The sequence below is a fragment of the Salinibacterium sp. G-O1 genome (assembly GCF_030063305.1).
In the GTDB taxonomy this organism is placed as follows: domain Bacteria; phylum Actinomycetota; class Actinomycetes; order Actinomycetales; family Microbacteriaceae; genus Rhodoglobus.
The window spans coordinates 684,836-742,224 of the sequence record NZ_JASISV010000002.1; the positions used below are offsets into that span (position 1 = coordinate 684,836).

At 65.1% G+C, this 57,389-nt stretch carries 49 protein-coding genes and 2 tRNA genes (2 of these 51 running past the window's edge); 23 read left to right on the plus strand and 28 right to left on the minus strand.

The features are described 5' to 3' along the window. The 3 genes in view from QMG83_RS09710 to ileS are tightly spaced (each overlapping or abutting the next) and all read right to left on the minus strand, a layout consistent with a single transcriptional unit that may run on beyond the window. Positions 1-14, minus strand: partial view of a DUF4233 domain-containing protein gene (locus QMG83_RS09710; RefSeq protein WP_283505162.1) — the beginning only. It extends 376 nt beyond the left edge of the window; the window shows 14 of its 390 coding nt (coding positions 1-14); its start codon is at positions 12-14; the stop codon falls past the left edge of the window. Further along, a complete protein-coding gene (locus QMG83_RS09715) occupies positions 11-1,534 on the minus strand; it encodes a bifunctional folylpolyglutamate synthase/dihydrofolate synthase (protein ID WP_283505163.1) in 1,524 nt (507 codons plus the stop codon). Before QMG83_RS09715 ends, QMG83_RS09710 begins: the two co-directional genes overlap by 4 nt. Continuing rightward, the gene (gene ileS / locus QMG83_RS09720; protein ID WP_283505164.1) at positions 1,527-4,823 is read right to left on the minus strand and encodes an isoleucine--tRNA ligase; all 3,297 of its coding nucleotides are present in this window, start codon (positions 4,821-4,823) and stop codon (positions 1,527-1,529) included. The genes QMG83_RS09715 and ileS overlap by 8 nt, the downstream gene beginning before the upstream one ends. Before the next feature lie 269 nt (positions 4,824-5,092). Here ileS and QMG83_RS09725 point away from each other — a divergent pair, with 269 nt between their 5' ends. The 3 genes from QMG83_RS09725 (at position 5,093) to QMG83_RS09735 (ending at position 8,915) form a co-directional block, all read left to right on the plus strand. Continuing rightward, positions 5,093-6,436, plus strand: coding sequence for an MFS transporter (locus QMG83_RS09725; protein ID WP_283505165.1), 1,344 nt, complete (start codon positions 5,093-5,095; stop codon positions 6,434-6,436). A 134-nt stretch (positions 6,437-6,570) separates the two neighbouring features. Beyond that, positions 6,571-7,569 (plus strand): mechanosensitive ion channel family protein, encoded by a 999-nt coding sequence (locus tag QMG83_RS09730; protein ID WP_283505166.1) that lies wholly within the window; start codon positions 6,571-6,573, stop codon positions 7,567-7,569. A gap of 125 nt (positions 7,570-7,694) precedes the next feature. After that, entirely contained in the window at positions 7,695-8,915 is a 1,221-nt protein-coding gene (locus QMG83_RS09735; RefSeq protein ID WP_283505167.1) for a hypothetical protein, read from the plus strand. Here the strand turns inward: QMG83_RS09735 and QMG83_RS09740 are convergent, their stop codons facing one another. Then, positions 8,916-9,188 carry a hypothetical protein gene (locus tag QMG83_RS09740; RefSeq protein ID WP_283505168.1) on the minus strand — a complete coding sequence of 91 codons (273 nt, stop codon included), beginning with the start codon at positions 9,186-9,188 and terminating at the stop codon, positions 8,916-8,918. 138 nt (positions 9,189-9,326) lie between these two features. Between QMG83_RS09740 and valS the strand changes: the two genes are divergently transcribed. The 3 genes from valS to QMG83_RS09755 are packed head-to-tail and all read left to right on the plus strand — an operon-like array spanning position 9,327 to position 12,603. Then, on the plus strand, positions 9,327-11,924 hold the full coding sequence (valS, locus tag QMG83_RS09745; RefSeq protein WP_283505169.1) for a valine--tRNA ligase: 2,598 nt from the start codon (positions 9,327-9,329) through the stop codon (positions 11,922-11,924). Positions 11,925-11,941: 17 nt separating this feature from the next. Continuing rightward, positions 11,942-12,382, plus strand: a complete 441-nt coding sequence (locus QMG83_RS09750) for a GNAT family N-acetyltransferase (RefSeq protein WP_283505170.1) — start codon at positions 11,942-11,944, stop codon at positions 12,380-12,382. Beyond that, positions 12,382-12,603 (plus strand): hypothetical protein, encoded by a 222-nt coding sequence (locus tag QMG83_RS09755; RefSeq protein WP_283505171.1) that lies wholly within the window; start codon positions 12,382-12,384, stop codon positions 12,601-12,603. Before QMG83_RS09750 ends, QMG83_RS09755 begins: the two co-directional genes overlap by 1 nt. Before the next feature lie 2 nt (positions 12,604-12,605). On the opposite strand, the gene QMG83_RS09760 is transcribed toward QMG83_RS09755, so the two are convergent. Beyond that, on the minus strand, positions 12,606-13,400 hold the full coding sequence (locus QMG83_RS09760) for a methyltransferase domain-containing protein (protein WP_283505172.1): 795 nt from the start codon (positions 13,398-13,400) through the stop codon (positions 12,606-12,608). 49 nt (positions 13,401-13,449) lie between these two features. Between QMG83_RS09760 and QMG83_RS09765 the strand changes: the two genes are divergently transcribed. After that, complete coding sequence (locus QMG83_RS09765) at positions 13,450-15,474, plus strand: M3 family metallopeptidase (protein ID WP_283505173.1); 2,025 nt, start codon at positions 13,450-13,452, stop codon at positions 15,472-15,474. Here QMG83_RS09765 and QMG83_RS09770 read toward each other — a convergent pair. The 3 genes from QMG83_RS09770 to clpX are packed head-to-tail and all read right to left on the minus strand — an operon-like array spanning position 15,471 to position 19,057. Then, complete coding sequence (locus tag QMG83_RS09770; RefSeq protein WP_283505174.1) at positions 15,471-16,472, minus strand: LLM class flavin-dependent oxidoreductase; 1,002 nt, start codon at positions 16,470-16,472, stop codon at positions 15,471-15,473. The genes QMG83_RS09765 and QMG83_RS09770 overlap by 4 nt on opposite strands. Before the next feature lie 39 nt (positions 16,473-16,511). Further along, a complete protein-coding gene (locus QMG83_RS09775) occupies positions 16,512-17,771 on the minus strand; it encodes a benzoate/H(+) symporter BenE family transporter (protein ID WP_283505175.1) in 1,260 nt (419 codons plus the stop codon). An 11-nt stretch (positions 17,772-17,782) separates the two neighbouring features. Then, positions 17,783-19,057: an ATP-dependent Clp protease ATP-binding subunit ClpX gene (gene clpX / locus QMG83_RS09780; RefSeq protein ID WP_283505176.1), complete on the minus strand. Its 1,275-nt coding sequence runs from the start codon at positions 19,055-19,057 to the stop codon at positions 17,783-17,785. 162 nt (positions 19,058-19,219) lie between these two features. Between clpX and QMG83_RS09785 the strand changes: the two genes are divergently transcribed. The 3 genes from QMG83_RS09785 to QMG83_RS09795 all read left to right on the plus strand — a co-directional run bounded on the left by QMG83_RS09785 (position 19,220) and on the right by QMG83_RS09795 (position 21,173). Continuing rightward, entirely contained in the window at positions 19,220-19,801 is a 582-nt protein-coding gene (locus QMG83_RS09785; protein WP_283505177.1) for a hypothetical protein, read from the plus strand. A 74-nt stretch (positions 19,802-19,875) separates the two neighbouring features. Next, positions 19,876-20,583, plus strand: coding sequence for a YcnI family copper-binding membrane protein (locus QMG83_RS09790; RefSeq protein ID WP_283505178.1), 708 nt, complete (start codon positions 19,876-19,878; stop codon positions 20,581-20,583). After that, complete coding sequence (locus QMG83_RS09795) at positions 20,583-21,173, plus strand: copper resistance CopC family protein (RefSeq protein ID WP_283505179.1); 591 nt, start codon at positions 20,583-20,585, stop codon at positions 21,171-21,173. Before QMG83_RS09790 ends, QMG83_RS09795 begins: the two co-directional genes overlap by 1 nt. 62 nt (positions 21,174-21,235) lie before the next feature. On the opposite strand, the gene QMG83_RS09800 is transcribed toward QMG83_RS09795, so the two are convergent. Then, a complete protein-coding gene (locus QMG83_RS09800) occupies positions 21,236-21,904 on the minus strand; it encodes an ATP-dependent Clp protease proteolytic subunit (RefSeq protein WP_283505180.1) in 669 nt (222 codons plus the stop codon). A 2-nt stretch (positions 21,905-21,906) separates the two neighbouring features. Continuing rightward, positions 21,907-22,527, minus strand: coding sequence for an ATP-dependent Clp protease proteolytic subunit (locus QMG83_RS09805; protein WP_283505181.1), 621 nt, complete (start codon positions 22,525-22,527; stop codon positions 21,907-21,909). 245 nt (positions 22,528-22,772) lie between these two features. Between QMG83_RS09805 and QMG83_RS09810 the strand changes: the two genes are divergently transcribed. Next, positions 22,773-23,258, plus strand: coding sequence for a tetratricopeptide repeat protein (locus QMG83_RS09810; protein ID WP_283505182.1), 486 nt, complete (start codon positions 22,773-22,775; stop codon positions 23,256-23,258). A 43-nt stretch (positions 23,259-23,301) separates the two neighbouring features. Here QMG83_RS09810 and tig read toward each other — a convergent pair whose 3' ends face one another. Further along, complete coding sequence (tig, locus tag QMG83_RS09815) at positions 23,302-24,666, minus strand: trigger factor (RefSeq protein WP_283505183.1); 1,365 nt, start codon at positions 24,664-24,666, stop codon at positions 23,302-23,304. Positions 24,667-24,702: 36 nt separating this feature from the next. Next, positions 24,703-24,776 (minus strand) — tRNA-Pro (locus tag QMG83_RS09820). Positions 24,777-24,939: 163 nt separating this feature from the next. Between QMG83_RS09820 and QMG83_RS09825 the strand changes: the two genes are divergently transcribed. Continuing rightward, positions 24,940-25,010: transfer RNA gene (locus QMG83_RS09825), tRNA-Gly, on the plus strand. Between the two features lie 103 nt (positions 25,011-25,113). Here the strand turns inward: QMG83_RS09825 and QMG83_RS09830 are convergent. The 5 genes from QMG83_RS09830 to QMG83_RS09850 form a co-directional block, all read right to left on the minus strand. After that, positions 25,114-28,482 carry an endo-1,4-beta-xylanase gene (locus tag QMG83_RS09830; RefSeq protein WP_283505184.1) on the minus strand — a complete coding sequence of 1,123 codons (3,369 nt, stop codon included), beginning with the start codon at positions 28,480-28,482 and terminating at the stop codon, positions 25,114-25,116. Between the two features lie 43 nt (positions 28,483-28,525). Continuing rightward, positions 28,526-30,859 carry a beta-xylosidase/alpha-l-arabinosidase gene (locus QMG83_RS09835; RefSeq protein WP_283505185.1) on the minus strand — a complete coding sequence of 778 codons (2,334 nt, stop codon included), beginning with the start codon at positions 30,857-30,859 and terminating at the stop codon, positions 28,526-28,528. Between the two features lie 64 nt (positions 30,860-30,923). Beyond that, the gene (locus QMG83_RS09840) at positions 30,924-31,829 is read right to left on the minus strand and encodes a carbohydrate ABC transporter permease (RefSeq protein WP_283505186.1); all 906 of its coding nucleotides are present in this window, start codon (positions 31,827-31,829) and stop codon (positions 30,924-30,926) included. A 10-nt stretch (positions 31,830-31,839) separates the two neighbouring features. After that, positions 31,840-32,808, minus strand: a complete 969-nt coding sequence (locus QMG83_RS09845) for a carbohydrate ABC transporter permease (RefSeq protein ID WP_283505187.1) — start codon at positions 32,806-32,808, stop codon at positions 31,840-31,842. An 82-nt stretch (positions 32,809-32,890) separates the two neighbouring features. Then, a complete protein-coding gene (locus QMG83_RS09850; RefSeq protein WP_283505188.1) occupies positions 32,891-34,162 on the minus strand; it encodes an ABC transporter substrate-binding protein in 1,272 nt (423 codons plus the stop codon). A gap of 220 nt (positions 34,163-34,382) precedes the next feature. Between QMG83_RS09850 and QMG83_RS09855 the strand changes: the two genes are divergently transcribed. The 4 genes from QMG83_RS09855 (at position 34,383) to QMG83_RS09870 (ending at position 37,498) form a co-directional block, all read left to right on the plus strand. Beyond that, positions 34,383-35,390, plus strand: a complete 1,008-nt coding sequence (locus QMG83_RS09855) for a LacI family DNA-binding transcriptional regulator (RefSeq protein ID WP_349357778.1) — start codon at positions 34,383-34,385, stop codon at positions 35,388-35,390. 103 nt (positions 35,391-35,493) lie between these two features. Further along, on the plus strand, positions 35,494-35,811 hold the full coding sequence (locus QMG83_RS09860; protein WP_283505189.1) for a PLD nuclease N-terminal domain-containing protein: 318 nt from the start codon (positions 35,494-35,496) through the stop codon (positions 35,809-35,811). Continuing rightward, positions 35,808-36,737 carry an ABC transporter ATP-binding protein gene (locus tag QMG83_RS09865; RefSeq protein WP_283505190.1) on the plus strand — a complete coding sequence of 310 codons (930 nt, stop codon included), beginning with the start codon at positions 35,808-35,810 and terminating at the stop codon, positions 36,735-36,737. The genes QMG83_RS09860 and QMG83_RS09865 overlap by 4 nt, the downstream gene beginning before the upstream one ends. Beyond that, a complete protein-coding gene (locus tag QMG83_RS09870) occupies positions 36,734-37,498 on the plus strand; it encodes an ABC transporter permease (RefSeq protein ID WP_283505191.1) in 765 nt (254 codons plus the stop codon). Before QMG83_RS09865 ends, QMG83_RS09870 begins: the two co-directional genes overlap by 4 nt. Positions 37,499-37,510: 12 nt before the next feature. Here QMG83_RS09870 and QMG83_RS09875 read toward each other — a convergent pair whose 3' ends face one another. Then, positions 37,511-38,404: an alpha/beta hydrolase fold domain-containing protein gene (locus QMG83_RS09875; RefSeq protein WP_283505192.1), complete on the minus strand. Its 894-nt coding sequence runs from the start codon at positions 38,402-38,404 to the stop codon at positions 37,511-37,513. Positions 38,405-38,409: 5 nt separating this feature from the next. Continuing rightward, positions 38,410-38,583 (minus strand): hypothetical protein, encoded by a 174-nt coding sequence (locus QMG83_RS09880; protein WP_283505193.1) that lies wholly within the window; start codon positions 38,581-38,583, stop codon positions 38,410-38,412. Positions 38,584-38,693: 110 nt separating this feature from the next. On the opposite strand from QMG83_RS09880, the gene QMG83_RS09885 reads away from it, so the two are divergent. Beyond that, positions 38,694-42,389, plus strand: a complete 3,696-nt coding sequence (locus QMG83_RS09885) for an SCO7613 C-terminal domain-containing membrane protein (protein WP_283505194.1) — start codon at positions 38,694-38,696, stop codon at positions 42,387-42,389. 18 nt (positions 42,390-42,407) lie between these two features. On the opposite strand, the gene QMG83_RS09890 is transcribed toward QMG83_RS09885, so the two are convergent. Together QMG83_RS09890 and QMG83_RS09895 are read right to left on the minus strand one after the other, a co-directional pair. After that, positions 42,408-43,055 carry a response regulator transcription factor gene (locus QMG83_RS09890; RefSeq protein ID WP_283505195.1) on the minus strand — a complete coding sequence of 216 codons (648 nt, stop codon included), beginning with the start codon at positions 43,053-43,055 and terminating at the stop codon, positions 42,408-42,410. Positions 43,056-43,074: 19 nt separating this feature from the next. Continuing rightward, on the minus strand, positions 43,075-44,460 hold the full coding sequence (locus QMG83_RS09895) for a sensor histidine kinase (RefSeq protein ID WP_283505196.1): 1,386 nt from the start codon (positions 44,458-44,460) through the stop codon (positions 43,075-43,077). Between the two features lie 175 nt (positions 44,461-44,635). Between QMG83_RS09895 and QMG83_RS09900 the strand changes: the two genes are divergently transcribed. Continuing rightward, positions 44,636-45,124 carry a Dps family protein gene (locus tag QMG83_RS09900; RefSeq protein WP_283505197.1) on the plus strand — a complete coding sequence of 163 codons (489 nt, stop codon included), beginning with the start codon at positions 44,636-44,638 and terminating at the stop codon, positions 45,122-45,124. Between the two features lie 3 nt (positions 45,125-45,127). On the opposite strand, the gene QMG83_RS09905 is transcribed toward QMG83_RS09900, so the two are convergent. The 5 genes from QMG83_RS09905 to QMG83_RS09925 are packed head-to-tail and all read right to left on the minus strand — an operon-like array spanning position 45,128 to position 49,706. After that, entirely contained in the window at positions 45,128-46,582 is a 1,455-nt protein-coding gene (locus QMG83_RS09905; RefSeq protein WP_283505198.1) for an amidohydrolase, read from the minus strand. After that, complete coding sequence (locus QMG83_RS09910) at positions 46,569-47,234, minus strand: FMN-binding negative transcriptional regulator (protein WP_283505199.1); 666 nt, start codon at positions 47,232-47,234, stop codon at positions 46,569-46,571. The genes QMG83_RS09905 and QMG83_RS09910 overlap by 14 nt, the downstream gene beginning before the upstream one ends. Next, positions 47,231-48,202, minus strand: a complete 972-nt coding sequence (locus QMG83_RS09915; protein ID WP_283505200.1) for an Fpg/Nei family DNA glycosylase — start codon at positions 48,200-48,202, stop codon at positions 47,231-47,233. The genes QMG83_RS09910 and QMG83_RS09915 overlap by 4 nt, the downstream gene beginning before the upstream one ends. Then, positions 48,202-48,690: a ribose-5-phosphate isomerase gene (locus tag QMG83_RS09920; RefSeq protein ID WP_283505201.1), complete on the minus strand. Its 489-nt coding sequence runs from the start codon at positions 48,688-48,690 to the stop codon at positions 48,202-48,204. The genes QMG83_RS09915 and QMG83_RS09920 overlap by 1 nt, the downstream gene beginning before the upstream one ends. Before the next feature lie 38 nt (positions 48,691-48,728). Continuing rightward, a complete protein-coding gene (locus tag QMG83_RS09925) occupies positions 48,729-49,706 on the minus strand; it encodes a DUF2332 domain-containing protein (protein ID WP_283505202.1) in 978 nt (325 codons plus the stop codon). 85 nt (positions 49,707-49,791) lie between these two features. Between QMG83_RS09925 and QMG83_RS09930 the strand changes: the two genes are divergently transcribed. Further along, entirely contained in the window at positions 49,792-50,469 is a 678-nt protein-coding gene (locus QMG83_RS09930) for a hypothetical protein (RefSeq protein WP_283505203.1), read from the plus strand. Here QMG83_RS09930 and QMG83_RS09935 read toward each other — a convergent pair. Both QMG83_RS09935 and QMG83_RS09940 read right to left on the minus strand, forming a co-directional pair. Continuing rightward, positions 50,422-51,021 (minus strand): hypothetical protein, encoded by a 600-nt coding sequence (locus QMG83_RS09935; RefSeq protein ID WP_283505204.1) that lies wholly within the window; start codon positions 51,019-51,021, stop codon positions 50,422-50,424. The genes QMG83_RS09930 and QMG83_RS09935 overlap by 48 nt on opposite strands. A gap of 47 nt (positions 51,022-51,068) precedes the next feature. Next, a complete protein-coding gene (locus tag QMG83_RS09940) occupies positions 51,069-51,689 on the minus strand; it encodes a mycothiol-dependent nitroreductase Rv2466c family protein (RefSeq protein ID WP_502949023.1) in 621 nt (206 codons plus the stop codon). Between the two features lie 83 nt (positions 51,690-51,772). Between QMG83_RS09940 and pepN the strand changes: the two genes are divergently transcribed. From pepN to QMG83_RS09960, 4 genes are all read left to right on the plus strand, one after another. Beyond that, complete coding sequence (gene pepN, locus QMG83_RS09945) at positions 51,773-54,313, plus strand: aminopeptidase N (protein ID WP_283505205.1); 2,541 nt, start codon at positions 51,773-51,775, stop codon at positions 54,311-54,313. Positions 54,314-54,440: 127 nt separating this feature from the next. Then, the gene (locus QMG83_RS09950; protein WP_283505206.1) at positions 54,441-55,508 is read left to right on the plus strand and encodes a mechanosensitive ion channel family protein; all 1,068 of its coding nucleotides are present in this window, start codon (positions 54,441-54,443) and stop codon (positions 55,506-55,508) included. A gap of 35 nt (positions 55,509-55,543) precedes the next feature. Beyond that, a complete protein-coding gene (locus tag QMG83_RS09955) occupies positions 55,544-55,948 on the plus strand; it encodes a globin (protein WP_283505556.1) in 405 nt (134 codons plus the stop codon). A gap of 53 nt (positions 55,949-56,001) precedes the next feature. Continuing rightward, a protein-coding gene (locus QMG83_RS09960; protein ID WP_283505207.1) for a glycoside hydrolase family 38 N-terminal domain-containing protein crosses the window boundary here: on the plus strand, positions 56,002-57,389 show its 5' portion. 1,732 nt of this gene lie beyond the right edge of the window; only the first 1,388 of its 3,120 coding nucleotides appear in the window; it begins with the start codon at positions 56,002-56,004; its stop codon lies off the right edge, out of view.

Genomic DNA, 57,389 nt, shown 5'->3' on the forward strand with positions numbered 1-57,389 from the left:
TTGGTGTCGGTCACTGCTTCCACTTCTCGGCGGCCGCGAGTTCGATCGCGTCGCCCACGAGCGTGATCGAGCCGGTGACCAGGACGGCGCGGCGCGGTGCTTCCGCGGCCCAGTCACGGGCATCCTCAATCGCCTGCTCGAAAGTGTCGAAGGTGAACGTCGCGTCGTCGCTGCATCCGTCACGCACGAGCTCGGCGAGCTCCTCGTGGTCGATGGCGCGATCGGAGTGCGACTGGGTCACATGGATGCGAGTGGCCACGGGCGCGAGCGCTGCGATGATTCCGCGCGCATCCTTGTCTTCAAGCACGCTGAGCACGACGACAACCTCATCGAACGTGAAGTAGGTGGAGATCGCCGCGGCCAGGGCGGTGGCTCCGTGGGGGTTGTGCGCGGCATCCACGATCACCGTCGGCTCTGTGCCGATAATCTGCAGTCGGCCTGGGGATGTCGCGGTCGCGAGCCCCTCGGCCAGCACATCGCCGACCAGCGCCTGGCTTCCCGCGCCGAGAAACGACTCGACGGCGGCGATCGCGAGGGCCGCATTGTGACCCTGGTGATCGCCGAACATCGGCAGGAAGAGATCGGTGTACGTGCCGGCCAGCCCCTTCACCGAAATGACCTGTCCGCCCACGGCGACGTTCGACCCCAGCAGCTCGAAACCCGAGCCCTCCACGGCGAAGGTGGCCTCGGTGAGCTCGACGGCACGCTCAAGCTCTGCAAGCGCATCGTCGGTCTGGCTCGCCGAGACGACGTTAGCCAGTGGCTTGATGATTCCGGATTTGGTTCGCGCGATCTCCGCGATCGTCGACCCGAGGCGCTGGGTGTGGTCGAGCGCGATCGGCGTGAAGACGGCAACCTGCCCATCGGCGACGTTCGTGGAATCCCATTCGCCACCCATCCCGACCTCGATGACCGCAACATCCACCGGAGCATCGGCGAAACTCGCATAGGCCAGCACCGTGAGCGCCTCGAAGAAGGTGAGCGGCTCCTCGGAGGAGGCGATCAGCTCGGCGTCGACCATGTCGATAAACGGGCGGATGTCAGCCCAGTTGGCGGCAAGGGCGCGGTTCGAGATGGGCTGTCCATCGATCACGATGCGCTCGTTGACGCGGCGAAGATGTGGGCTCGTCAGCAGCCCGGTGCGAAGCCCGTACGCGCGGAGGATGCTCTCGGTGATGCGACTCGTTGAGGTCTTTCCGTTCGTGCCCGTGATGTGCACGATCGGGAAGGTTGCCTGCGGGTCGCCCAGCAGCTCGACGGCACGACGCGTGGCTTCGAGCCGCGGCTGGGGAGCTGCCTCGCCGATGCGGGCCAGCAATTCGTCGTAGACGCGATCCGCGTCATCCTGATACTCGGTGTCTTCGAGCTCGAAGTCGGAATCGTCGTCGAGATTCGTGCCCTCATCGCCCTGGGCGAACGGGCTCAGGTCGGCGAGCGGGTTGGCGTTGTCATCGCCGAGGTCGCTTTCGTCGAACTCGTCGCCGGTATCGAAGCCTTCGTTGTCGCCGCGACCGGATTCACCGTTGTCAGACATTTACTGCTCCCGATTTCCAGACGTCGATGACCAGCACGCCGTCATTCGCGTATTGGCCAGCCTTAAGCGTTGCACGTTGTGAGCCGACCATCGAGTCGAGCGCAGACATCTCGGGTTCGGGTGACACAGCGAAGTCGATCCCGGTCGCCAGCGTCTCGCCCCCGATGGTGTCGGAGAACGACTCGAGTGCTGCGATATCGGTTTCTGATGACCCCATGATCGACAGCGTGATGCGGTCGCTGACATCGAGTCCGGCGGCCTTCCTGGTGTCCTGGATGGCACGGATGAGGTCGCGCGCCAACCCCTCAGCCTCAAGCTCAGGAGTCGACTGGGTGTCGAGGATGATGAACCCGCCGTCGGCGAGGAACGCGATCGCACTCGACTCATCCAGTGCCTCCGGCTGCAGCTCGAACTCGCCAGCGAGCAGTTCGACTCCCCCGGCGATCACGCCATCGGCGCCGGACGCGGCCCAGTCTCCGGCCTTCGCCGCCTGGATCACCTGCTGCACCTGCTTGCCCAATCGCGGGCCGAGTGCGCGAGCGTTGACCGTGAGCTTGCGGCTGATGCCGAAGTTCTCGAGGGAACCGTCGGCGAGGGGCTCGAAGTCGACGGCCTTGAGGTTCAACTCTTCGCCCAGGATGCCCTGCACACCGTCGAACCATTCGCTGCGGGTGGTGACGATCGTCAGCTTGGCCAACGGCAGTCGAACGCGCAAGGAGCGGTTCTTGCGCAGCGCGAGCCCCGCCGAGGCGATCTCACGCACGTAATCCATTTCGGCGACAAGCTCATGGTCGGCCGGGAACGCCGAGGCGTCTGGCCAGTCCGTCAGGTGCACACTGCGGCCACCCGTGAGCCCCCGCCACGCTTCCTCCGCAATCAGCGGGATGAGCGGAGCAGCAACGCGCATGACGGTCTCGAGCACGGTGAACAGAGTGTCGAACGCGTCGTGGTCGCCCTGCCAGAACCGGTCGCGGCTGCGCCTGACATACCAGTTGGTCAGAACGTCGGCGAAGTCTCGAAGCCTGGCCGCGGCGATGGGGCTGTCGAGCGCCTCGAGGTCGGCCGTGACATCCCGAACCAGCTCGCCGGTCTTGGCGAGGATGTAGCGGTCGAGGAGGTTCTCGGAGGCTGTGCTCCAGGTGGCCTCGTAGTCGCTCGCGTTCGCGTACAGGGCGAAGAAGTAGTACGTGCTCCACAGCGGAAGCATGAGCTCGCGCACGCCAGCGCGGATGCCCTCCTCGGTGACGACGAGGTTGCCGCCGCGGATCACCGACGACGACATCAGGAACCAGCGCATCGCGTCGGCGCCGTCGCGGTTGAACACCTCGTTCACGTCGGGGTAATTGCGCAGGCTCTTCGACATCTTCTGCCCGTCGCTGCCGAGCACAATGCCATGGCTGATGACGTTCTTGAACGCCGGCCGGTCGAACAGCGCGGTCGACAGCACGTGCAGCATGTAGAACCAGCCGCGTGTCTGGCCGATGTACTCGACGATGAAGTCTGCGGGGTTGTGCGCCTCGAAGAACTCCTGGTTCTCGAACGGATAGTGCACCTGCGCGAACGGCATGGATCCCGAGTCGAACCAGACGTCGAGCACGTCCTCGATGCGGCGCATGGTCGAGCGGCCGGTCGGGTCGTCGGGGTTCGGACGGGTCAGCTCGTCGATGTAGGGACGGTGCAGGTCTGGCACGCCGTCCGCGTTCAACGGCAGACGCCCGAAGTCTGCTTCGAGCTCGGCGAGTGAGCCGTAGACATCGACGCGCGGGTAGTCGGGGTCGTCGCTCTTCCAGACCGGGATGGGGCTGCCCCAGTATCGGTTGCGGCTGATCGACCAGTCGCGCGCGTTCGCGACCCACTTGCCGAACTGGCCGTCTTTGACGTTCTCGGGAACCCAGTTGATCTCCTGGTTGAGCTCGCCCATGCGGTCGCGGAATTCCGGGACCTTCACGAACCAGCTCGACACGGCCTTGTAGATCAGCGGGTTGCGGCAACGCCAGCAGTGCGGGTAGCTGTGCTCGTAGCTCGCCACACGCATGAGTCGTGCGTCGTCACGCAGCTTGCGGATGAGCGGCTTGTTGGCCTCGAACACCTGCAGGCCCGCGACATCCTCGATGACGCTCAGAAACTTGCCGCCGTCATCGACAGACAGGATGACCGGGATGCCCGCCGCAGCACACACCAGCTGGTCGTCTTCACCGAAGGCGGGGGCCTGGTGCACGATGCCGGTGCCCTCACCGGTGGCCACGTACTCGGCGACAAGGATCTGCCAGGCGTTCTCGGTGCCCCATTCGGCGGCATCCGCGAAGTAATCCCACAATCGGGCGTAGCGCACGCCCTCGAGCTCGCGACCCTTCAGCGTCCGGGTGATCGCGGATGCCGCGGCATCCGCCGACTCGTAGCCGAGCTCTTTCGCGTATGCGCTGATCGTGTCCGTTGCCAGCAGGTAGTCGGCGACACCCTCTGCCGCCCCGTCACCGCCACCCAGCGGACCGCTCGGCACGACGGAGTAGTCGATGTCGGGTCCCACGGCGAGCGCGAGGTTCGTCGGGAGGGTCCACGGTGTCGTCGTCCAGGCGAGAGCGCGCACGGCGGTCAGGCCGAGGCTTTCGGCCTTGGCGCCATCCAGCGCGAACGTCACGGTGACCGACTGGTCCTGGCGCATCTTGTAGACGTCATCGTCCATGCGCAGCTCGTGGTTGGAGAGCGGAGTCTCGTCGTGCCAGCAATACGGCAGCACGCGGAACCCCTCGTAGGCGAGCTCCTTGGTGTGCAGCTGCTTGAACGCCCAGATGACGGACTCCATGAACGTGACATCCAGCGTCTTGTAGTCGTTCTCGAAGTCGACCCAGCGCGCCTGGCGGGTGACGTAGTCCTCCCACTCCTTCGTGTAGGCGAGCACGGATTCGCGGGCCTTCGCGTTGAAGACCGCGATGCCCATCTCTTCGATCTGCGCCTTCTCGGTGATGCCCAGCTGACGCATCGCCTCGAGCTCTGCCGGCAGGCCGTGGGTGTCCCACCCGAAGCGGCGGTGCACCTGCTTGCCGCGCATGGTCTGGAACCTGGGGAACAGGTCTTTCGCGTATCCGGTCAGGAGGTGACCGTAGTGCGGAAGCCCGTTGGCAAAGGGAGGGCCGTCGTAGAAGACCCACTCCGGTGCGCCGTCGCGCTGGTCGATGGACGCCTGGAAGGTGCCATCCGTCTTCCAGAAACTGAGAACGCGCTCCTCGATCTCGGGGAAGCGCGGTGACGGCGCGACAGGCTCGTCGGGGGTGTGGCGGGGGTACGACATGTGTGCGGCTCCTGGTGTTGTCTCAACACGAGGACGACATTGCTGCCGCGGTACCACCCCGCTTGCCCTCACGCTGTTACGCGCGTTGGCCTCTCTCACTGCTGTGACGGGCTTACCCGCTCGGCTCTACTGGGGCTTGCACCCGTTCTTCCGAGAACTCCCCGGTGATGGCCGGATCAACGTCATTCTGCGTCAAGTGTAGCGGCAGCGAGCGCCCGGAATATGAGGGATGCGGGAATGCGCCACCCAACTCGTAAGCTTTACTCTTTGTGACTACCACCAGTGGCAAAGCGCCAACCACTACAGAAGCAACACCCGCCCCGCTCTTCGACCGTCCCACGGCTCGCAAGGCAGTCTGGGCCGCACTTGTCGGCTCATCCCTCGAAGCATTCGACTTCTACGTCTTCGCGTATTTCAGCGCGATCTTCGCCCCCGCACTGTTCTTTCCCGATCTGGATCCGGCCGCGGGGCTGCTCGGCTCATTCGCCGTCATCGCCGTCGCGTTCATTGTCCGCCCCATCGGAGCCGCGATCTTCGGCAACCTGGGCGACCGCATCGGCCGCAAGCGCACCCTGCTGATCACGATCACGATCATGGGCGTGGCCACCGGCCTGATCGGGCTGCTGCCCGACTTCGCCACGATCGGCATCGCCGCGCCGCTGCTGCTTCTGCTCCTGCGAATCGCGCAAGGGCTGTCGCTCGGCGGCGAGTGGGGTGGCGGCATCCTGATCGCTGTCGAACACGCGGAGCCGAAGCGTCGCGGACTCTACGCCGCACTGCCCCAGCTCGGCTCCCCCGTCGGCACGATCCTCACCGGAGCCCTGCTGCTCATCCTGCCGACGATCATCGGCGGCGACGCCATGCTCGAGTGGGGCTGGCGTATTCCGTTCCTGCTCGCCTTCCCGCTGCTGGCCGTGTCTCTCTACCTGCGCCTCGCGATCAACGAGACCCCGGTCTTCACCCAGCTCGTGGTCGAGAAGAAGCGCGAGCGCATCCCTGTGCTGGCCGCGTTCCGCAAGTACCCGGTCGCAATCCTGGTCGCGGTCGGAGCAGCAATGCTCGGGATCGGGTCGTACTCGCTCATGAACACGTACACGATCGGTTACGGCATCAGCGTGCTCGGGTTCTCGTACCCCGACCTTGCGCTCGCCACCCTGATCGGCAGCCTGCTGCAGCTCGTGACCATCCCACTGTTCGGGGTGCTCGCGAACCACATCGGTCCCGCCCGTGTGGTCGTAATCGGCGCCATCGGAACCCTGCTCATCGCGTTCCCGATGTACTTCCTGCTGCAGTTCGCCACCTTCCAGATCCTGGTCGGCACGATGATCATCGGCGGAATCCTGCCGACCCTCGCGTGGGCAGGACTCGGCGGCCTGATGGCGAACATCTTCGGCGGCCCCGTCCGGTACAGCGCCATGTCGATCGCCTACGCGGTCGCGGCCGCGCTCTCCGGCATCATCCCGTTCGCCACCCAGGGCTTGTCGATTGCGACGGATGGCGCGTGGTGGCACCCCGGCGTCGTGCTGGCGATCATCTCCGCCATCACCCTGGTCTGCGCATCCATCGCCTCGCGCTGGACCCGTGCCGTCGACGCGGATCCCATCCTGAGGTAACGCCTCGCCGCGAACCGCGGCAAATGTTGCGTCGGACACGGTTCCGTGAACATTTGCCGCGGCTCGCGGGTGCACGTGGGCGCAGCTGAGCGCGCCTCTCCCGCATCCCGCACCTGCCGTGCTTTGCTCGGCACATGAACGGCAACCTGGCTCGAGCCGCGGTCGACGCCTTCGGAGCGCCGATCACGCTGGCTGAAGTCCTGACCGCGGCTGGCATCATCGTGGCGGCCGTCCTGATCGCGTTCGTACTACGCGTCGTCATTCTGCGCCGTTCCCGCAGCTCGCAGAGCCCTCATCTTTCGACCTGGTACACCCTCTCGCGACTGGTCACCTACACAGTTCTGGGGATCGGTTTCTTCGCAGCGATCGCGGCGCTCGGGGTGCCGCTGAGCGAATTCGCGCTGCTCGGCGGTGCGCTCGGGGTCGGTCTCGGCTTCGGTTTGCAGTCGCTGTTCAGCAACTTCATCTCGGGAATCGTGCTGCTGATCGACAAGTCTCTGAAGGTCGGGGATTTTGTGGAGCTCGAATCCGGTGTGACCGGCGAGGTGCGCGACATCAAAATCCGGGCTACGACGATCGTCACCAACGACAACATCGACATCCTGGTGCCGAACTCGGAATTCGTCTCAGGCCGAGTGGTGAACTGGACTTACCGCGACGTACGACGACGCCTGCGTGTGCCATTCGGCGTCGCCTACGGCACCGACAAGAACACGGTGAAGGAGGCGGCGCTTGAAGCGGCCGCGGCGGTGCCGTTCACCCTGCATCTCGACGGTCCGCAACGTCCACAGGTCTGGCTCGTCGAATTCGGCTCGAGCTCGCTGAACTTCGAACTCGTCATCTGGCTCAACCCTGAGGCGACGAAAAAGCCTGCGGCTGTGACCGCGGCCTATAACTGGGCCCTGCATTCCGCTTTGGAAGCGCACGGCATCGAGATCCCCTTCCCGCAGAGCGACCTGCACGTCAAGACCCTCCTTGGGCTGAGTGGCGAGGATGCCCGGCGAGCTCTCGGGCTTGCCGAAACCGCCGAGCCTGCCGATGCGGTCTCGCGAGCCGCGCAGCCGGTCGATGCGGCAAGCGACAACGACGCCGTCGACGATGTCGGCGCGGATCTCGACGCTGACGCTGGGTAGCCAGCCGTCGCCTGTCCCGAACCGCTCCACCCGCCGCGGGATCGAGCAGTTTGTGCCACATGGGCCGGTGAGAACGGGCACCACTGCCCATGTTGCGGCGGCGGCGGAGCATCCATACTCGAAACATGAGCGACAACCATGCTTCGGATCCCGCTGTGCCGGAACCTGCGGTGGCGGCCGAGTCATTGCCACCTCGGGGCGGTCGCTTCCGGCTGCCCTCTCGTCGAGCCACGATCGCAATTGCGGCCGGCGCTGTCGCGCTGATTCTGGCCATCGCCATCCCGGTCGGCATCGCCGTGCAGCAATCCAACGCTGCCAACGCTCGCTACGACGACGCTCTGGCCGATCGAACGGATGCCGCCACCAGCCTGCAGTCCCTGGTGGATGACGCCGACGAGCTGATGGGGTTCGCCGCCGACTACGTCGTGATCGCGGACGACACCCTGGCTGCGGCCGCGGACGGCTACGTCGGTGCCGAGCAGAAGGCGGCTCTTGCCGCATCCCGGGACGCCCTCGCGGCAGCAGCAGATGCGGTGACGGGCTTCGACACCACCGTTCCGACGCTCGGCGAAAGGCCGACGGGGGTCTCCGAACTGGATGCCGCCACCGCCGAGCTCACCGCCGAGACTCCGGCGCTGACATCCAGAGCAGACGACCTCACGACCGCTGTCGCCGAACTCGCCACCGAGATGCACGGCACCATGACCGCGGGTGACGCACTCATCGCCACGATCAGGCCGAGCGCGGACGCGCTGCTGGCCGCCAACTATTCCGCCGAGAACCTCGTGCACATCTCATACGTATCCGTGGTGGACTCCGTCGAGGCATCGCTCTACTGGAGCGGCGAGCTGGCACCCGAGATCGCGAACTATGTCACCGCCGCCCAGCAGTTGCAGGCATCCCACGCATCGGAGGAGGCGCAGAAGGCCGGCCCGCTGTACGGGCAGCGGGTGGCGGTCGAGGCGTTCGCGCGTTCCATCGCCGGGGGCGTTCTGCTCGACTTCGATTGGGCTCCCATCGTGAACGGCTATGGGGACGGAAACGGGTACGGCGGCTACTCGACGTGGAACACCGCGGCCCCGGGGTACTCGACGGTGAGCCTGTCGAACAGTGTCGCTGAACTGTGGGGCGTGAACTCGGCCGTTGCCTCGCTCGTCGCTCACGAGATCGGCCATTCGATCACCTCCAAGTGCTACGACCTGTTCAGCACCGCGTTTGACTCACAGGATGAGGTGTGGGCCACGGCCTGGGCGATCGGCATGGGGTATTCGGAGGACGGCAGCGGCGAATCCATCTACGGTCGCCCCACCGACGCGCAGATCGCGCTCACGATGCAGTGCCGTTGATCAGTTCACGAATCGGCCGCCGCCGAACGGAAGGCGCGGCGCGACGTAGGTGAGCGCATCCCCGCCGAGCGCCGAGTGCGCACGGCCGAAGGTGTGACCCTTGGCGAAGAGGAACACGTCCACGCCGGACTCGCCGTCCGCCTCGACCAGCCAGGTGCCGACGCCCCACTGGGTGGGTTGCGACACACCGTCGATCACGATGGTCGGACGCACCCCGAAGTGCAGCCTCAGGGTAGGTCGGCGCAGGTCGATGGTCACGCGCCGTCGGTTCATCGCCCCAGACTAGACGGCTGGCCGGTGCCTCGCGCCCGGATAGAATCGACTCGACTGTCACACTCAGGCACCCCATCGTCAGATCTCTCAAAGACCGGCGATACAGACTCGGTGCCGCATACATCGAATTGGAGCACCATGTCTTCTGACCACGCCGCCTCGAACGCCGACTCCCGCATCCCGGAGAAGCCAGCACTCGAAGGCCTCGAAGGCAAATGGGCCCCCCAGTGGGAAGCCAGGGGCACCTACCAGTTCGATCGTGACGCCGCCCTCGCCGCTGGGCCGGCCGAGCTTTTCTCCGTCGACACTCCCCCGCCGACCGCGTCGGGCAGCCTGCACATCGGGCACGTATTCAGCTACACCCACATGGATCTGGTCACCCGGTTCCAGCGCATGCGCGGTAAGCACATCTTCTATCCGATGGGATGGGACGACAACGGACTACCCACCGAGCGCCGCGTGCAGAACTACTACGGCGTGCGCTGCGACCCGACGCTGGCCTACGACGCCGGATTCGTTCCCCCGCTGCAGGGTGGAGACAACGCGTCATCCAAGGCCGCGGACCAGCAGCCGATCTCGCGCCGCAACTTCATCGAACTGTGCGAGACCCTCACCGCTGAGGACGAGAAGCAGTTCGAGGATCTGTGGCGCCAGCTGGGTCTGAGCGTCGACTGGAAGCTGTCATACCGGACCATCGGTCACGAGGCGCAGCTGGCCGCACAGCGTGCGTTCGTGCGCAACCTTGCCCGCGGTGAGGCGTACCAGGCCGAGGCCCCGACACTCTGGGACATCACGTTCCGCACGGCCGTCGCGCAGGCCGAGCTCGAAGACAAAGAGCAGCCCGCCGCCTACCACCGCCTCGCGTTCCACCGCGACGGTGGCGACGACATCCACATCGAGACGACCCGCCCCGAGCTGCTCGCCGCGTGTGTGGCACTGGTGGCGCATCCCGATGACGAGCGCTACCAGTCGCTGTTCGGCACCACCGTCACCACCCCGATCTTTGGCGTCGAGGTGCCCATCGTGGCGCATCACCTCGCCCAGAAAGACAAGGGATCAGGCATCGCCATGATCTGCACCTTCGGCGATGTGACCGACGTGGTCTGGTGGCGCGAACTCGACCTGCCCAACCGCACCATCATCGGCGCAGACGGCCGCATTGTGGCTGACGCTCCCGAGGCGATCGAGACGGATGCCGCCAAGGCCGCGTATGCCGAGCTCGCCGGCAAGACCGTCTTCAGCGCCAAGGCGAAGATCGTCGAACTGCTCAAGGCCAGCGGTGAGATGATCGGCGACACCAAGCCGATCACGCACTCCGTGAAGTTCTTCGAGAAGGGCGACAAGCCGCTCGAGATCATCTCGACCCGTCAGTGGTACATCAAGAACGGAGCGCGCGACGCCGCACTGCGTGCACGCCTGATCGAGGCGGGCAAGCAGATCGACTTCACCCCAGACCACATGCGCGTCCGCTACGAGAACTGGGTCGGGGGCCTCACCGGTGACTGGCTCATCTCGCGCCAGCGCTTCTTCGGTGTGCCGATCCCCGTCTGGTACCACCTGGACGCCGAGGGCACGAAGGGCGATCCGATCGTCCCAGCAGAAGAAACGCTGCCGATCGACCCGTCCAGCGACGTTCCCCCCGGATTCGCCGAGGCCGACCGTGGAGTCACCTTCGTCGGTGAGCTCGACATCATGGACACCTGGGCCACCTCGTCGCTGACCCCGCAGATCGCCGGCGGCTGGGCGACAGATCCTGAGCTCTTCGATCTCGTGTTCCCGTACTCGCTTCGCAGCCAGGGCCAGGACATCATCCGCACCTGGCTGTTCTCGACGGTGTTGCGCGCCGAGCTCGAAGAGGGCAAGGTGCCGTGGAAGAACGCCGGAATCTCCGGCTTCATCGTCGACCCCGACCGCAAAAAGATGTCGAAGTCGAAGGGCAACGTGGTCACCCCGAAGGGCATGCTCGACGACCACGGCTCCGACGCCGTGCGCTACTGGGCGGCATCGAGCCGCCTCGGCACGGACGCAGCATTCGACCCGCAGAACCCGAAGCAGATCAAGATCGGTCGCCGACTGGCCATCAAGGTTCTGAACGCGGCGAAGTTCGTCTACTCGTTCCCACTGCCGGCCGACCCCTCCTCCAGCGCCGTCACGGAACCCCTCGACATCGACGTGCTCGCCGAACTGAACTCGGTCATCGAGATCGCCACCGCCGCGCTCGAAGACTTCGATCACGCCAAGGCCCTCGAGGTCACCGAAAAGTTCCTGTGGACCTTCACCGACGACTATATGGAGCTCGTCAAGGAGCGCGCATACGGCGCATCCACCCCCGAGGATCAGGCGAGCGCCGCGATCGCCCTGCGCACGGTCATCGAGGTGCTCGTGCGCCTTCTCGCACCATACCTTCCGTTCGCCACCGAAGAGGTGTGGAGCTGGACGCACGACGAGTCGGTGCACACGGCGGCCTGGCCGACGACCGCCGACACCGGCGTCACGGCAGCCCCGAGCGGCCTGCTCGGCGCGGTGAGTGCGGCGCTGATCGGAATCCGCCGCGCCAAGACCGACGCGAAGGTCTCGCAGAAGGCGGACGTGGTCTCGGCCACGATCGCGGGTCCGGCCATCCTGAAGCTCGGTCTGGGCGATCTTTCGGCCGTGGGTCGCATCGCCAGCGTAGAGTTCGAGGAATCAGAGTCGATCGAGGTTCGGGATATCGTGCTTGCCGAGGTCGCTGAGTAGCCGAGAGAGGGCGTTCGATGACCGAGGTTCGCGACATCCATGAAGAGGACCGTGACGCCTGGCGCCGACTTTTCGTCGACTACGGGGTGTTCTACGAGACTCACTTCACCGAGGCAACACTCGATGGCGTGTGGTCGTGGTTGATGGATGCCGACGCCGATGTTTGCGCGGTGGTCGCTGTCGAGAATGGTGACGTGGTCGGCTTCGCGCTGTATCGGCAAGTTCCGGATACCTTCACCGCCGGCCCCGCGTGGCACCTCGACGACCTCTACGTGCAGCCGGAGTCACGAGGCTCTGGTGCGGCGACGGCGCTCATCGACGCGGTCGCCGAGCGAGCGGCATCCGACGGCGGTGGAACGCTCCGGTGGATCACCGCAGCAGACAACGCGACCGCGCAAAGCGTCTACGACAAGACCGCCACCCGAATGAGCTGGGTCACCTACGAGAAGCAGACCTGATGCAGCTCGGCACCCGGTGGAATGTCGGAGACGAACCGCCGACCAGACTCTCCGAGAGCGTCATCGCCGCGATCCGTGAGGTCGAGCGGGAGATCGGGGATCGCCCCGGCTGGTACTGGACCCTCACGTACTTGGAGAGCCGACCCGTCGTACAGCTCGATGACGGCACGACGATCCGCGTGGGCCACGACGGCGCTGTGGCCGTCGAGCAGGTCGACTGACCTCAGGCCGTGGCGATGATCTCGCCGTGGGGCATGCCGAGCCAGCCCGTTTCGGAGTTGGCCCATTCACGCCAGGCGCGACTGATGGCCCGAAGATCCTCCAGCGTGGCGATGCCCTTGCTGGTCGCGTCATCAGCGAACGCGGACTGGAGCACCCGCGCCTCCCACATGCTCCCCCACCATTCGCGGTCGGTCGCGTCTGAGAAGTTCCAGATGGATGCCGTCGTCGCGACATCGGTGAAGCCGGCCTCCATCGCCCAGGCCTTCAGCCGCCGGCCCGCATCCGGCTCGCCTCCATTGCTGCGGTGCACGAGCTCGTAGATCCGCAGCCATTCGGTCAGCCCCCGGGACTCCGGATACACGATCACGCCGGCGTAGTCGACGTCGCGGGCGGCGACGAGACCGCCGGGCTTCACCACGCGACGCAACTCCCTGAGCACGGCGACAGGGTTGGCCACATGCTGGAGGGTCTGGTGCGCGTGAGCGATGTCGAACGTGTCATCCTCGAAGGGCAGCGCATACGCGTCAGCCACGAGAAACTCCAGGTTCGGCCGTGCGAACCCGGCCGCCTTCGCAATCACCTCGGCCGAGGCATCCACCCCCACCACCCGGCCCGGCGCCAGGGCGTCAGCGAACTCAACGGTGATGGTGCCGGGGCCGCAGCCGACATCGAGCAGCGACATCCCGGACTCAAGTCGAGGCGCGAGATAGGCCGCCGAGTTGGCGACGGTGCGCCACGTGTGGCTCTTGAGCACGCTTTCGTGGTGGCCGTGGGTGTACTTCTCCTGAGACGTCACTCGTCGAGGGTAACCTCCCGCGCCCTGCCTCCCCACCTAGGCTTGCGGCATGACGAATCCTTTCTTCGAGCCGAGCACCCTGCCCTTCGGAATGCCGCCGTTTGCACTCATTGAGGATGCCCATTTTCTTCCAGCATTCGAGAAGGGCATGGCCGACCAGCTCGAGGAGATCCGCTCGATAGCGGGAAATGGCGACGCTCCGACGTTCGACAACACGATGATCCCCCTGGAGAAGAGCGGTCAGCTTCTCGAACGCGTGGCGACGGTGTTCTTCAACAAGACCTCGGCCGACGGCAACCCCTTCACGAGCGAACTGGAGGAGGAACTCGCGCCGCAGCTGTCGGCGCATGCCGATGCGATCCGGCTCGACGCCCGGCTCTACGAACGCATCAGGACACTGTTCGATCAGCTCGACACCCTCGGGCTCGACGCAGACTCCCCCTACCTGGTCGAGCGCTATTTCGCCGAGTACACCATCGCGGGTGCAGGCCTCGATGATGTCGAGAAGCAGACGCTGCGCGAGCTCAACCAGCAGCTGTCGACCCTGAACGCCCGCTTCGAGAAGAATCTGCTGGCAGACACCAACGACCTCGCCGTGGTGATCGACGACGTCGCCGACCTCGACGGTCTTGAGGCCGGCGAGATCTCGGCCGCAGCGGAGGCTGCGAAGGAGCGCGGTCTCGACGGCAAGTACCTCATCACGCTGATCCTCCCTACCGGCCAGCCCGTGCTGTCTGCGCTGACGAACCGGGAGGTTCGCGCGAGGGTGATGGCCGCCTCCATGCAGCGCGGCAATCGCGGCGGCACCTGGGACAACTCCCGGCTCGTGCTCGACATCACCCGGCTCCGCGCCGAGCGAGCGGCGCTGCTCGGCTTCGAATCGCACGCGGCGTGGGTGATCGCCGACGAAACTGCGAAGACTCCGGCGGCCGTCGCCGCGATGCTCAGCAGGCTGGCGACACCGGCCGCCCGCAATGCGCTGGCCGAGCAGGCCGAACTCGAGGCCATCGCCGGTCATCCCGTCGAGGCTCACGACTGGGCGTTCTACAGCGAGAAGGTTCGCAAGGCCACCTACGACGTCGACACCGCACAGATGCGGCCGTACTTCGAGGCGGAGCGCGTGCTGCAGGACGGCGTGTTCTTCGCCGCTACGAAGCTCTACGGCGTCACCTTCAGCGAGCGACACGACATTCCCGCCTACCATCCCGACGTTCGCGTGTTCGAGGTGTCCAACGACGACGGAACCCCCGTCGGGCTGTACACGCTTGACCTCTACACGCGCGACTCGAAGCGCGGCGGGGCGTGGATGAACTCGCTCATCTCGCAGTCTGAGTTGCTCGGGCATCCGGTCATCGTCACCAACAACCTCAACGTGCCAAAGCCCGCCGCCGGGGAGACCACCCTGCTCACCTACGACGAGGTGAACACGTTCTTCCACGAGTTCGGGCACGCGCTTCACGGCCTGTTCGCGCGCGTCACCTACCCGCGATTCTCGGGCACGAACACGTTCAGGGACTTCGTCGAATTCCCGAGCCAAGTCAACGAGATGTGGATGCTCTGGCCGGAGGTTCTCGCAAACTACGCGGTGCACCACCAGACCGGGGAGCCCATGCCGCAGGAGTTCGTCGACAAGATCCAGGCGTCGTCGGCCTTCAACGAAGGATTCGCCACCTCCGAATACCTCGCGGCGGCGATTCTCGACCAGGCCTGGCACGGCATCACTCCGGATGCCTCGATCACCGACGTCGCCGCGTTCGAGGCTGCGGCGCTGGCCGCGGCCGGGCTCGACAACCCTGCAGTACCCACTCGGTACTCGAGCACCTACTTCCAGCACGTGTTCGCGAACTCGGACTACGACGCCGGCTATTACTCCTACATCTGGAGCGAGGTGCTCGACGCCGACACCGTCGACTGGTTCAAGGAGAACGGCGGGCTCACGCGCGCCAACGGCGACCGCTTCCGGCAGAAACTGCTCGGGGTCGGTGGGTCGAAGGATCCACTCGAAGCATTCCGTGACTTCCGCGGTCGCGACGCCGAGATCCAGCCGCTGCTGGATCGCCGCGGGCTGAACTAGCGACCGAGGTCGCGCAGGGTCCGGGTTTTCACCGCGAGGTCGGGGCCCTGCGGAACGACGATCACTTCGTCAGCCCCCGTGGCCGAGACCAGCGCGTCGATCTGAGCCGTGACGTGAGCCAGGTCGCCAATCGCCTGGTGGGAGTTGCGCTCGGCTACCCATTCGCGCTCGGCGTCGCTCCATGGATAAGCCTCGGCGTCGGCCAGGCTCGGAATACGGCCGGGCCGCACACCCTGGCGCATCCGCACGAACATGAGGGCGTTGGGCAGGGCCAGCCGCTCGGCCTCGGCCGTGGTATCAGCCACCAAGGTCGACACCGCCACCATCGAGTGTGGCTCGCGCAGGATCACCGACGGCGTGAACGACGACCGATACATGTCGAAGGCGCGCACTGTGTTCGGACCACCCGCGAAGTGATGAGCGAAAGCGAACGGCAGTCCCATGAGTCCGGCCAGCCGAGCACTGAAATCGCTGGAGCCGAGCAGCCACATCTCGGGAGCGTCGCCAAGCCCGGGGGTTGCCACGACGCGGGATCCGATCCCGTTGTCGAGGGGCGGGATGGTGCCGAACCACGCCAGCAGCTCGAGAACCTGGTTCGGGAAGTCGTCGACGCTCTCGGCGCCAGCGCCCCGGCGCAACAGGGAGGACGTGAGCTGGTCGGTGCCGGGAGCACGCCCGAGACCGAGGTCGATCCTGTCGCCATGCAGAGCCGCGAGGGTTCCGAACTGCTCGGCGATGACGAGAGACGAGTGGTTCGGGAGCATCACCCCACCGGAGCCAACCCGAATCGTGGACGTGGCGGCCGCGACTGCACCGATCAACACGGCGGGCGCCGAGGAGGCGACAGCGGGCATTCCGTGGTGCTCGGCGACCCAGAATCGGCGGTAGCCCAACGACTCCGCCACCTTCGCGGTGTCGATGGTCTGCCTCAGCGCCTCCGCATTGCTCATGCCTTCAAAAACGGAGGCGAGGTCGAGAACGGAGAGTGGCACTGTCATAACAGCGTCAACCGACGGAGCACGCCCGGCATTCCGCGATCACACTGTTGATCGACGGCGCCATCCCAACCACGCCATGACAAGGCCGCCGACCAGCAAACCCCACAGCGCAGAACCGATCCCGAAGATCACCACACCGGATGCCACGACCAGGAAGGTCAGGATGGCCGCAAGCCGGTGCTCGGGCTCGTCAAGCGCATTCACGATGCTGGTGATGAGCGCGCCCATGACGGCCAGCCCCGCCACCGCCGTGATCAGGATCGAGGGAGCCGCCGTCACGAGCGCGCCAGCCAGCCCGGCCCCCAGGCCGAGCGGGATGTAGAGGATGCCGTTGGTGAGGGTAGCGATCCACCGCTTGCTCCGGTCGGGATGCGATTCGGGTCCGGCCATGATCGCCGCGGTGATCGCGCCGAGATTCATGGCATGGCCGCCGAACATGTTGGCCGCACCCGAGCCGATTCCGGATGCCACGAGCGCGAATCTGGGCGGCGCAACATAGCCGCTCGTCGACATCACAACGAAGCCCGGAACGTTCTGCCCGGCCATCGTGACGACGAACAGCGGGAGGCCGACGCTGAGGATGGTGAACAGGTCGAAGGTCGGAGCGACGAAGATGAGCTGCGGCACGGCGGATGCCGCCACCCAGTCTGTGCCGGCGGCAATCACGATCGCCACGACCGCCACGACCATCGCCGCGGGAACCGCCCACCGCGGTGCGAGCCGGTACAGCACAATCCAAACCAGAACGATGGGAGCAGCGAGGAACGGCAGGGTCGCCACGGCCTCGATGGGCGCGAGGCAGATCGGCAGCAGCACCCCCGCAAGCATCGCGTTCGCGAGGGGTTTCGGGATGCTCGTGATGGCCCTGCCGAGCGCGGGCCAGAGCCCGCTCAACACGAGCAGCGCCGAGCTCACGAGGAAGGCGCCAACCGCATCCGAAAACCTGATGCCCTCTGTCGCGGTCGCAAGCAGCACTGCCGCGCCCGGGGTGGACCAGGCGAACGCGAGAGGGATGCGCAGCCACAGCGCGGCCACAATGTTGACGATCGCGATCGACAGGCAGATGGCCAGCAAACCGGATGACGCCTCGCCGGGCGACGCTCCCACAGCTGCCAGCCCGGCGATCACGAGGGCGAACGAGCTTGCGAAACCAGAGATGGCGGCAACGAACCCTGCCGAGATGGGCTGAAAAATGGCGGATACCTCCTGAGCGAAACTCCAGCCTAGGGGGCGAAAACCTCCGTCATCGTCGGCCACGCGAAGGCGCGGCAGAAGACCGGGCCGCGACGAGCGCGGCAACAGGAAGTTCTTTAGGCCGACTTCTCGGCGCGCACTGCCCGGCGCGGAACGATCGTCGGGGCCGCGTTTTCAAGCACAGCGGCCTTCGTCACGATGACGCGCGCAACGTCGTCATCTGACGGCACGTCGAACATGATCGGGCCGAGCACTTCTTCCATGATGGCGCGAAGGCCACGGGCACCGGTCTGGCGCAGCACGGCCAGGTCGGCGATGGCTTCGAGTGCGTCCGGCTCGAAGTCGAGCTCAACGCCGTCAATCTCGAACATGCGCTGGTACTGACGGATGAGCGCGTTCTTCGGACGAGTCAGGATGTCCATCAGGGCGACCTGGTCGAGCTGAGTGACGGTGGTCACGACAGGAAGTCGACCGATGAACTCCGGGATCAACCCGAACTTGTGCAGGTCTTCCGGAAGCACCTCGCCGAAGAGGTTCACGTCGTCACCCTTGCTGTGCAGAGGAGCACCGAATCCGATGCCCTTCTTACCTGCGCGCTGCGAGATGATCTCCTCGAGTCCGGCGAAGGCGCCGGCCACGATAAAGAGAACGTTCGTCGTGTCGACCTGGATGAACTCCTGATGAGGATGCTTGCGGCCACCCTGCGGCGGAACGGAGGCGACAGTGCCCTCGAGAATCTTCAGCAGCGCCTGCTGCACTCCCTCGCCGGAAACATCTCGCGTAATGGAGGGGTTCTCGGCCTTGCGGGCGATCTTGTCGATCTCATCGATGTAGATGATGCCGGTCTCGGCACGCTTCACGTCGTAGTCCGCTGCCTGGATGAGCTTGAGCAGGATGTTCTCAACATCCTCACCCACGTAACCGGCCTCGGTCAGCGCCGTGGCGTCGGCGACAGCGAACGGGACGTTCAGTCGCTTCGCCAGCGTCTGGGCGAGGTAGGTCTTGCCACAGCCCGTCGGGCCGATGAGCAGGATGTTCGACTTCGCGATCTCGACATCGTCGATGATGTCGGCAGACGCAATGGTGTTGCGGGCGCGAATGCGCTTGTAGTGGTTGTAGACGGCCACAGAGAGAGCGCGCTTCGCCGCCTCCTGCCCGATCACGTACTCTTCGAGGAACGCGTAGATTTCGCGCGGCTTGGGAAGATCGAATTCGCTCGATACTTCTTCGCCGGCTTCGGCAAGTCGTTCTTCGATGATCTCGTTGCAGAGTTCGACACACTCGTCACAGATGTAGACGCCGGGACCGGCGATGAGCTGCTGAACCTGCTTCTGGCTCTTGCCACAGAAGGAGCATTTGAGAAGATCGGCGCTTTCCCCTATACGGGCCATGCGAAAGTTCCTTCCCAAATACGGCGCTCGAGAACGAGCGTTTTATCGAGCCTATCCCGAACCGGCGACACTCTCCGGCATCCGCCGCCCAACGTTACGGCGTGCCGTCGTCGGGTGTCGGTGTGGCACGATTGTCTACGACAGGTAGAAATCGGAGCAGCAATGGGTTCGAGATGGGCGCGTGTCGCCCGCGGCGTCACCGCTGCCGGCTTTGCAACCTTCGTTGCCGCGCTCTCGCACACCCTTGCCGGCGACGCGGCCCCGAGCCTGTTCGCCATTCTCGCCACGCTCGTCATCTCTGCCGCGATCTGCACCCTGCTCGCGGGCCGCACTGTGTCGGCGTGGCGGCTCGCCGCATCCGTCGCCCTGAGCCAGGCGCTGTTTCACGGGGTGTTCAGCACCCTCGGGATGCCCGCGGCCGCCGTGCACGCACACTCGGGGGCTGTCTCCCTCGCGGCAACAACTGCGTCGACCCCACTCCACGACGGAGCGACGATGTGGATGGCGCACGGGATCGCCGCTCCCATCACCGTCATCGCGTTCCTGCACGCTGAGCGAGCGTTCTGGGGCATCTCCGACACCGCCCGGCTCTTTTTCTCGAGGCTGCTGGCCACCCTTGTTCCGCTCTCCCCCGCGCCGCAACCCGCGCGGATCCCGGTGGTCGCTCGCTTCGTGCCGCGCGACCTCACCGTTCTGTTGTCGGCGATGAGACACCGTGGACCGCCGGAGCTGACGGCCGCGTAGGCCGGTCACTCCGCAGCATCCACCTCTCTGTCGCAGGCTCACAGGCCGCGACTCATCGTCACGAAAGAACATCAATGAAGCGCACAACCATGTCAACTATCGCGATCACTGCCGGGCTGGCCCTCGCAGTGGCAGCACCTCTGGCCGCCAGCGCCCACGTGTCAGTGGACCCGACCCAGTCCGAAGCTGGATCGTATTCGGTCATTACCTTCAGGGTGCCCAATGAGTCAGAGACTGCGGGCACGACCCGGGTCGAGGTGTCGTTGCCGACCGACACCCCTTTCACCAGCGTGCGCTACGTCCCGGTCGCAGGGTGGACGGCAGAGCTCGTGCGCTCGACGCTGCCCGAGCCCGTCACCGTGGGCGAGAGCGAAATCACGGAGGCCGTGACATCCGTCATCTGGACGGCCGACCCCGGAGCCGAAATTGTGGCAGGCGAGCTGCAGCTGTTCCCGCTGTCAGTCGGGCCGGTTCCCGACACCGGGTCCATCGTGCTGCCCACAGAGCAGACCTACAACGACGGGAGTGTCGTCAGCTGGAGTGAGACAGGCGAGGATGCCGAGCATCCGGCGCCTGTGCTGTACATCAACGACACGGCGGTCGATCACCACGACGCGGCAACCGCCGACGACAGCCATGAGGATGACGAGCTGGCCATCAGCGCGGCCGGTGACACCGACTCGCCCGACGTGCTGGCACGGGTACTCGGCATCGGCGGTCTCGTGCTCGGCGCTATCGCGCTGGTGCTTGCAGTCATCGCGCGTCGTCCGGCGGGACAGTAGTGCTCGCGTCACGCGCCAGGGCCGCGGGAGCTCTCGCCGCCGCTGTGGCCCTGCTGCTGGCCGTCGCCACCCCGGCCCAGGCGCACAACTATCTCGTCGCTTCGACACCCGAGGCTGGCAGCACCATCACGGAGGCTCCGGAAACCTTCTCGGTGACCACCAACGAAGCGCTGCTCGACCTTTCGGGGGGTGGCTCGGGTTTCGCGATCGAGGTCACGGACGCCGCGGGGCTCTACTACGGGGACGGCTGTGTCTCCATTGTCGACTCGACGGTCTCGACGGGAGCCTCGCTGGGAGACGCCGGCGACTATCGGATGCTGTGGCAGCTGGTTTCGGCTGACGGCCACACGGTGTCGGGCGAGATCGACTTCACGTGGGCGCCGTCAGCGAACGCAGCGACCTCGGCGGGCTCGTCGACGCCCCCGAACTGTGGAGGCGAGGCTGCGGCCGCTCAGGAGTCGACCACGGCGCCGGTCAACCGCAGCGACGCGAACCTCAGCGACGTGCTGTGGATCGGTAGCGCCATTGCCGCGGTGCTCGTCGCCGGTCTCGTGACCCTGTTCGTCGCCACGAGGCGCCGAAAGGCCTAGAGCCACAATGCAGGAAGGGCCGCCCCGCAGTGCGGGACGGCCCTTCTTCTGTGTCGAGCTTCTTAGCTTTGGGTCAGCGCCGGCAGGTTCTTGCGGCTGGTGAGCACCTGGTCGATCAGACCGTACTCCATGGCCTCGGCCGCGCTGAGGATCTTGTCGCGGTCGATGTCCTTGTTGATCTGCTCTGGCGTGCGGTTCGAGTGGAACGCGAGCGTTTCCTCGAGCCATCCGCGCATGCGCAGGATCTCGCGCGCCTGGATCTCGATGTCGGAGGCCTGGCTCGAGCCCTCCGAGCCACCGCTGGGCTGGTGGATCAGGATGCGCGCGTTCGGCAGCGCGAGTCGCTTGCCCTTCGTTCCACCGGCCGTGATCACAGCGGCAGCCGACGCGGCCTGCCCGAGAACGACGGTCTGGATGTGCGGACGGATGTACTGCATCGTGTCGTAAATCGCCGTCATCGCGGTGAACGAGCCACCGGGTGAGTTGATGTACATCACGATGTCGCGGTCGGGGTCCTGGCTCTCGAGAACCAGAAGCTGGGCCATGACGTCATCTGCTGACGCATCGTCGATCTGCACACCGAGGAAGATGATGCGGTCTTCGAAGAGTTTCGCGTATGGGTCCTGGCGCTTGTAGCCGTATGCCGTGCGTTCCTCGAACGTCGGCAGGATGTAGCGGTCGTTTGGCGTGGGCCTGGCCATGCCTGACCCTGGGAGGTTGAAGTTGTCCATGATCAGTCCTTTTCGCCTGTTGCTGACTCGTTAGAGACGGCCTCGTCTGTGCCGCCGCCGCCGACCACGTCGGAAGCGAACTCGCGGAGATGGTCCACAAATCCGTATTCGAGTGCCTGCTGCGCCGTGAACCAGTTGTCGCGGTCGTTGTCGATGAGCACCTGCTCGATCGACTTGCCGGTCTGCTCGGCGGTGAGCTCGGCCATCCTCTTCTTCATGTCGAGGATGACGCCAGCCTGCGTCTGGATGTCGGCAGAGGTTCCGCCGAAGCCACCGGACGGCTGGTGCAGAAGCACTCGCGCGTTCGGGGTGATGTAACGCTTGCCCTTGGTGCCCGACGAGAGCAGGAACTGCCCCATCGACGCTGCGAGGCCAATGCCCACCGTCACGATGTCGTTCGGAACGAACTTCATCGTGTCGTAGATCGCCATGCCAGCGGTGATCGAGCCACCGGGTGAGTTGATGTACAGGAAGATGTCACGCTTCGGGTCCTCAGCTGCGAGCAGCAGGATCTTCGCGCAGATCTCGTTGGCGTTCTCATCGCGCACCTCTGACCCAAGCCAGATGATGCGGTCCTTGAGGAGTTGGTCGAAGATGCTTGAGACCAATGCCGGTTGGGCCATTGTGTGCGCTCCGTCTGTTTCTAATCGGTATTGCGTTATCGCTTGCTGTCGAATCTACTGGAGCGCGTTGGCCCAAATGCCGGTGTTCGCCGTGGGCAGATCGCGGTGCGTCGCGCGCCTTACTCCCCCGCCCCTTCGGAAATTCAGGAACTTGCGCGTTCCGGCGGTCGTGCGGCCCCTCTTCGGCGAGTTCCGGCCCGGATCTCCTGAATTTCCGAAGGGTGGGGCGCGAATACCATGGGGGCATGAGTTCAGACTGGCAGGCCAGGGTCAGCGATCTGTGGGCAGCCGCGGACGGCATGGCCGAGCTGGACGTCGTAGCCGCCATGGACGCGCTGGTTGCCGAGCGGGCTCCGGATGACGCATCCGCTGTGTTCGAGGCGGCGTCGGCCCGAGACTATGCGGGCCTCGAAGCCGAAGCTGAGCCGCTGTACCGCCGCGCCATCGAGCTCGGGCTGGACGCGGCAACACTGCCGCGAGCGGTCATCCAGCTCGCCAGCACCCTGCGCAATCTTGGTCGGCCTGACGAGTCGATCAGGATGCTCGAGCGGCAGTTGCACGAACATCCGGCGGATGAGTGGACCGGGCCCAGTGCCGCGTTCCTCGCGCTGGCGCTGGCCAGCCGGGGGGACGAACGGGACGCGGCCTCCGTTGCGCTTGCCGCCCTCGCCGACTACCTGCCGGTGTATTCCGCGTCGGTGCGCGGCTACGCGATCGATCTGGCGCGTTAACGAAAACGGCCGCCCCGAGGGACGGCCGTTCGTTCAACAATTCTTAGTTGTGGTCGTGACCAGCGTGGTCGTCGCTCGAACCCTGGAGGTCGGCCGCGGTGATCTCTTCCGAGTCATCGTTCTCGTCGCCGAGCGCTGATGCGGTGAAGGCCGACACGTCGACCTCCTTGCCCTTGGAGTCGACAACCTTCGCCTTGCCGAGAACGACGGCGAGGGCCTTGACGCGAGCGACCTCGGCGATCATTCCGGGGATCTGGCCGTTCTTGTCGAGAACCTGGATGAACTCGCCCGGCTCCATGCCGTACTGCTGAGCACCCTGGATGAGGTAGTTGGTGAGCTCGTTCTGGCTGACCTTGACGCCCTCGGCCTCGACGATCGAGTCGAGCAGGATCTGCGTGCGGAACGTCTTCTCGCTCGACTCGGTGACCTCGGCGCGGTGAGCGTCGTCTTCGAGACGGTTCTCGTTCTCGAGGTGGCGGTTCACCTCGTCTTCGACGAGCTTCGGCGGAACCGGGATCTCGACAGACTTGAGCAGTTCGTCGACGATCTGGTCGCGAGCCTGTGCGCCCTGGCCGAAGACCTTCGACTTGGCGACCTGCTCCTTGATGTCTGCCTTGAGTTCCTTGATGGTGTCGAACTGGCTGGCGATCTGGGCGAAGTCGTCGTCGGCCTCGGGAAGCTCGCGCTCCTTGACGGCGAGCAGCGAGACGGTGATGAGTGCGGTCTCGCCCTCGTGGTCGCCACCGAGGAGTGTCGACTCGAAGGTGGTAGTCTCGTCGGCGCTGAGGCTGTCGAGTGCCTCATCGATGCCCTCGATGAGCTCGCCCGATCCGACCTCGTACGAGATGCTCGTCGCGGAGTCGACCTCGGTGTCGCCGATCTTGGCAACCAGGTCGAGCTGGGCGAAGTCGCCCTTCTTCGCCGGGCGATCGACGGTGACGAGGGTTCCGAAGCGGCTGCGCAGGGCATCCAGCTCGTCCTTGACGTCGTCGGCTGAAACCTTGGCCTCGTCGACGGTCAGGGTGAGGCCGTCGAGCTTCGGAAGGTCGAAGTCGGGACGCACGTCAACCTCGACAACAACTTCGAGATCGCCGCTGAAGTCTTTGACTTCTGGCCACGTCTTGATGTCGGCCTCGGGGCGACCGAGAACGCGAATCTTCTCGTCGGTGACCGCCTGGCGGAAGAACTTGTCGAGTCCGTCGTTGACGGCGTGGTTGAGGATCTCTTCACGGCCGACGCGCTGGTCGAGCAACTGCTGCGGGATCTTTCCCTTGCGGAATCCTGGGATGTTGACCTGAGACCCGATGTGCTCATACGCGTGCTGGATGCTCGGCTTGAGCTCTTCGGGGGTAACTGAGATGTTCAGCTTGACGCGGGTGGCGGTGAGCTTCTCAACCGTGGTCTTCACGTTGTGGTCTCCTGTAGTTCGTTGGGGGAAGTGCTGTCGGGGCGACAGGATTCGAACCTGCGGCCTCTCGGTCCCAAACCGAGCGCTCTACCAAGCTGAGCTACGCCCCGGACTTCGGACATTTTCGAAACTGGCGAAAATGGCCTCGGCAAGTCTAGCGTGCTGCGTGGGGGCACATCTGCCCAGTCTTCTGAGAGAGCCGGATGCACAGCGCGGCTCTCAACGTCAGGTACACTGTTCTACGGCTCTTCGGTCGCCTCGCGACCGGAACCCGGGGATGTAGCTTAATGGTAAAGCCTCAGTCTTCCAAACTGATGACCGGAGTTCGATTCTCCGTATCCCCTCGAATGTCAAAAGGCCGGTTGCCCCCTGGGGCGACCTAAACGACGGATGCCCCGGCCGCGCACAAGCACAGCCGGGGCATCCGCGTATCTGCTGCTAACCCACTTAGTCGGCCTTACCCGACTTGGACCCCTGCACGGTCACCGGGTCGGACGTGGCGACGCCGTTCGAGTGCCCGTCGGCCTTCGCGGTGACGGTCACGGTGAGAACCGTCCCCGCATCCGCCGCAGTCGCACGGTACGTGTCACCGGTGGCTCCGGCGATGGGCTGACCGTCGCGGTTCCACTGGTAGGCGAGCTCTACCTTCTTCACGCTCCACTTGCCGTCCTGCACCCCGACCGTCTTGCCGGCCTTGGCCGAACCGGTGATCTTCGGTGCGCGGACCACATCGATGGCCGGAAGCGACTTCACGAGTTCGCCGACACCCCACCGGGCGGTCGACTGGAAGCCGGCTCCGGTCGGGTCCGCCCAGGTGCGCACTGATGTGCGCTGACCGTTCGAGGCATCATTCACCTGGATGTCGAGCCCCTGGAATGAGCCAAGTCCGCCGGCTTCGAGCAGGTCGATCTCCGCTTCGATGCGGTACCCGCCATCGATGACGGATGTCGCGCTCCGCACCCGGTTGAGCTGGAACGCCTCATCCCCCGTGCCGAACGACACGGCGTTGGTGGCGCTGATGCGAATCTGGGTGTCGTCGTACCGGTAGTAACCGCTCTTCACATTGCCGGCGTCGACGAAGATCTCAACCGAGTCCTGGGTCCACGGGTCGGACCCCGTCACGTCAATGGTGGGATCGGCGACGTCAGCGAGCACGTAGAGCTTCGATCCCGACCACAGGGTGCGAACGGTCGCCGTTGCGCCGCCCGTTCCGCTCACCTGCTTGTCGGTCGTGATCACGCGCGCTGCAGACCATGCCGGGTCGACTGTTCCGTCGATCGTCACGGCACTCGGTGCCGCCTCCACCTGAACGAACGACAGCGGCTCGACCAGGGCGAGAGTGCCCAACTCGCCCGGGGTGTTCCACCCCGAGGTCGTTGCGCCGTCGGTCACGCGAATGTCGAACTTGACCTGGTCGCCGAGTGTTGCGGTGACGGGAAGGTGCACGACCATGTCGTAGCCCCCGGCACGCTCGGTGACGATCGCCCCGGCCGCACCGGTGCGCGGCACGGCCACGGTGGTGTCAGCCACGCTGAATTCGACGCCGTCGGTGGACTGCACTGTCGCATCGTCCACCCGCACATACGCGGTGAGGTGGTCGGCCGACCAGCGCAGCTGGAAGGCAGCGGTGTCGTCGATGCGGTTGAGCGGTAGGCGGCTCCACTCCGGCGAGGTGGTGGCCGATGCGGCCAGCGGGATGTCGCCGCCGGACACGATGGCCGTGCGAAGCCGAGCAGACAGTTCGGCGTCGACCGCACCGTAGTACGCGGGCTTCGCGGTGAGCGAGTCGTTGAACAGCAGCGGATCGCCGGACCCTGCACGCCAGCTGCGGCCGTCGGTGAGACCCCACACGGTGACCGAGAAGAGGTCATCGGTGTGCGCACGGAATACGCGGAACGCGTCCCGGTAGTAGTACCCCTGCTCCACCAGGAGTGCCTCGGTGACCGGTGTTCCGGTCGTCACGTCGAGTTCGGTGACCGCCTGGGTGACGGGCAGATCCTTGAACGCGACGATCGCGTTTTCAAGCGCCGATACCGGCATCGAGAGGCTCACGTGAAACTGGTGACCGACACCATCGAGGGGAACCCCGCGTGCGAGCATGCGGGCCACGAGGTCGTGGTAGCGCTGTTGCTTGCCGGTCTGCTCGGTGTTGTAGTCGTTGATGAACAGCGTCACTGGGCGGTCTGCGCCAGCTGCCGCGTACTCATCGTTGAACGCCTGGTCCGCGTAGATGAACGCGAGGTCGATGAATTCCTCGCCGAGCACGCGATACCACTCGCTGCGACGGAGCCCGTCAGCGTTCTCGAACCCGTCGGAAACAACCTCGTTCACCACGTCGAATGCGTACAGCGGGTTCTCCCCGCCGCCGAAGGCGCCGTAGCTGTCGCTGAGGTGCTTCGCGACTGCGAAGATGTGGGTGCGCATCCGGTCCCGCAGAATCTGCTTGTCCGCGTCGCTCGTGGTGAGCGGGGTGCCCGCCGATGTCTTGAAGAAGAATGCCGGGGTCTGGCCGTGCCATACCAGCGTGTGACCGTAGACTGCGAGGTCGTTGTCAATCGCGTACTGCATGAGGCTGTCTGCTTCAGCGTTCGGCGTGAACTCACCTGCGGCGTTGTACCAGGCTTCCGGCTTCATGAAGTTCTCGCTCGTCACCTGGTCGGCGTGCTTCAGGAGCAGCTCGGATGGCGCTCCCACCGTCTCGCGACTGTCGACCGCAACACCGAACGCGAAGTCGACGGTGTCTTTGACCGGCGTGAGGTCTTCGATCACCGCGGGCTCCGGCGTGCGAACGACGATGTCGTCGATGAAGAGGTCACTCGTGTTCGTGCCGTTGTAGTTGGTCTCGAAGTAGATGAATGCCTGGTCGGCGGCGCCCATGGTGAACGTCTGGGTGACCTTCACCCATTCACTGTTCGACATCCCCGAGAACTGTCCGAGGCCCTGGTAGGTGGTGGAGCCGTTCACGGTGCGGGCCATAGTCAGCCACACGTCGTCGGTCGGCGTGCCGGGCGCGAATCGCACCCATGCGCTCGCCTCGTACAGGACACCGGTTTCCAGGAGCCCCGTCACGTCGTGGCCCATGCCGCTGCCCTGCGAGGTGCGGCCGCCGACGAGCGCCGACTGAGTGCCGCTGTGCGCGACATCCGTGGCGATCGTCACCGTCGGAGCACCCGAGCCGTTGTCCCGAGGGATCCAGCCGTCGAGTCCGTCTTCGAAGTCGGTGGAGATCAAGGTCGCGCTCGGCGCGGTGGATGTCTGCGCGCTCACCTGAAGGTCGTCTACGAGGTAGTCATAGGTGCCCGGCTCTCCCCCGGTGCCGATGTAGAGCTGAAGTGCGGCGGGGTCGGCGCCCGCGGGAACGACGTAGGTGCCGGTAACGGTCGTCCACTCGGCCGCGCTCATGTCGGTGCTGCCGATCCACGTGTAGGCGGGCTTCATCACGAAGCGCACGCCCGCGGTGCCAGCTGTTCCATCGGCAAGCTTCACGCGCATGGAAGCGGTGACGGTATCGCCCGCCGCAACAGCGCCCAGTGCGCCGGGGGCGGTCTGCACGCCCACGTAGTCCGCGTCTCGACCCGCCACGCGCAGCACTTTGCCGCCATCGAGGTCGATCACGGACAGCGTGCTCGCGCCGCCGCCGCTCTGCTGCAGAGGCCCGAGCGTGCCGTCTTCGAAGTCAGCCACGATGGAGACTTCGGCCGCGACGGCCGCGACAGGCATAGCTACGAGTGCCGCGCTGGCGACGAGCGCCGTTGCTAAACCCGCAGCGACAGTTTCTAACACTTTTTTCTTGCGGGTGTGTGACGTGAATAACATCGTGAATGCTCCTTTGCATGTCAAATGGATCCTGCTGGTGGTGCTATTTGGTGACGGTGATGTCGACCTGCCTGTTGTCGTCGATCGTGATCGCGTGAGGCGTCCCGGTGATGAGCACCGTTCCCAGCGCCGCAGCCTCGTTCTGGCTGTCGCGCCCCAGCCACAGCGTGACCTCGCCGGGTTCGACGATGCGTGTCATGCTGCGGTCGCTGAATGCGATGCGGGTCGTCGGGATGCGCATCCCGACGCGCGCGGACTGGCCAGCCTCCAGGCTGATGCGGGTGAAGGCGACGAGCTGGCGCATCGGCCGGGTCACGGAGGCGACCATGTCGTGCGCGTACACCTGCACCACCTCGTCGCCGCTTCGATCTCCGCTGTTGGTGACCGTGAAGGAGATCTCAAAGTGGCCGTCGGCCTCGATGACCTGCTGGTTTAGCGCAGCCTCGGAGTAATCGAACCGCGTGTAGCTGAGGCCGAATCCGAACGGGAAGGCCGGGGTGGTCGCGAGATTGGAAACATCCGTCGCCTCACCGAGGTACGGATGCAGGTACGAGTAAGGCTGCGATCCTGCGGAGCGCGGCACCGAGACCGCGAGTCGGCCGGAGGGGTTGATCCGTCCGGTGATGACCCCACTGATCGCCGCTGCGCCCTCCTCCCCGGGGAAGAACGCCTGCACGATCGCTGCTCCGCGCTCGGCGGCCCATTCGATCGCGTAGGGACGACCTGACACGACCACCAGCACCACGCGGTTGCCCGCATCAAGAATCGCCTCCACGAGCTGACGCTGCACCCCGGGAAGTTCGAGCGAATCGCGGTCGCAACCCTCGCCGACGGTTCCTCGGCCGAACAGGCCCGCCTGGTCGCCGACCACGATGATCGACACGTCAGAGGCGCTTGCGAGCGCGACGGCGCTCTCGAAACCCGCCCTGTCATCATCGTCGACGGCGCATCCCATGGAGTAGCCGCTGACCTGCACCCCTTCGCTGCGGAGGGCGTCGAGCACTGTGGGCACCTCGATGCCCATCTCGACGTCGGGATGCTGGTCGAGCACGTGGTTGGCGAACGAGTAGCAGCCGAACATCGCGGTGGCGCGGTCTGCGTTTGGCCCGATCACCGCGACGGACTCTGCCGCGGCCAGGGGAAGGAGATCGCCAGCAGCCAACACCGTCACCGACTTCTCGGCGATGGTCGCGGCGAGCGCGCGATGGGAGGCCGGATCGAGGTCGATGGTGTCGTCAGCGCCGTTGTCGGCGAAAGCATCCGCATCCATATCCAGTAAGCCCAGGCGCGCCTTCTGCATGAGGACGCGTGTGACCGCGCGATCCACCAGGGAAAGTTCGACGTCGCCCCGTCGCACCTGCTCGGCCAAAGGCTCGAGGTAAGCGTTTCCGGTGGGCAACTCAATATCGACTCCCGCCGTGAGGGCCTGGCGCGCCGCATCCCCCAGGTCGCGAGCCACGCGATGAAGCTGCTGGAGGAACGCCACACCGAAGTAGTCGGCTACAACGGTGCCCTCGAATCCCCAGCGATCACGCAGCAGGTCCGTCAGCAGCGCGGGGTCAGCCGCGACGGGGAGACCATCGATCTCCGAGTAAGAGTGCATGACCGAATCGGCGTGTGCATCGAGTACCGCCATCTCGAACGGCACGAGCAGCACGTCGGCGATCTCACGTGTTCCCGCGTGCACGGGTGCCAGGTTGCGACCGGCCCGAGAGTTGGAGTACCCGACGAAGTGCTTCAGTGTGGCAATCACCCCCTGCGATTGCAGGCCCCGCACGTAAGCGGAGCCGAGCTCGCCGACAACGAAGGGATCTTCCGCGATGCACTCCTCGACCCTGCCCCAGCGGGTGTCGCGAATGACATCCAGCACGGGAGCGAGCCCCTGATGCACCCCGAGGGCCGCCATGCTTTCGCCGATGGCCTCGCCCATGGCCTCGATGAGCCCGGAATCGAAGGTTGCCCCCCACGCGAGCGGGGTGGGGAAGGTCGTCGCCTTCCACGCCGCGAGGCCCGTCAGGCATTCCTCGTGCGCGATGGCCGGGATGCCCAATCGGGTATTCTCCCTCAGCCAGCGCTGCGTCGCCAGCAGTGCTGAGCGGCCGGCCGCCGGCTCGACGGGAACGGTGCCGAACACCCGGGTGAGATGCCCGAGGCCATGGCGCGCGAACTCGTCGAAATCGATCGGTGAATCGTCCTGCTCGTGTTGCAGCGGTGCGACGCTCTCGCCGTTGGCGGAGGCGCCGACCCAGATCCCGACCAGCTGACCGAGCTTCTCTTCGAGGGTCATGCTCGCCATCAGCTCGCTGATCGTGAGGTCGAGGTCGCGCGCCACAGCGTCGGGTGAGACGAATCGGCGCGCAGTGGAATGGAGAGTCATGGTCCTGATTTCTTGATGGGGAGCGGTGAGATGAGTACTGGTTAGCCTGTGAAAGGCGTGCTGGTTAGCCCTTGAAGGCGCCATCCATGACCCCGGCCACCATCTTGCGACCGACGAAGATGAAGAGGATGAGCAGTGGGATGGTCGCCAGGAACGACCCGGACATCGCCAGCCCGTAGTCGACGAAGTACTGACTCTGGAGCGCCTTGATCGCGAGCTGCACGGTGTAGTTCTCGGGAGACTGGAGCACGATCAGTGGCCACAGGAAGTCATTCCACGCCGTCACGAAGGCCAACAGCCCGAGCACGAACGCTGCGGATCTGACAAGGGGGAATGCGATGCGCCAGTAGATCTGCCACGTGCTGCATCCGTCGATGCGCGCTGCCTGTATGAGCTCGTTGTTCAACACGCCCGCGAAGTGCTGGCGCATCCAGAAGATCCCGAATGCGCTGGCCATGCCGGGAACGATGAGCGCCTGTAGGGAGTCGATCCAGCCCAGGTTAGACATCACGAGATAGAGCGGGATGACCGAGAGCTGGGTCGGAACCATCATCGTGCCGATGACGAACACAAAGAGGGCGTTCTTGCCGCGGAATTCGAGCTTCGCGAAGGCGAAGCCTGCGAGAGTGCTGAGCAGCATCTGTGCCACCGCGATGGTGCTCGCAACAATGAACGAGTTGACGAGGCTCATCACGAAGGGAACCGTCGTGAAGACCTGCTCGGCGAGAGTGAAGAAGTTTCCCCCTGGTATGACCGTCGGGGGCATCTGCGAGACCGCGGCCGAATCGTTGGTGGAGACAACGAACATCCAATAGAGCGGGAAGACGCTGACGATCACCGAGAGGATCAGGAAGAAGTAGGTGTACCACCGAACCCGTCCCGTGAAGACGTTCTTTCGTTTCTTCGTCGGGCTGTTCGTCGGCGGACTTGCCAGTGCGGGCGCGGCCAGAGATATGGGTGCCTGTGTCATGGTCTGTCTTTCAGTCGTCCGACGAAATGCGCCGGGAGAGGAGGAAATTGATCACCGAGAACGCAACGATGAGCAGGAAGAGGGTCACTCCGATCGCCGAACCGTACCCGAACTGGAAGTTGCCAAATCCCTGTTCGTAGAGGAACAGCGTGAGCGTCTGGTATTGCCTACCCGCACCGCCCGTGAGGCCCGGCGACGAGAGCAACAGCGGTTCTGTGAAGACCTGCAGGCCGCCGATGGTCGACACCACGACGGTGAAGATGATGACGGGCCTCAGCGACGGAATCGTCACGAAGATGAATTGCTTGAACCCTCCTGCGCCGTCGATGGCCGCAGCCTCGTACACATCCTTCGGTATCGCCTGCAGTGCAGCGAGGTAGATGAGGGTGTTGTAGCCGAACCACCGCCAGAGCACCATCGTCGAGACGAGGATATGGCTGGCGAGTGTGTCGGCCTTGAAGTCGATCGGGCCCACACCGAACAGCCCGAGCGCACCGTTGATCAGGCCATAGTCTCGGCCGAAAAGCGAGGCGAACACGATTGTGGTCGCCACCACCGAGGTGATGTACGGAACCAGCATCGACATGCGGAAGAGATTCGCGAATTTCAGCCGGACGTTGTTGAGCAACTGCGCGAGGAAGAGCGCCAGGATCAGTTGGGGAACCGTGGACAGAACCCAGATGCTGAAGGTGTTACGTAGCGCATTCCAGAACCGTTCGTCACTGAACAGATCGGTGAAGTTCTTGAGTCCGATGAAGGTCTGGCCACCGATTGGATTCCAGTCGAACAGGGCCACGTAGAAGGTGAAAAGTGTCGGGAAGAGTCCGAACACCGCGAAGATGACAAAGAACGGTGCGATATAGGCGTAGGGGGCCGCCGCGTCCATTCTGCTTGCCGCGCGCATTCGGCGGCGTGGCGCGCGCTCGGGTGGGCGCTCAGCGCCGACCGACTCGGCCTGGGGTGATGAAGTGAGAACCACAGCGGACTCCAATTGACGTGAGATGGGGAGGGGGTGCGGGCGTCGCGTCGCGATCAGCGCGACGCCCGCACGTGTGAAGCGACTAACCCTTGAGAGCGGTTGTCACATTTTTCAGGGCCGCGTCCCACGCACCTGCCGCGGGCTCTTCACCGTTCTCGACCTGGTTTATGACGTTCTGGATAGCCGTGTCGATGATCCGCTGCTGCGGACCCTCGTAGATCGGCTTGATCGCCTTGACACTCTTGGCGTAGATCGGACCCACCGGCGCGTCACTGAAGAACTCGCTCGTGAAGTCCTGAATGTCAGCGGAGTCGTACAACTCCGGCGTGGACGGGAAGTTGCCGTGCGCCTGGAAGATGGCCAACTGCTGTTCCGGCGACATCAACCACTGGATGAAGGCGAACGCCTCCTCAGGGTGTGCGGACTTCGCGGGGATGGTCAGCTGGCTGCCGCCCCAGTTGCCCGCGTCCTCGGGAACGGCTGCGACGTCCCACTTGCCCGTGGTGCTGGGAGCCTGCTGCGAGATGTAGGTGGTCATCCAGGCGGGGGCAGCCAACACCGCGAAGTCGCCGTTGTTCATGCCAGCATTCCACTCCTCGCTGAACGACCCCGTCCTCGATGAGATCGGCACGGCGTCCAGTGCGAGATCGAACGCCTTACGCACCTGCTTGTTCTTGTCATAGACCAGATCGGTCTCGTCATTGCCGTAGTACATCTCGTCGCCCTGGCGCACCACCGCGTTGTAGATGGAGTTCGATACGTTGTCGACCATGCCCTTACCCGTGGCGGCCTTGTAGTCCTCCCCAACCTTGATGAAGTCGTCCCACGTCGGCCACAGTGCGCTGACCTCGTCGCGATCGGTGGGGAGTCCCGCCGCCGCGAAGAGATCGGTGCGATAGGCCATGGCGAGTCCGCCGACATCGGTTGGGATGCCGACGACGGCGCCGTTCGCAGCGACACCCTGCTCCCAGCGCCAATCGAGGAAGCTGTCCTTGATGTCCTCGGCGCCCAGGGTGTTCAGATCGATGAAGTTCTGCGGTTGCGCCTTGAATTGCGCCATGTACCCGATTTCGATGGCCGCGACATCCGGCCCCTTTCCGCCGGCCAGCGCCGTGGTCAGCGACTGTGCCTGCTCGTCAGCGCCGCCCGCATTCGTGACCTTCAGGGTGATGTTGGGGTTTTCCTCCTGGTACTGGGCAAACGCCTCGTCCAGGCCCATTCCACCGAAGGTCCACACGTTGAGCGTGATCTTGCCGTCGGCCTGATCGCCGCCGCCTGCTGATGCACAACCTGCCAGGAGGGCAAGAGCTGCGCCCCCCGCCAGGATTGCTGTGATCTTCTTCTTGGCTTTCATCTGTTCTTTTCCTCCACGGTGAGGTGATTGGGGACTTTATGGGCTTCATCCGGTGCGCATCGTCAAAATCTCGTTGAGGAAGCGCTTCCTTGATGAATTGTGACCACCATAAGGGAATTTTTACGGGATGACAACCCCTGAGGAAGCGCTTCTTCGGTATGTTGGTGGGACTGAACGTGAGAGGCATACCGCCGAACGGCAGATGCGGGAAGATGAGCACATGGTCACACTCGATGACGTTGCCCAACAGGCCGGAGTCTCGCGCACGACTGCCTCGCGTGCAATGAACGGAATCCACACTGTGCATCCCGACCGCGTAGCGGCCGTACTCGAGGCGGCCGAGATGCTGGGGTTCCGGCCCAACCCAGCGGCGCGATCACTCGCGCGCGGACGACACGATTCGGTGGCGCTCATCGTCCCCGAGGCCGATCTGTCTCAAGGTTCGAACGCTTTCTTCTCCATAGCGCTCCACGGCGCCATCCGGGAGGTGGCCAAATCGCAGCAGCAACTGGTCATGATCCTCCGCGCGGACGGTGAGCCCGACGAGAAATTCCTTAGATACATAGAGTCCAGTCACATCGACGGCGCGCTGGTGATCTTGGAGGCTCACAACACGGAGCTCCCCCGCCTGCTCGCTCGAACGGATATTCCGGTGGTTTATCTGGGGCGTCCCGTCGATTCGGCGACTCAGCCAGTGTCGTATGTGGATGCCGACAGTGTCGGCGGAGCTCGATTGGCGGCCGAGGGCCTAATCGGTGCTGGCTGTCGAAAACTCGGTGTCATTGCCGGTCCGGCGAGCATGGGAATCACCGTGGACCGTCTCGCCGGATGGACGGCGGCCCTCGACGAGAGCGGACTCGATTCTCGGCTCGTCGAGCACTCCGACTTCCTCACGACGGGAGGTGCGGCGGCGATGCACACCCTGCTCGATCTCGAGCCGGATCTGGACGGGCTCTTTGTGATGTCCGACCTCATGGCCGCCGGAGCCCTCTCGACGCTGCGCGCCAGGGGCCGCCGGGTGCCCGAGGATGTATCCGTGATCTCGTTCGACGACACGGTCATCTCCACGATGGTCGAGCCGAAACTGACGACCATCCGTCAGCCGGTTGAAGAACTTGGAGCACTCATGGTGCGAGCGCTGGGCGACCTCATTTCCTCTACCGACGGCGCGCCCGTCAGGATCACGCTTCCGACCACGATGGTGTGGCGAGACTCGGTGCGAAGCTGATGAATCCACTCACACCAGGCCTTCTGTCACTCGATCCTGCATCCATCGCCCACGGGTGTAGACATGTCGTGAAACCGAATGTCAGCTGAGAGAAGGAGATCCGGTGCAGGTCGATAGCCTTTCGAGCCTCCCACTGTGGATGATCGTCGCGCTGGGCGTCGCCGTCGCCGTGCAAATCACCCTCAATGTGATCGCCTTGATTGATCTGTACCGCCGTCCGGTGGCACAGGTGATGCTGGGCAACAAGTGGGCGTGGGTGGCGATCATCCTTCTCGTCAACTTTCTCGGCGCCATCCTCTATTTCGCCGTGGGTCGCGCACGCACCCCACAGATCGTTGAAACCGCGGCCACTCGACGCGAGACTCCTCGGAGCGTCGCTGACTCGCTCTATGGCACCCGCGACGGTGCCGAATCGGAATGAGCGACGCGATAGCGGCTACCGCTCTGAGCAAGGCCTTTGGGTCGAAGCTCGCTCTCGACAACGTCGACCTCACTGTCGACGAAGGGTCGATCTTCGGGTTCCTCGGCCCCAACGGTGCGGGCAAAACCACGATGCTGCGGTTGTTGACCGGTCTGGCGCGGCCGACCAGCGGCAGCGTGAGAGTGCTCGGGCACGACGTGACCTCAGCCGGCAACTCCGTTCGCGCCGAGATCGGGTTTCTGCCAGACGTGCCGGCGTTCTACGACTGGATGACGGCCGAGCAATTCCTCGACTTCGCTGGGGGCCTGTTCGGTCTCAGAGGCGCCGCTCAGCGCGATCGAATCGAGATGCTCCTCGACCTCTCCGGCCTGGGTGGAGTCACGGCCAGAATCGGCGATTACTCACGAGGGATGAAGCAGCGCCTGGGTATCGCGCAGGCCTTGATCAACGCGCCCCGGCTCTTGCTTCTCGACGAGCCCACGAGCGCGCTCGACCCGATCGGGCGCAAGGAAGTGCTCGATATGGTCGCCTCGCTGCGGGGCCGCACGACCGTGTTCTTCTCGACGCACATCCTCGGTGATGTCGAGCGGGTGTGCGATACGGTCGCCATTCTCGACCGCGGTCGCATCGTGGCGCACGCGCCCATCGACGACCTGAAGCGGCAGTACGGGCAGCACAAGATAGTGATTCAGGTCACCGAGGGTGCGCAGATGCTCGCCGCCGCCATCGCGACGTGCGCCTGGGCGGCATCGGCCGCGCAAGGATCGCATGACACGATCGAGGTCGCCGTCTCGGATATCGAGGCCGCACGGCGTGAGATTCCCGCGCTGGTCGCATCGCAGGGCACCGGGCTCGTGCGCATGGAGGCGGGAGAGATGGGCCTGGAGGAAGTCTTCGTCGAACTGGTGGGGGGTGCGCGCTCATGAATGCGTACCTACAGTTCGCCACGAAGGAGGCCAGAGAAATTGTCTACACCTGGCGAATCTGGGTGCTTCCGGCGATCATGCTCTTCTTCGCCATCAGCGGACCCGTCGTGGCCCGATTCACTCCGGAGATCATCGGTGCGGTAGGCGGGGCAGGGCTCGACCAACTCGTGCTCCCATCGCCAACTTATCTCGATGCGTACAGCGGGTGGATCAAGAACCTGTCGCAGATCACGCTGTTCGCCATCATCATCATTTATGGCGGCATCGTTTCGTCGGAGCTGCGGAGCGGCACCGCGCTTCTCGTACTGACCAAGCCGGTGTCGCGCACCGCCTTCGTCGCGGTGAAAGCCGTCGTGAACTGCGTGTTCGTGTCGATGCTGCTGGGCGCTGGCACGCTCGTGACGTGGGCAATCACTGCCGCGATTTTCGGGCCAGCTCCTCCCGGCCCGCTGTGGTCGTCGGCGGCGATCTGGCTCGTGCTCGCCATCCTGTTCATCGCCATCATGACCTTCCTGTCAGTCGTGATTGGATCGGCCGCCGGGGCATCGGGGGGCGGGATTGGGGCATTCGTGCTGCTCTCGGTTGCGGCAATCTGGACGCCGCTCAGCGACTACTCCCCCGCCGGGCTCGCCGTGCACGCCGCAGCCCTTGCCGCGGGCGCGTCGACGCCATCGCTCGTGTGGCCCGTCGTCACGTCCCTGACGGTTTCCCTCATCCTCGTCGCAGGGGCGGCGGCCCTGTTCCGGAGGAAAGAGCTGTAGCGCGACCGATGCTCAGCGAATCGCGGCCACGATCGCCATGCGAGCCGCATCGCCTTCGGGCATCGGGAGGATCGGGTAGTTGTGCAGCATTCCCTGGCCCTCGTGATAGTCGACCTCGAGGCCGGCTTCGGCCGCGAGCGGCAGGAATCGCATGGCGTCGGCGTGCACAATGTCGCGGGTTCCGCTGAACATGGTGATCGGCCCGAGCCCCGTCAGGTCACCGTGAAGCGGGCTGACGCGCCAGTCGCCCTCCCCCAGTTCGTCGCGATAGAGCTTTCCGGCCGCGTGGGTTCCCGGCACGGCCAACCACGGGTCCGTCGGGGCAATGACCGCGAGCATCGGATCGGTGCCGCTGATGTCGAGCCAGGGCGCAATGAGCACGGTCCGGTGCAGCGGCGGAAGCTCACGGTCGCGAAGCTCCATCGCCACGGCAAGCGACATTCCTCCACCCGAAGAGTCACCGATGATGCTGAGGTTCTCAGCGCCTACCTCGGCGATGAGCGATGCCGCAAGGTCCGCGACCGCCGGCACGACCACGCTGGCCGTTCCAGCTGGCGCGAGCGGCATGATGGGCACGATGACGGTGATGCCAGCCTCGACCGCAAGATTCGCGATGAAGGTCCAGTGCACGGGGTCGATCTCGTAGACGTAGCATCCACCGTGCAGGTAGATCGCCCTGGTGTCGGGCTGCCTGCCTTTCGGCGACAGGGAGAATACCGGCCAGCCGTCAACGTCCCGGCGCGCGACGTCGACCTTCGCCGTCAATCTGGACGGCGGCGCGAATGACTTCGGTTTGCGCTGCAGCCTGGCGACGCTGTCGAGGGTGCGCTGCGCAGTACTGAAGCCACGCTTCGAACCACGCAGGGTGATGACCAGAGGCGCGAGCCTGCTCAACAAGCTCGCCATGACGGTCAGCCGTCGATGCGCTTCAGAACGTGAATCGGGATGAAGACACCGAGGCACGACAGCAGGAGGCCGGCCATGAAGACGGCGAATTCGGCACCCTCAATGTAGAACGCCGAACCCATGACGTAGAAACCTGCCACGAAGAGGCCCAGCGAGATGACGAAAGCGACGATGTTCACGTCTCCATAATAGCTACGAGCTTCCCTGTCCCGAGCACGCCACCACCCGCTCTCCCCAGTTTGGGGCGAACTTATCTGTGATCGCGTCGCTCCCAGTACCCTGAGCCACGATGAATAACTACCTTCCTTTCGTGGGTTTCGTGCAGTTTCCCCGAAACCCTCGCGACCTCACCAACCAGGTGTGCCCCGCCTGCCTGGTCGATCGTGTCGGCGAGGTCTGCGGCAGCTGCGGGCTCAACCTCGCGAGTCCGCTGGTCGCTCAGCTCGACTCTTCATCGGAGGATGCCTCGGCCGCCCTCGACCGCCGGCTGCAGATCATCGGGCGCATCCGGCACGATGCGGCGCAGGCTGAGGCACCGGCCCAGCCCGGCGTGCCGGCGGTTCCGGCAGACGTCGCCGCACCCACGACAGCGCCCGCACCCCCGACAGCTCCCGCGCCAACCCCCGTGCACGCCGCCGAGGCACCCGCTGCCGAGCGTCGTCACCTCGGCGTGCAGGTCATTCTGCTCATCGTCGGCGTCTCGTTGTTGTCGATCGGCGCGATCTTTTTTCTCGTCTATGCCTTCATCACGTTCGGCTTGGTCTGGCGATCCATCATCATCGTCGGGGTCACGATCGCCGCGATCATCGGCGCGACCCTGCTGAAACGACGTCGGTTGAGAGCCACGGCCGAGGCCATCTCGGCCCTCGGCGTGGTGTTCGTCTACCTCGACGTGTTCGCGATCCGGGCGAACGCGCTGTTCGGCGCAGACGCCGTCAATGGCCTGCTGTACTGGGGCGTCGCCCTGCTTCTGTCGTCGGTCGGCTTCGCGGTATGGCACCGCTTTTCCGGGCTCCGGCTGCCCAACATCATTGCCTTCGCAACCTTTGCGCCGGGGCTTGCACTGCTGGTCGGCGGGGCGACAGACGGCGTCGACGAGGGGCTGCGCATCTTCGCCAGCTACATCGCCCTGGCCCTCGGCAGCCTCACGCACGCTGCGGCGCGGCATCGGATCGAGCGGGCCATCGTCGCGTGGCTCGGCATTGTCGGGCTCGTTTTCGCGGGGCTCGTCAGCCCCCTCCTGCCTGGCGGAGACGCGTCCCCCGCAATCGGTTTCGGCCTCGTCGCCATCGCCGCCCTCGCTCAGGTGGGCCTGATCGTTCGGATCGGATCCCCCATCGCGGCGGGTCGCACTGCTGCGGCTATCGGCGGCGCAGCAGCGGCGAGCACCACCTTCTTTGTCGCGCTGCGAATCGACGACCAGGCAATCTGGGCGTTCTGGCCTCTCGTCGGCGCGACCGTCGTCGCGCTTGGGCTTGAGCTGGTCTCCCGCGGGGTCCGCTCGAGCAGCGCCGCGCCGTTCGCCCGCACGGCCATGTACTCGGCCACAGGGTTCATCGTGGCGACGCTGCCGTCGCCCGCCGTCTATTCGTTCGAGCCGACCGCGTCTCTTCTTGCCTCGGCAGCACCGAGATGGTCCACCACTGGCGGCACACCGATACGGCTGCAGCCCGAGAGTGCAGCGGCATTGCTCGCACTGCTCGTCGTGGTCGTGCTCGCCGCGGCAGCATGGGCCATCGCGGGCACCATCGATGAGCGACTGCCCGTCATCCTCGTCGTCGGCGGCGCAACGCTCCTGCTCGCTGTTCCCCTGGCTGGCGTGCTGTGGGCAGCGGTTGCCGCCTGGCTGGCCGTCGCCGCCGCGGGGCTCGTGGCGCTCGGCTTCGCCCGCACGCGCGACTGGAGCCCTGCCATCCGCATCACCATCGCGAGCACCTCGCTTGCTGGGATGGTGCTGGCTTACATCTCGTCATGGGCGAGTATCGACACGTGGTGGTACGGCTCCGTGGGGGTCGTTGCGCTGCTGGTGGCATCCCGTGCGGTCATCGACACCCCGGTGATCCGTGCGGCGACCCTGGGGCTCGCGAGCGTTCTTGCGTTCGTCGCCATCGCGGCCGAGGGCTTTCACATCAACGAGCGATTCGCTGCGGGTCGTGGCGCTTCCCTCGAGTCCGTGCACGCGGTGGCGCTTCTTGCCATCCTGCTGCTGATTACTTCCGCCCTGCTGGCTCGCCGGCTGTCGCTGGTCGAAACCAAAGTGCTGTTCTGGATCCCGCTTCTCGCGGCCACAGGTGCCGGCGCGATCAGTTGGTGGACTGGAGCCGCTTCGGGCGTAGAGCACACCGACGTTCTCGTTCTGCCCTACAACCCCACCACGACACTGCTGGCGCTGGGAATGATCGGTGCTCTCGTGCTCTGGCGGGTGGCGCGCCCGACCGCGGCGTACCGTGTTGAGAAATTCGCTGCGTCAGTGCTCGTGGCGCCGACCGCTGCCTGGGCCCTCGATTCGCTGGCACGCTGGGCATCCCTGCCGAGCTTTGTCCAGACCATCGCCCCCAGCCTGGCCGCGCTGATCGTCGCCGCGGCCGCTCTGGCGGTCACGGTGGCGCGGTCGACGGCCCGGCTCCCCCTCGAGATCGGCGCTGTGATCGTCGCGGTGCCCGCCGTGCTGCTGGCGCTGGGGCAGGATGCCACGTGGCTGGTGCTCGTCATCGCCGCCGTGACCGCGCTCATGCTCGCCATCTCACCCGACGGCCTCATCTCTTCGTTGAGCCCACGAAAGCATCTGGGGTGGCTCGCACTGGCGCTGGCAGTCGGCGGATTATGGTGGGGCCTGAACGACGCCGCCTTCACCGACGTGGAGCTCTACGTGCTCCCTCCGGCCGGAGCGCTGCTTCTCATTGCGCTGCTCGGCTGGCGCGCGACCCGCACGGCTGCAGTACGGTCGGCGGCGCCGCCCCTGATCGCACTCGGCGGCCTGCTCGTCGCCATCCTGCCGATCGCCGTGGTGGCCATGACCGGGCCCACGGTGCGCACGGTCAGCATCGCGGCATCCTGCGCGGTCCTGCTGCTGGCCGCCAGTCTCGCTGTCAGGCCACCAGCGCTGCGGCCCTACCTCGACGGCGCGGCGATCGCTGGCGCTGTCGGGCTGGTCGTCGCCGGGTTTGGTCGTGCTGCGGTGATCGCACTCACGCCGGTCAGGGATGACCTCCAGCTGGACGTGTGGATAGCCGCAACCGTCGCCGCGCTTGTCGCCGCCGCGATCCTCCAGGCCAGACTTCCCCACGAGAAGACTCACCGCAGACGCACCGAGATTGGCGAGGCCGTCATCGCGCTGGCCATCGGGGGCGTTGTCATCATCGAATTCTCCGTGCTCGACAACGAGCTCATCGGCACGGTGAGAGCGGTGACTGTACTGGTCGTTCTCGCGGCGACGTTCGTCGCGAGCCTGCTCATCGACCGCGCTCCCTTCACTCGGGCCGTCGGATGGGTGGCGCTCGTCGGCGCCACGATCGTCGGGGTCTCGGCCATCACCGTTGACGCCATCGATCCGCTGGAGTGGGTCACCGCCATCATCGCCGCGGCATTGCTCACGGTGGGTGCCGTTCAGATGCGGAGGGAGCCTACGCGAGGCAGTTGGCCGTGGCTGGCACCGGGCCTCCTCGTGCTGATCGTCCCGTCCCTGCTGGCGACCTTCACCGATGCGCCCATCTGGCGTCTCGTCGGGCTCGGTGTGGTGTGCATCCTCGTGATCCTCGTGGGAGCCCTGCTCAGGCTCCAGGCCCCGCTGATCATCGGCTCCGTCGTCGTGCTCATTCACGCGATCCGCACGTTTGCGCCGCAGATCATCGAGATCTACCAGCTCACCGAGTGGTGGATCTGGGCGGTGGCCGGCGGTGCGGTCATCCTGTTCGTCGCGATCACTCTCGAACGACGCATCCGTGACCTGAGATCGGTCGGAAGCAGGATCTCGGCGCTGCGGTAAGCGGCGACGGCGCTTCGGTCAGCGCTGCAGCCAGGCGAGTACGGCGAGAACTCGTCGATGATCTGACCCCGAATCGTCCAGCCCCAGCTTCTGGAAAATGGATGTCACGTTCTTCTCGACCGCGCCAGTGCCGATCACGAGCGCGGCACCCACCGCGGCGTTGGTGCGCCCCTCGGCCATGAGCGCGAGCACGTCATGCTCGCGGGGAGTGAGCGTCGCCAACGGATCATGGCGGCGGCCCAGCAATTGCGCCACGACCTCAGGGTCGAGAACGGTGGCTCCAGCGGCGATGCGCTGAACTGCATCCTTGAGCTCGTCGAGCGACGCCACCCGGTCTTTCAGGAGGTATCCGATTCCGCCCCGGCCCGACGACAGCAGCTCCTGGGCGTACGCGACCTCGACGTACTGTGACAGCAGCAGAATGCCGAGCCGCGGTCGCAGCACACGCGCGGCAATCGCCGCACGCACACCTTCGTCACGGAACGTGGGCGGCATCCTGACGTCGAGGATCGCGACGTCAGGATCGAGCGACTCAAGTTCCGCCAGCAGGGCAGCTGCGGTGCCATACGAGCCGGTGACGTCGAAGCCAGCCTCAACAAGCACCCGGATGAGGCCCTCGCGCAGCAACACCGAGTCGTCAGCGACCACCACACGCAACGTCGTCATGGGTCAACACTGGCACGGCTCATGCCGGAGTCACCCCGGCATTCGCGGGGATGTCTGCGGTGATGACAGTGGGTCCGCCCGCAGGACTACTGAAGTGCAGCGTTCCGCCGAGACCCCGCAGTCGCTCCTGCAGCCCTGCGATGCCGTGACCGACGATGGAGAATGCTCCACCGACGCCGTTGTCCGTCACCGTCATCCGCAACAAGACCTGCGACTCGGCGCCCGACGCGAGCGAGACAACAACCTCGACAGCTGTCGCGCGGGAATGCTTGGCGGCATTCGCCAGCGCCTCGCTCACGACGAAATAAGCGTTCCGCTCGATTTCCTGCGCAAGTTCGGTGCCTGCTGGCAACTCGTCGACGATGCGCGTGGGCACAGTGCTGCGGTCTGCCGCCGATTCGAGCGCAGCGATCAGGCCGCGGTCGAGAAGGATGGGCGGCGCGATACCGCGTGAGAGCGCCCGGAGTTCCTCAAGGGCATCCTTCGATTGCTGCATGGCCTCGGCAATGAGCGCGCGAGACTTTTCGGGATCAGCGTCAAGCTGGCGTTGTGCCGCGGCGAGATCCATCTGCAGCCGAACCAACCGCTGCTGGGGTCCGTCGTGGATGTCGCGCTCAAGCCGACGCAGCGAGTGGCCCTCGGCGGCGTGAGCGGCACCCCTCGATTGCTCGAGTGTGACGACCTGGCGCTGCAGAGCGTCCGACTTCCACGCGCCGAGCATGCCGCGGGCGACGAGCCAGTGCAGTGAGATGAGCGCCCGGCTCACGAAGGGAAGCGTGGCGGCGAACACGAGGCCCAACGCGAACAACAGCAAGCTGTCTGTGGCGCGGAAGTCGAGAGACGCGTCGGGGAACAACCATTCCGACACATACCAATCCTCATCCGGGCTTATGAACAGGCTCCAGAACCAGTTACTCAGCCCGCCAAGGGCGAGAGACAACCAGACGACCATGATCGTCCACGTGACGACCTTGAGGATGAAGTCGACGATCATGGTGTGCAACAGGTAGAGCCAGTAGTGCCCGTTGCCAAGCACGGCCCGAAGCCAACCGAAGAACCCTGACGCGGCACGGGCATCCTGCCACTCCGGCTTCGAGATGGGCCGGCGCCCGGCCCAGGTCAGGAACATCACGTCGAGAGTTCCGAAGCCGCGAGCGACGTACAGCGCCCCGATGATGAGAATGACGCCGATGAAGAAGGTGACGAGCGTGCCGATTCCGGTGGAGAACAGGGTGATCACGATGACGAACCCGGTCAACGCAATCGGGAAAGCAATGAGCAGGTATGCCACCTCAGCGGGCAGCCCGCGCCAGAGTCGGCCGTAGCCGGAGGCCCTGCGAGGCGCGGGCGGGGTGGTCATCGTGTCATCGCGGATGGTGTCACGGTGCAAGTCTGTCGCAATCATGTTCCCAGACTCGCGACACGCGCGGATTCGGGCCAGCGGGCAGGCTCACGAAAGGCTGGTGGGGTTAGCCCCCGCGCCCACGATCACCAGCCCACTTAGCGTTGCCTCAGCTTGCTTGCGGAATATCTCTGGGTCACTAGCGTTTACTGCAGATACACAAATTAGGAGTCTCCCCATGACTGAAGTTCAGGCCGTTCCCCAGACATCAGCTGACCCGGATGTCACCTCCGGCGTTGCGCAATTCCTCGGCCCGGTCGTCACAGACCTCACGGCGCTGTCCGTCGACGGCAAGCAGGCGCACTGGCACGTTCGTGGCGCCAACTTCCAGGCCATTCACCTGCTGCTGGACGACGTGGTAGACCGCGTCCGTGAGTACGCAGACACTGCAGCGGAGCGCGTCGTTGCACTTGGCCTTCCCATCGACGGCCGCATCCAGACCGTGGGCGCTCGCGCGACCACCCCGGCACTGAGCGCTGGCTTCCAGCAGTCAGACACCGTGATCGCTGAGATCATCGCCGGCATCGACGCGACACTCGTCACGGTTCGCACCGCGATCACCGAGCTCGCAGAGCTCGACCCGGTGAGCCAGGATGTTGCGATCGAGATCGCCCGCGGGCTTGAGAAGGACCGCTGGTTCCTCTTCGCGCACCTCGCCACAAAGTAGGCGCTACAGCACGTCGTGGGTGAGGCGGCCACCCAACAGGGTGGCCAGCACGACGACGCCCCGCAGCTGGTCGGCTGTGAGTGTCTCCGGGTCGTCATCGGTCACGATGAGATCGGCCGCCTGCCCGACGGCTACCGTCGTGCGGGTGCTGGCGGCGAGAGCTTCGCGTGCGGTGATGGCCTGCTCTGGATGCCACGGCGCACGCCCGTCGCGAGACTTACCCACGGCTGCGGCGATCGCCACCCACGGGTCGAGTGGCGACACGGGCGCGTCAGACCCCAGAGCAAGCCGCGCCCCCGCGTCGAGCAGGGATCGCAGCGGGAACGTGCGCGCCGTGCGCCCCGGCCAGAATTTCTCGGCGACGTCCCGGTCGTCCATCGCGTGATCGGGCTGCACGCTCGCGGTTACTCCCAACTCGGCGAATCTCTGGATGTCGCGATCTGACACCAGCTGTGCGTGCTCGATCCTGCCGGGGCTTGCGAGTTGCTCGAAAGCGTCGAGGGCGAGGGATGTGGCGTGGTCACCGATCGCGTGGACCGTTGGCTCGATGCCCCCGTCAACTGCCATGCGCATGCGCGGAATCAGTTGCTCGGGCGGCACCGTGAGCATCCCATGGGAATGCTCCTGGCCCTCCATGCCGGGATATTCGTCGTAGCAGTATGCCGTGCGGGTGTTCAGCGATCCGTCGGTAAGCACCTTGTAGCGGCCCACGGTCAACAGTTCGGAAACGGCATCGCCGGTACGCAGGCCAAGCTCGATCGCCCGGTCAAGGTGCTCGCTGTAGATGCCGAACTCGACGCGCAGGCTGTCGAACCCGTTGCGCATGCGACGCTCCCACGTCTCGAGATTCCACGCCATCTCCAGGTCGGCGATGCCGACAACACCTCGAGACGCTGCGGCCTTCCCCGCCTCGAGCATCCACGCGTCGAGGATCTCGTCCGGAACCGCGTTCAGCTGGCGAGTGACCTCGAACGCTGGGTCTTCCCGCAGCAAACCCGTCGGATGGCCGCGATGACCGTACAGCTCGAGCGCCGCCGAGTTTAGCCACGCGGCGTGAAGGTCCCCGCTGACGAGCACGACCGGCACACCGCGGCTGGCGGCATCCAACACTTCCAGCGACGGCGCGTCCGGCCACAGCCCGTCGCGAAAGCCCGACCCGACGAACGCCTGCCCCGGCTCGACGATCGCATCGCGGAGGGCGTTGCCGACAAGGTCGGCGACCTGCTGGGCGGAGGTCGCGGTCGACACATCGAGCCTGCGTGCGATGAGGGCCCATTGGCTCGCGTGAACGTGGTTGTCCCAGAGTCCGGGAGACACCCAGCGCCCAGCGACGTCAAGATCGGCTTCGGTGAAGGCCGTCTCGCCAGCCGCGGAGATGGAGACGATCACGCCGCCCTCGATCAGCAGGTCGACGAGAGCACCATCACCGCCGGAGATGCGGGCGTTACGAACCAGCATCGGTCTCAGGCTCATCCGGTTCGGCGGGGACAAGGGCGGCCGCATCCCGCACGCGCAGCATCTCTGCTGCCAGTGGCGGCGAGTTGTACGGCCCAGTGCCGCCCAGGGCGTCGACGATGCGGTCGAAGACCTCCGGGCTCTTGTTCTGGCTCAGCTTGAGTCTGGCGTCGAAGCGCGTGACCCGCAGCCGCAACCCCACGGTGCCCTTCGCGATGCGGCGCGCAGCATCCTCATCAATGTCGAGGGCCACCGGGTGGGGCATCCTTTGTTCAAAATGATCGACGAGACCTCCGAGCACCTCGAAATTTTCCTCGTCACTGAGCAATTCCGGGGTGCCGTAGAGATGCGCGGTGACGTGATTCCAGGTGGGAACAAAATCCTTGGTGGCATACCAACCCGGCGATATGTAGCCGTGTGGGCCCTGCACGATGAACAGCATCTCGTGCTGGCCGAGCTCGTGCAGCTTCTCGTCGGGGCGACCGACGTGGCTGACGACGCTGATGCCGTCGGCGTCCTCCTCCAGCACGACCGGGTAGTGCGATGCCACCATCCCCGTCGAGGTGGCCGACACCATCGTGACCCACGGATTCTCACGGATCAGTCGCTTGATTTCGTCTGGGTCGGTGACGATGTAGGTGGGTGTCTTTCTCATGCCTGATCCTTCTGGCACCAATACAGCTTTCGGGCGCCAACAACTTCCATCACGATCGGGGTGCCGCAGACCCGGCACGGCAAACCTTCGCGGTGATAGACCCAGTGACGGTCAGCGCGGCTTGCCATCGCGCCATCGTAGGCCGATTTGCTCAGGCCATCCATCGTCATCATCTGGCCGGTCTTCACACCGATCTTCAGCAGCCTCGACCAGTCCTTCCAGAGGGCACGAACGATCTCCTCCGGCAGGTCTTTGCCGCGAGTGTGCGGGTTGAGGCGCGCCCGGAACAGCAGTTCGGCCCGATAGACGTTGCCGATCCCGGCCACGACCGACTGGTCCATCAGAAGCAGGCCGATCGGGGTCGGTTTCTTCAGCACCGAGGCGATGAAGCGGTCTTCCGCCTTCTGTGAACTGTCGAGCATCGGATCGGGCCCGAGCGAGTCGATCTTCGCCTGCACCTCATCGGCTCGAAGCACGTTGCAGGCCGTCGGTCCGCGAAGGTCGGCGACAGTATTTTCGGTGAGCAACCTGACCCTGACCGCACCGACGGGCTCTGGCGGGAATGACTCGAAGGTCTCCCCCAGGTTCTCCTGTTCCGACATGCGAAGCCTGGCCCTGCGCGGCGCACCGATGCTCGACAGCGAATCCTCGTGTTCTCCGACGACCGTGCCCTTCTGCCCCGTCTGGCCCATCCGGCCGTTCGACGATGCGGTGGTCGCATCTGCGGTGATGTCGCCAGCGAAATCCCAGGCGCCATAAAGGCCCAGGTGCACGTGCAGCCAGAGGTCGTTGTCGAACTCGAGGAACATCTGCTTTCCGACGGCGATGGCTCGAATCATCCGTCGACCGTCGATCTGGGTCGCGCCTGTGGCAAATCGACCCTGCGGAGAGGATGCCGCGACCTCAGAGCCCACGAAATGCAGGTCGAACTGCCTCGCGATCCTGTGTACGGAGTGCCCTTCGGGCATCAGCGCACGATCTCGTGTCCGGCAATCAGCCCGGTGGTCTCGAATTCACCAACTTGTGCGATTCGCCGCGAGTGGCGCTCCTCGCCCGAAAACGGTTCGGCGATGAACACATCGATGAAGTGTTTCGCCTCGTCGACAGTGTGCTGTCTGGCGCCAATGGAGATTACGTTGGCATCGTTGTGCTGCCGCGCCAGCAGGGCGGTGCTCTCGTTCCACACCAACGCTGCTCGAGCACCGAGCACCTTGTTCGCCGCGATCTGCTCGCCGTTTCCTGAACCTCCGAAGACGACACCCAGGCTCTCGATCCCCGCCGCCTGATCGGAGGCGACGGCGAGCGCAGCGTTGATGCAGAATGCCGGATAGTCGTCGAGCGCGTCGTAGCTGGTCGGGCCGTGGTCGATGACATCGTGCCCAGCAGCTGAAAGGTGCTGTTTGAGGTCGTCACTGAATTCGAGGCCGGCATGGTCGGTTGCGATGTGGATGCGCATGGTGCCAGTTTATGGATCACCAGAGGCTCGGCCCGCCATCAGTCGATCCATTCCAGACTCTGGCCGTGTCCACCCGCGAAGGCGACCGGATTTCCGTCGAGGGCGACGACAAAAAGGGATGGGTCGCGCGGCTGGCGGGAAAGACGTTCCTGCACGAGTGGAGTGATCGACTGGCCCTCGTTGGAGATCCAGTGCCCCGGCAGTTCGGCCATCAGCCGCGCGAAAGTCTCGCGCTCCTCCGTCGAGAAGTACGCCAGAACGGCGCTGTGAAAGATGACCAGCGTTGCGTCCTCCGGCGCTTCGTCGGCGAGCGCCCGCACCCCGGCGACGGCGTCGGATCGCACAATCCTCGGCGGATCCTGTTGCGCGAGAGAAATCGCGGAGCTCAGCCTCCGCCGTCGCTCGTCGTGCTCGGGCCACACGAGGGCTTCCAGCCAGGCCATGTCGTCGGGGTCGTTGACGTCGAGAGGGTTGATGTCGATGCCGGCCCGCCACGTAATCGTCGGCATCCGGTCTGGCACAGGCACGTTCCCGGTGACCTTCGGAGCGAGCAACACCTCGCTCGGTCCGTCCACCGGATGGAGCTCGCGATCACCGTAGCGATAGCTGTATCGGTCCGGGTAGAGGCAGAGTCCCGCCGACGCCCCCACTTCGATGAGTGCGATGGGCTGCGGCAGGGCGGCCAGCAGCGGCAGGATCACCGCGCAGCGCGCGGCCTCGTTCGTCTGGGTCGAGCGCGCACGGGCGATGCGGCGCACCGCGGGCCAGTGGTCGAGCATCCACTCCCGGAACTCCGGATACCCGCCGACAGCGGCGCCTGCCGCCCGCGCTGCCGCAAACACCAGGTTCACCTGCCGCTTCGGCACCGGCAGTTCGTCGATCAGCTCAATCAGGAGCGAATCGCCCGCGACTCCCATCGCCCACTCGGCATACGTGGCTGACGTCGCAGCCTCGATTTCGGCGAATGTCCGGTACCGCTGGGCTGTCGTCGGCCCCGGATCGTCAACGGGTTCCATCCCTTGATTGTGCATCTACCTCTGGCAATCCGGCCAGCATCGGGAGCACAATTGATAAAGGGAAACTGCGCATAGGGAGAGCACCATGAGAAGCTCACGTTCCGCACCAGAACTCGTCATGCCGATCCTGTCGGCTGGCCGTCACCGAAACCCGAAGCGGGGCGCCTGCTTCATGGAATTCGCCTCCTATCTGGCGGGCGAGAAGTGGAGCGACCATCCGGCGTGCACGCACCCTGTGCTTGCCGAGGTTGCCCGCGACGTCAATGACATGTCGACGGATGCCACGCGCGCCAACCTCACCCAGCACATCCATCGCGTGGTGGGCCTCAACGGCGACGATCCCCTGATCGCCGTCAGCATCGCCATGCACGCCGCTGCCGCCGCGTTGCCCATCGCCAGCCTCGAACGGCAACGTGCCCTCGCGGTCGGCTTGCTCATCGCGCTCGATTCGGTCGATTCGCCTGAGCTCACGTCACTTGCCACAGACGCGTTCCTGTCCGCTCCCGATGCAGAGCGCTGGGGCCGAAAGTTCCGGTCATCCGCCCCATCCCGGCAATTCACCACCCACACCGCGCTGATGATGGCGCACACCGCGGTGGTGGGAATAGCCCTCGCCTGCGTGAGCGATGCCGACTCCCGTCTCAACCAGCTACTGGTCAGCGTGATCGACGTCGCGGAGCGGCTCGTGCACGGCCCAGCCGCGGTCTCATCGGGGTCAGAGCAGGGAAACGCCGCGCTCCGCGGCCAGTTCGCTGAGGTCTAGCGCGAGAAAAGCCCCCAACCGCTCGTTACGCTGCGCGTCGTAATCACGATCACGCACCGGGTCTTCGATGGTGCGATCGAGCAGTACCACCGCAACCTCGTCCCAGGCTTCGGCTCGTGCGCGCTCCACCAGGCCGAGGAGGATGTCGCGGTTCACTGCTCGAGACGCGAACGCGGCAGACATGGCCCTGTGCACGGCCTCGCGCCTGCGACTCTCCCGACGATTGTCGCTGAGCGCGTCCGGATCATCCAACCAGGCGCCATCCACGACGACGTTCTCACGCTGCATCATCAGCCGCTCGGCCGTCTCCCACTCGTTGTCGGCGAGGGCATCGAGCTCCCGGGTTGCCAGGCCAGCAAGAGCCTCAGCATCGAAGTCACGCTTGTCGCGCAGGGCATCGACGATCATGTGGTTGCGCAGCGTCATGACGATCAGTGACTCGGCGATGAGCACGCCGTCGTCGACGATTCGCTCCACGGGCGGCGGATCGGTCGGCTTGGGCGCCACATAGGTGCCGAGCTCAACCGAGCTACGCCGACGAAACCACCGCATTGATCTATTCTCTCGCGAACCGTGGGCGCCACGCCCGGCCGTCGACCTTAATCGAAGATGGGTTCGCGCGTTCGGGAGCGCTTGATTTCGAAGAAGCCGTCGTATGACGCGACGGCAACCACGCCGTCCCACAGGTTGAGCGCCTCCTGGCCGCGCGGCGCCGGGGAAATGACGGGACCGAAAAAGGCAACGCCGTTCACGGCGATGACGGGGGTTCCGACATCCTGACCCACCCGGGAAATGCCGTCGAAGTGCGACTCCCTCATCTGGGCGTCGTAGTCATCGCTGTCGGCACGGCTGGCGAGTTCGGCCGGCAGGCCCGCCGCGGCAAGGGCCGCCGGGATCACTGCGTCGGGGTCTTTGCTGCCACCGAGGTGGATCTGCGCACCCAGTGCGTCATACAGCGGCTTGATGATGTCGGCTCCGTGCAACTGCACTGCGGCGGTAACAAGCCGGGTGTATTTCAGCGCCCGAGACAGGGCTGCACGGTAATCGTCGCTTACCTCGTTGTCTTCATTCAGCACCGCAAGGCTCATGATGTGCCAGGTCACGTCGAGGGGCCGCTGACGTGCAACCTCATCCACCCACCGGCTGGTCATCCATGCCCACGGGCAACTCGGGTCGAACCAAAAGTCGACGGCGGTACGGGTCTCGGCGGTATCAGTCACCCGTCCACACTAGCTCTGCCCACCTGAATGCCTAAGCTGGTTCGGTGCGGTCACGAGCCGCACCCGAAACACAAGGAGCGCCAGTGCCTGGAGACAACCTCACCCGCATCGAAGCACAAGAGCGAAAGGCTCTCGTGTCGGTATCGAGCTACGAGATCTCACTCGATCTCACCTCGGGTCCCGAGATTTTCCGCTCGACCACCCGCGTGGTCTTTGCCGCGGACGATGGCGCCTCGACGTTCATCGATGCGATCACGTCGACCGTGCACTCCGTGACCCTCAACGGCACCGAGCTCGACCCCGCCGTCGTGAGCGATGGTGTGCGCATCCAGCTCGACAATCTCAAGGCCGAGAATGTGCTGGATGTCGTCGCCGATGCCGCGTACACGAACACCGGTGAGGGTCTGCACCGCTTCGTCGACCCCGTCGATGGAGAGGTCTACCTCTACTCGCAGTTCGAGGTGCCAGACAGCCGACGGGTGTTTGCCGTGTTCGAGCAGCCCGACCTCAAGGCCACCTTCCAGTTCACCGTGACCGCGCCGGCCGCCTGGGTGGTCGTCAGCAACTCCCCCGCCCCCGAACCCGCCATCGATGGCGACTCTGCGACCTGGGTGTTCCCGCCCACCGGAATCCTCTCGAGCTACGTCACCGCAGTCGTCGCCGGGCCATACGTGTCTGTGCACGACGAGCTCACCTCGAGCGACGGCAGAGTGATCCCGCTCGGTATCTTCGCCCGCAAGTCGCTGAGCCAGTACCTCGACTCCGATTACATCTTCGAGAAGACGAAGCAGGGCTTCGAGTTCTATGAGAAGCACTTTGCATACCCGTACCCCTTCGAGAAGTACGACCAGCTCTTCGTGCCGGAGTTCAACGCCGGAGCCATGGAGAACGCCGGAGTGGTCACCTTCACCGAGACCTACATCTTCCGCTCCAAGGTGACGGATGCCATCAAGGAACGTCGCGTTGTCACGATCCTCCACGAACTCGCCCACATGTGGTTCGGCGACCTCGTGACCATGAAGTGGTGGAACGACCTGTGGCTCAACGAGAGCTTCGCGGAGTGGGCATCGACCCTCGCCACCGCCGAGGCGACCGAGTGGACCGAAGCCTGGACCACCTTCCAGGCGATGGAGAAGAGCTGGGCATACAAGCAGGACCAGCTGCCATCCACTCACCCGGTCGTTGCGACCATCAACGATCTCGAAGATGTGCAGGTCAACTTCGACGGCATCACCTACGCCAAGGGTGGGTCGGTCATCAAGCAGCTCGTCGCGTGGGTCGGGCTTCCCGAGTTCATGCTCGGCGTGAGCCACTACTTCGCCAAGCACGAGTTCGGCAACACCGAGCTCAGCGATCTGATGGTCGAACTCGAGAAGACCAGCGGTCGCGACCTCAGCGAGTGGACGAAACTGTGGCTCGAAACCGCCGGGGTCAACACTCTGCGACCCGAGATCACGACCACCGCTGACGGCACGATCACGTCGTTCGCCGTGCTGCAGGAGGCCGCAGCCGACTACCCGACCATCCGCCCTCACCGCCTCGCGATCGGCTTCTACAACCTCAACGCTGGCAAGCTCACCCGCGACCACCGCATTGAGATCGACGTCGACGGCGAGCGGACGGATGTGCCAGCTCTCGTCGGCCAGGGCCGCCCCGACCTCATTCTGGTCAACGACGAAGACCTGGCGTACGCGAAGATCCGCCTCGACGAGAAGTCACTTGCGGTCGCGATGGAGCACCTCGCTGACATCAGCGACCCGCTTGCCCGCTCGATCGTGTGGGGCGCGGCCTGGGATGCCGCCCGCGACGCGGAGAGCGCCGCACGTGACTACGTGCACCTCGTGCTGAACAACATCGGCAGCGAAACCGAGTCAACGACAATTCGCACCACCCTCAGCCAGCTGGTGTCGGTGGCGCGTTTCTACGTGACTCCCGAAACGCGGGTGAGCACCATCTCGGCTGTCGGAGACGCCCTCTGGACGCTGGCGCTGGATGCCCCGGCCGCCTCTGACTCGCAGTTCCAGTTCGTGAAGTTCTTTGCCAACATCGCGTCCACCGACGAGCATGTCGCGGCACTGGCGGGATTGCTCGACGGCTCCGTCGCACTCGATGGTCTCGAGATCGACACCGACCTGCGCTGGGAGATCCTCGAGGGGCTTGTGCTCAACGGCGCTGCCGACGGTTCGGCGATCGACGCCGCGCTGGAGAAGGACAACACCTCGAACGGTGCTCAGGCCGCAGCCAGGGCCCGCGCCACCCTCCCCACCGCAGACGGTAAGCGAGCGGCATTCGACTCACTCGTTGCCGACGACTCCCTGCCGAACGCGATCGTGCGCATGGTGACGATGGGCTACCAGCACGTCAATGACCCGTCGTCACTCGAATCCCTGGTCGAGCCGTACTTCGCCGCGGTGAATGACATCTGGGAAAACCGCTCGTACAAGATCGCGGAGTACATCATCATGGGGCTGTACCCGGCGCCGCTGGCATCCATCGCCCTGGTGGATGCCACGAAAGCCTGGCTCGCGGCAAACCCCGGAGTGCCGGCCCTTCGCCGCATGCTCATCGAGAACCTCGCCGGGGTCGAGCGGGCCATCGAGGCGCAGAAGCGCGACGCAGTCTGACGAAACCGCCGCGAACCGCGGCATTGTGTTGGTTCCGCTTGCCGGAATCGCACTTTGCCGCGGTTCGCGCGGGTCTGCCGTTCCGCTCGGGATGCACCCAAGCTCGCGTCGCTAGTATTGAGCGGCTATGTACCAGACGACAGAACCCCCCGGGACGCCCACCCCGTGGGACGAAATCCTGCAGAATCTCGTCGCCTTCGACACGGACTGGCACTTCTTCACGATCTTTTTCGTCATAGTCGGCTCGCTCATCGTGCGATGGGTGCTGCATTTCGTCATCCGCCGGGTCGTTCGCCGGATCATCAACGGAGCGAAGCGGCGCCAGAATTTCGACGACACCCAGGCCCTGCTGATGTCACCACTGGCGGCGGTGCGGGTAGTGCAGCGCACCCGAACGCTCGGCAGCGTGCTCGGCAACCTTGTGACGGCCGTGATCGTCATCATGGGCGTTCTGGTGATCTTCAATACCGTCTACCCCGGAGCCACTTCTGCGTTCGCACTGATCACCGCGGCCCTGGGCGCTGGCCTCGGCTTCGGCGCGCAAAACATCGTCAAGGATGTGCTGAGCGGGCTGTTCATGGTCGCGGAGGACCAGCTCGGTGTGGGCGATGTGGTCGACCTCGGGCCCGCCACTGGCGTGGTCGAGAATGTGGGCATCAGGATCACCCAGGTTCGCGACGTCAACGGAACTCTCTGGTTCGTGCGCAACGGAGAAATCCTGCGGGTGGGAAACAAGTCGCAGGGTTGGGCCCGGGTGATCATCGACCTCGCCGTGCCGTATGAGGTCGATGTCGAGGCCGTTCAGGATCGGATCCTGCAGACCGCGAGCAGCATGGCCGACAGCGGCAAGTGGCAGTCACGCATTCTCGAGAAGCCCGAGATCTGGGGAATCGAGTCGATTTCCGCCGAGGCTGTCGTGCTTCGGATCGTCGTCAAAACCGCGTCAGCCTCGAAGGATGATGTTGCCCGCGAGCTCAGGGCGCGCCTCAAGTCCGCGCTCGACGACATGGGCGTGCGTCTCCCTGCCCTCAACACGATGGTGCTGTCCGGGGCCGAAAATGCCGCGAGCGTGCATGGCGCCCGGCCCCCCAAGACGAAGCCCGTGGCGGTGCAGTCGAGGGACACCTCTCTCGGGGATTCAGGATCGAAACCTACGACTCGCACGAAAAATCCGACCGATGGGGGCCCAGAGTGAGCGACGAACGTCAGCCGAGCCCCGTGAGACTGCGCATGAGTGTCGGTGGGGAATCGGTGCAGGGCAACTTCTGGGAGCAGGTCGGCGGTCGGCCGACGTTCGAAAAACTCGTGCGCAAATTTTACGAGGGCATCGCTACCGACGAGGTGCTGCTGCCGATGTATCCGGAGCAGCCAGATCTCGAGGGAGCGATCCAGCGCTTGACCGGCTTTCTCGAGCAGTACTGGGGCGGACCGACGACCTACAGCGACGAGCGCGGCCACCCACGGTTGCGCCAGCGGCACATGCCCTTCAGAGTGAATCCGGATGCGCGTGACCGGTGGCTCTCGCACATGCGCGTCGCCGTCGACAGTCTTGAGCTGTCACCGCTTCATGACGCGACATTATGGGCATACCTGGACCGGGCGGCACAGGCGATGGTCAACACTTTCGACGAGTAGTCGCGCAGCAGTCGGCATCGTGACTCGGCGGAGTTACGCCATAGAATGGATAAATGGTCACTGCTGACACGGATGTGGATCGCACGCTTGCCAACCTGAGGGAGGCTGCACGTGTTGCGGAAGGAGGCTGGACTCCCCGCGACTGGTCCTCCCGATCCAGCGACGGGACCGAATCGCCAGCGCGGCTCGGCATCGAAAACATCCATCTGAGGCAGGTTGGAGTCTTCTCCAGGTTCGAGGTGGAAGCTCACCACGGCGTCGAACTCACCGTCCGGCTCGACCTGCCGGAGACGGTGAGCGGGGTCCCCCTGTCAGGAGAGCCACTTGAGCTCACCATCAACTCGCTTCGACCCATCGATATCTTCGTCGACGACCGGAGGGTCTTTGGAGATGCGCTCCCCGTCGTAGCTGCCGGCCCCGCGCTCATCACACTGGTCGACGAGATCATCCCCGGCGACAACGGGCAACTCACGCTTCGCGTTCTCCCGAGCCCGGTCGCGCTCGGCGGCGAGTGGGGCAGAACCGCCCTCACCGTGCAGTTCACGACCCCGTCGCTGCGTGCACGCTGGCGGCTGTATGACCTCGCCGTCGCACGACTCATGCTTGCCCACGAGTTCGCGGCCACCGACGACCAGCGGGACTCCGTGCGTGCCGCCGCACAGGCGATTCCACTCGATGCCGCGCACGCAGATTCGGCTTCGCTCCAGTCGCTGCTCGGCGACGATTCGACGCTGGGAAAGGCATTCGCAGGATTGACGTGGCTCGACGAATCGCTCGCTGAGTACCGCGTTCATTGCATCGGCCATTCGCACATCGACCTGGCCTGGCTGTGGACGTACGAAGACACCCGCGAGGTCATCGCCCGCGACTTCGAGAGCGTGCTCGCGCTCTTCGACGATTACCCCGAATTCCGGTTCACACACTCGCAATCCCGGGCGTACGCCGAGCTCGAACACTCCCGCCCCGACCTCTTCGAGCGTGCGGTGCGGCGCATCGCCGAGGGAAGACTCGAGCCGGCCACGCTCCAATGGGTGGAATCCGACGTGCACCTCCCGAGCGGGCCTGCGCAGGCCAGGCAGCTCATGGAGGGGGTGCAGTACTCGCGCGACCGGCTCGGCACCTCCCCCTCCGTGCTGCTCGCCCCAGATACCTTCGGCCAGAGCGGAAATCTCCCCCAATTGGCGGTCCAGGCAGGAGCCAGCGTCTACTACCACCACCGCGCAAATCCCGGCTTTCCCACCGGCGGAGCGCACTGGCCTGCTTACTGGTGGATCGGCGACGACGGCACCCGGCTTCTCAGCGTGAGCACACCGATCTACCTTGGCCCGGTCACCGCGAGCCGACTCGCCGCCGACCTGATCAACCTCGGTCGACGCAACGGCATCCACGACATCTGCTACTTCTATGGGGTCGGAGATCACGGCGGCGGACCCACCCGCGC

What these genes read in the sequence shown, in the direction of transcription:
- QMG83_RS09755 (WP_283505171.1), top strand. Translation starts at nt 12,382, where the DNA reads ATGCAGCTCGGCACCCGGTGGAATGTCGGAGACGAACCGCCGACCAGA.
- QMG83_RS09875 (WP_283505192.1), bottom strand. Translation starts at nt 38,404, where the DNA reads ATGGCGAGCTTGTTGAGCAGGCTCGCGCCTCTGGTCATCACCCTGCGT.
- QMG83_RS09930 (WP_283505203.1), top strand. Translation starts at nt 49,792, where the DNA reads ATGAGAAGCTCACGTTCCGCACCAGAACTCGTCATGCCGATCCTGTCG.
- QMG83_RS09765 (WP_283505173.1), top strand. Translation starts at nt 13,450, where the DNA reads ATGACGAATCCTTTCTTCGAGCCGAGCACCCTGCCCTTCGGAATGCCG.
- valS (WP_283505169.1), top strand. Translation starts at nt 9,327, where the DNA reads ATGTCTTCTGACCACGCCGCCTCGAACGCCGACTCCCGCATCCCGGAG.
- QMG83_RS09830 (WP_283505184.1), bottom strand. Translation starts at nt 28,482, where the DNA reads ATGTTATTCACGTCACACACCCGCAAGAAAAAAGTGTTAGAAACTGTC.
- QMG83_RS09730 (WP_283505166.1), top strand. Translation starts at nt 6,571, where the DNA reads ATGAACGGCAACCTGGCTCGAGCCGCGGTCGACGCCTTCGGAGCGCCG.
- ileS (WP_283505164.1), bottom strand. Translation starts at nt 4,823, where the DNA reads ATGTCGTACCCCCGCCACACCCCCGACGAGCCTGTCGCGCCGTCACCG.
- QMG83_RS09950 (WP_283505206.1), top strand. Translation starts at nt 54,441, where the DNA reads ATGTACCAGACGACAGAACCCCCCGGGACGCCCACCCCGTGGGACGAA.
- QMG83_RS09870 (WP_283505191.1), top strand. Translation starts at nt 36,734, where the DNA reads ATGAATGCGTACCTACAGTTCGCCACGAAGGAGGCCAGAGAAATTGTC.
- QMG83_RS09865 (WP_283505190.1), top strand. Translation starts at nt 35,808, where the DNA reads ATGAGCGACGCGATAGCGGCTACCGCTCTGAGCAAGGCCTTTGGGTCG.
- QMG83_RS09935 (WP_283505204.1), bottom strand. Translation starts at nt 51,021, where the DNA reads ATGCGGTGGTTTCGTCGGCGTAGCTCGGTTGAGCTCGGCACCTATGTG.
- QMG83_RS09750 (WP_283505170.1), top strand. Translation starts at nt 11,942, where the DNA reads ATGACCGAGGTTCGCGACATCCATGAAGAGGACCGTGACGCCTGGCGC.
- QMG83_RS09910 (WP_283505199.1), bottom strand. Translation starts at nt 47,234, where the DNA reads ATGAGAAAGACACCCACCTACATCGTCACCGACCCAGACGAAATCAAG.
- QMG83_RS09955 (WP_283505556.1), top strand. Translation starts at nt 55,544, where the DNA reads ATGAGTGTCGGTGGGGAATCGGTGCAGGGCAACTTCTGGGAGCAGGTC.
- QMG83_RS09785 (WP_283505177.1), top strand. Translation starts at nt 19,220, where the DNA reads ATGGGTTCGAGATGGGCGCGTGTCGCCCGCGGCGTCACCGCTGCCGGC.
- QMG83_RS09900 (WP_283505197.1), top strand. Translation starts at nt 44,636, where the DNA reads ATGACTGAAGTTCAGGCCGTTCCCCAGACATCAGCTGACCCGGATGTC.
- QMG83_RS09810 (WP_283505182.1), top strand. Translation starts at nt 22,773, where the DNA reads ATGAGTTCAGACTGGCAGGCCAGGGTCAGCGATCTGTGGGCAGCCGCG.
- QMG83_RS09835 (WP_283505185.1), bottom strand. Translation starts at nt 30,859, where the DNA reads ATGACTCTCCATTCCACTGCGCGCCGATTCGTCTCACCCGACGCTGTG.
- QMG83_RS09800 (WP_283505180.1), bottom strand. Translation starts at nt 21,904, where the DNA reads ATGGACAACTTCAACCTCCCAGGGTCAGGCATGGCCAGGCCCACGCCA.
- QMG83_RS09850 (WP_283505188.1), bottom strand. Translation starts at nt 34,162, where the DNA reads ATGAAAGCCAAGAAGAAGATCACAGCAATCCTGGCGGGGGGCGCAGCT.
- QMG83_RS09840 (WP_283505186.1), bottom strand. Translation starts at nt 31,829, where the DNA reads ATGACACAGGCACCCATATCTCTGGCCGCGCCCGCACTGGCAAGTCCG.
- QMG83_RS09915 (WP_283505200.1), bottom strand. Translation starts at nt 48,202, where the DNA reads ATGCCCGAAGGGCACTCCGTACACAGGATCGCGAGGCAGTTCGACCTG.
- QMG83_RS09805 (WP_283505181.1), bottom strand. Translation starts at nt 22,527, where the DNA reads ATGGCCCAACCGGCATTGGTCTCAAGCATCTTCGACCAACTCCTCAAG.
- QMG83_RS09885 (WP_283505194.1), top strand. Translation starts at nt 38,694, where the DNA reads ATGAATAACTACCTTCCTTTCGTGGGTTTCGTGCAGTTTCCCCGAAAC.
- QMG83_RS09855 (WP_349357778.1), top strand. Translation starts at nt 34,383, where the DNA reads ATGGTCACACTCGATGACGTTGCCCAACAGGCCGGAGTCTCGCGCACG.
- QMG83_RS09740 (WP_283505168.1), bottom strand. Translation starts at nt 9,188, where the DNA reads ATGAACCGACGGCGCGTGACCATCGACCTGCGCCGACCTACCCTGAGG.
- QMG83_RS09925 (WP_283505202.1), bottom strand. Translation starts at nt 49,706, where the DNA reads ATGGAACCCGTTGACGATCCGGGGCCGACGACAGCCCAGCGGTACCGG.
- QMG83_RS09920 (WP_283505201.1), bottom strand. Translation starts at nt 48,690, where the DNA reads ATGCGCATCCACATCGCAACCGACCATGCCGGCCTCGAATTCAGTGAC.
- clpX (WP_283505176.1), bottom strand. Translation starts at nt 19,057, where the DNA reads ATGGCCCGTATAGGGGAAAGCGCCGATCTTCTCAAATGCTCCTTCTGT.
- QMG83_RS09715 (WP_283505163.1), bottom strand. Translation starts at nt 1,534, where the DNA reads ATGTCTGACAACGGTGAATCCGGTCGCGGCGACAACGAAGGCTTCGAT.
- QMG83_RS09790 (WP_283505178.1), top strand. Translation starts at nt 19,876, where the DNA reads ATGAAGCGCACAACCATGTCAACTATCGCGATCACTGCCGGGCTGGCC.
- QMG83_RS09770 (WP_283505174.1), bottom strand. Translation starts at nt 16,472, where the DNA reads ATGACAGTGCCACTCTCCGTTCTCGACCTCGCCTCCGTTTTTGAAGGC.
- QMG83_RS09735 (WP_283505167.1), top strand. Translation starts at nt 7,695, where the DNA reads ATGAGCGACAACCATGCTTCGGATCCCGCTGTGCCGGAACCTGCGGTG.
- QMG83_RS09890 (WP_283505195.1), bottom strand. Translation starts at nt 43,055, where the DNA reads ATGACGACGTTGCGTGTGGTGGTCGCTGACGACTCGGTGTTGCTGCGC.
- QMG83_RS09895 (WP_283505196.1), bottom strand. Translation starts at nt 44,460, where the DNA reads ATGATTGCGACAGACTTGCACCGTGACACCATCCGCGATGACACGATG.
- QMG83_RS09905 (WP_283505198.1), bottom strand. Translation starts at nt 46,582, where the DNA reads ATGCTGGTTCGTAACGCCCGCATCTCCGGCGGTGATGGTGCTCTCGTC.